The 47,572-nt window shown below is 51.5% G+C and carries 41 protein-coding genes, 1 tRNA gene and 1 pseudogene; 28 read left to right on the forward strand and 15 right to left on the reverse strand.

What is annotated here, in order from left to right; translation table 11 throughout:
• Positions 1–80 precede the first annotated feature (80 nt).
• The 7 genes from K6V98_RS08380 to rpe form a co-directional block, all read right to left on the reverse strand.
• Positions 81–566: a hypothetical protein gene (locus tag K6V98_RS08380; protein ID WP_222200084.1), complete on the reverse strand. Its 486-nt coding sequence runs from the start codon at positions 564–566 to the stop codon at positions 81–83.
• A gap of 20 nt (positions 567–586) precedes the next feature.
• Entirely contained in the window at positions 587–2,521 is a 1,935-nt protein-coding gene (locus tag K6V98_RS08385) for an SNF2-related protein (protein WP_222200085.1), read from the reverse strand.
• 69 nt (positions 2,522–2,590) lie between these two features.
• Complete coding sequence (locus K6V98_RS08390) at positions 2,591–2,917, reverse strand: phospholipase D-like domain-containing protein (protein ID WP_222200086.1); 327 nt, start codon at positions 2,915–2,917, stop codon at positions 2,591–2,593.
• A 63-nt stretch (positions 2,918–2,980) separates the two neighbouring features.
• A complete protein-coding gene (locus tag K6V98_RS08395; RefSeq protein ID WP_222200087.1) occupies positions 2,981–5,185 on the reverse strand; it encodes a KUP/HAK/KT family potassium transporter in 2,205 nt (734 codons plus the stop codon).
• A 125-nt stretch (positions 5,186–5,310) separates the two neighbouring features.
• A complete protein-coding gene (locus tag K6V98_RS08400) occupies positions 5,311–6,162 on the reverse strand; it encodes an HAD family hydrolase (protein ID WP_222200088.1) in 852 nt (283 codons plus the stop codon).
• A gap of 43 nt (positions 6,163–6,205) precedes the next feature.
• Positions 6,206–6,667, reverse strand: coding sequence for a ribose 5-phosphate isomerase B (gene rpiB / locus K6V98_RS08405; protein WP_222200089.1), 462 nt, complete (start codon positions 6,665–6,667; stop codon positions 6,206–6,208).
• 70 nt (positions 6,668–6,737) lie between these two features.
• Positions 6,738–7,379 (reverse strand): ribulose-phosphate 3-epimerase, encoded by a 642-nt coding sequence (gene rpe / locus K6V98_RS08410; RefSeq protein ID WP_222200090.1) that lies wholly within the window; start codon positions 7,377–7,379, stop codon positions 6,738–6,740.
• A 194-nt stretch (positions 7,380–7,573) separates the two neighbouring features.
• Between rpe and K6V98_RS08415 the strand changes: the two genes are divergently transcribed.
• From K6V98_RS08415 to pstB, 20 genes are all read left to right on the forward strand, one after another.
• On the forward strand, positions 7,574–8,521 hold the full coding sequence (locus K6V98_RS08415) for a sugar phosphate isomerase/epimerase family protein (protein ID WP_222200091.1): 948 nt from the start codon (positions 7,574–7,576) through the stop codon (positions 8,519–8,521).
• Positions 8,518–9,891, forward strand: coding sequence for a PTS transporter subunit EIIC (locus K6V98_RS08420; protein ID WP_222200092.1), 1,374 nt, complete (start codon positions 8,518–8,520; stop codon positions 9,889–9,891). Before K6V98_RS08415 ends, K6V98_RS08420 begins: the two co-directional genes overlap by 4 nt.
• Positions 9,892–9,997: 106 nt before the next feature.
• Positions 9,998–10,747 carry a DeoR/GlpR family DNA-binding transcription regulator gene (locus tag K6V98_RS08425; RefSeq protein WP_222200093.1) on the forward strand — a complete coding sequence of 250 codons (750 nt, stop codon included), beginning with the start codon at positions 9,998–10,000 and terminating at the stop codon, positions 10,745–10,747.
• A 542-nt stretch (positions 10,748–11,289) separates the two neighbouring features.
• Complete coding sequence (locus tag K6V98_RS08430) at positions 11,290–12,630, forward strand: argininosuccinate synthase (RefSeq protein ID WP_222200094.1); 1,341 nt, start codon at positions 11,290–11,292, stop codon at positions 12,628–12,630.
• Positions 12,631–12,680: 50 nt separating this feature from the next.
• A complete protein-coding gene (gene argH / locus K6V98_RS08435) occupies positions 12,681–14,078 on the forward strand; it encodes an argininosuccinate lyase (RefSeq protein ID WP_222200095.1) in 1,398 nt (465 codons plus the stop codon).
• A 619-nt stretch (positions 14,079–14,697) separates the two neighbouring features.
• Positions 14,698–15,441 carry a GntR family transcriptional regulator gene (locus K6V98_RS08440; RefSeq protein WP_222200096.1) on the forward strand — a complete coding sequence of 248 codons (744 nt, stop codon included), beginning with the start codon at positions 14,698–14,700 and terminating at the stop codon, positions 15,439–15,441.
• A gap of 217 nt (positions 15,442–15,658) precedes the next feature.
• Complete coding sequence (locus K6V98_RS08445; protein ID WP_222200097.1) at positions 15,659–16,087, forward strand: PTS sugar transporter subunit IIA; 429 nt, start codon at positions 15,659–15,661, stop codon at positions 16,085–16,087.
• Complete coding sequence (locus tag K6V98_RS08450) at positions 16,087–16,584, forward strand: PTS sugar transporter subunit IIB (RefSeq protein WP_222200098.1); 498 nt, start codon at positions 16,087–16,089, stop codon at positions 16,582–16,584. The genes K6V98_RS08445 and K6V98_RS08450 overlap by 1 nt, the downstream gene beginning before the upstream one ends.
• 3 nt (positions 16,585–16,587) lie before the next feature.
• Complete coding sequence (locus K6V98_RS08455) at positions 16,588–17,361, forward strand: PTS mannose/fructose/sorbose/N-acetylgalactosamine transporter subunit IIC (protein ID WP_222200099.1); 774 nt, start codon at positions 16,588–16,590, stop codon at positions 17,359–17,361.
• Positions 17,361–18,218 carry a PTS system mannose/fructose/sorbose family transporter subunit IID gene (locus K6V98_RS08460; protein ID WP_222200100.1) on the forward strand — a complete coding sequence of 286 codons (858 nt, stop codon included), beginning with the start codon at positions 17,361–17,363 and terminating at the stop codon, positions 18,216–18,218. Before K6V98_RS08455 ends, K6V98_RS08460 begins: the two co-directional genes overlap by 1 nt.
• Before the next feature lie 157 nt (positions 18,219–18,375).
• A complete protein-coding gene (locus tag K6V98_RS08465; RefSeq protein WP_222200101.1) occupies positions 18,376–19,437 on the forward strand; it encodes a zinc-dependent alcohol dehydrogenase in 1,062 nt (353 codons plus the stop codon).
• Positions 19,434–20,969, forward strand: a complete 1,536-nt coding sequence (locus K6V98_RS08470) for a xylulokinase (protein WP_222200102.1) — start codon at positions 19,434–19,436, stop codon at positions 20,967–20,969. The genes K6V98_RS08465 and K6V98_RS08470 overlap by 4 nt, the downstream gene beginning before the upstream one ends.
• A 56-nt stretch (positions 20,970–21,025) precedes the next feature.
• Complete coding sequence (locus K6V98_RS08475; protein WP_222200103.1) at positions 21,026–21,880, forward strand: class II aldolase; 855 nt, start codon at positions 21,026–21,028, stop codon at positions 21,878–21,880.
• A gap of 175 nt (positions 21,881–22,055) precedes the next feature.
• Positions 22,056–22,466 carry a nucleoside-diphosphate kinase gene (gene ndk / locus K6V98_RS08480; RefSeq protein ID WP_222200104.1) on the forward strand — a complete coding sequence of 137 codons (411 nt, stop codon included), beginning with the start codon at positions 22,056–22,058 and terminating at the stop codon, positions 22,464–22,466.
• A 286-nt stretch (positions 22,467–22,752) separates the two neighbouring features.
• On the forward strand, positions 22,753–23,928 hold the full coding sequence (gene rpsA, locus K6V98_RS08485; RefSeq protein WP_222200105.1) for a 30S ribosomal protein S1: 1,176 nt from the start codon (positions 22,753–22,755) through the stop codon (positions 23,926–23,928).
• A 208-nt stretch (positions 23,929–24,136) separates the two neighbouring features.
• Positions 24,137–25,597, forward strand: coding sequence for a Sapep family Mn(2+)-dependent dipeptidase (locus tag K6V98_RS08490; protein WP_306792869.1), 1,461 nt, complete (start codon positions 24,137–24,139; stop codon positions 25,595–25,597).
• Positions 25,598–25,763: 166 nt separating this feature from the next.
• Positions 25,764–26,702 (forward strand): phosphate ABC transporter substrate-binding protein, encoded by a 939-nt coding sequence (locus K6V98_RS08495; protein ID WP_222200106.1) that lies wholly within the window; start codon positions 25,764–25,766, stop codon positions 26,700–26,702.
• A 1-nt stretch (position 26,703) separates the two neighbouring features.
• Positions 26,704–27,612: a phosphate ABC transporter permease subunit PstC gene (pstC, locus tag K6V98_RS08500; RefSeq protein ID WP_222200107.1), complete on the forward strand. Its 909-nt coding sequence runs from the start codon at positions 26,704–26,706 to the stop codon at positions 27,610–27,612.
• Positions 27,605–28,519 (forward strand): phosphate ABC transporter permease PstA, encoded by a 915-nt coding sequence (pstA, locus tag K6V98_RS08505; protein WP_371734551.1) that lies wholly within the window; start codon positions 27,605–27,607, stop codon positions 28,517–28,519. Before pstC ends, pstA begins: the two co-directional genes overlap by 8 nt.
• Positions 28,516–29,400, forward strand: coding sequence for a phosphate ABC transporter ATP-binding protein PstB (gene pstB / locus K6V98_RS08510; protein WP_222200108.1), 885 nt, complete (start codon positions 28,516–28,518; stop codon positions 29,398–29,400). The genes pstA and pstB overlap by 4 nt, the downstream gene beginning before the upstream one ends.
• A gap of 586 nt (positions 29,401–29,986) precedes the next feature.
• Here pstB and K6V98_RS08515 read toward each other — a convergent pair.
• The 5 genes from K6V98_RS08515 to K6V98_RS08535 form a co-directional block, all read right to left on the reverse strand.
• Complete coding sequence (locus K6V98_RS08515) at positions 29,987–31,843, reverse strand: ABC-F family ATP-binding cassette domain-containing protein (protein WP_222200109.1); 1,857 nt, start codon at positions 31,841–31,843, stop codon at positions 29,987–29,989.
• A 315-nt stretch (positions 31,844–32,158) separates the two neighbouring features.
• Entirely contained in the window at positions 32,159–32,500 is a 342-nt protein-coding gene (locus K6V98_RS08520; protein WP_222200110.1) for an MGMT family protein, read from the reverse strand.
• 141 nt (positions 32,501–32,641) lie between these two features.
• A complete protein-coding gene (locus K6V98_RS08525) occupies positions 32,642–33,475 on the reverse strand; it encodes a Cof-type HAD-IIB family hydrolase (RefSeq protein ID WP_371734552.1) in 834 nt (277 codons plus the stop codon).
• Positions 33,476–33,511: 36 nt separating this feature from the next.
• Positions 33,512–34,561: a tryptophan--tRNA ligase gene (gene trpS / locus K6V98_RS08530; protein WP_222200111.1), complete on the reverse strand. Its 1,050-nt coding sequence runs from the start codon at positions 34,559–34,561 to the stop codon at positions 33,512–33,514.
• A 28-nt stretch (positions 34,562–34,589) separates the two neighbouring features.
• Positions 34,590–35,783 (reverse strand): glycosyltransferase family 4 protein, encoded by a 1,194-nt coding sequence (locus K6V98_RS08535; protein WP_222200112.1) that lies wholly within the window; start codon positions 35,781–35,783, stop codon positions 34,590–34,592.
• Between the two features lie 168 nt (positions 35,784–35,951).
• Here K6V98_RS08535 and K6V98_RS08540 point away from each other — a divergent pair.
• From K6V98_RS08540 to K6V98_RS08555, 5 genes and pseudogenes are all read left to right on the forward strand, one after another.
• A tRNA-Ala gene (locus K6V98_RS08540) sits at positions 35,952–36,027 on the forward strand.
• 573 nt (positions 36,028–36,600) lie between these two features.
• Positions 36,601–38,079, forward strand: coding sequence for an LPXTG cell wall anchor domain-containing protein (locus tag K6V98_RS08545; RefSeq protein WP_222200113.1), 1,479 nt, complete (start codon positions 36,601–36,603; stop codon positions 38,077–38,079).
• Positions 38,080–38,260: 181 nt separating this feature from the next.
• Positions 38,261–38,656, forward strand: a complete 396-nt coding sequence (locus K6V98_RS08730) for a hypothetical protein (RefSeq protein WP_306792870.1) — start codon at positions 38,261–38,263, stop codon at positions 38,654–38,656.
• Positions 38,657–38,852: 196 nt separating this feature from the next.
• Positions 38,853–38,969, forward strand: a pseudogene (locus K6V98_RS08735) (hypothetical protein); the annotation flags it as partial.
• 206 nt (positions 38,970–39,175) lie between these two features.
• Positions 39,176–42,064, forward strand: coding sequence for an LPXTG cell wall anchor domain-containing protein (locus K6V98_RS08555; RefSeq protein ID WP_222200114.1), 2,889 nt, complete (start codon positions 39,176–39,178; stop codon positions 42,062–42,064).
• Between the two features lie 562 nt (positions 42,065–42,626).
• Here K6V98_RS08555 and K6V98_RS08560 read toward each other — a convergent pair.
• The 3 genes from K6V98_RS08560 to K6V98_RS08570 form a co-directional block, all read right to left on the reverse strand.
• Entirely contained in the window at positions 42,627–43,562 is a 936-nt protein-coding gene (locus K6V98_RS08560) for a radical SAM protein (protein ID WP_222200115.1), read from the reverse strand.
• A gap of 641 nt (positions 43,563–44,203) precedes the next feature.
• On the reverse strand, positions 44,204–45,331 hold the full coding sequence (locus K6V98_RS08565) for a tyrosine-type recombinase/integrase (RefSeq protein WP_222200116.1): 1,128 nt from the start codon (positions 45,329–45,331) through the stop codon (positions 44,204–44,206).
• Between the two features lie 182 nt (positions 45,332–45,513).
• On the reverse strand, positions 45,514–45,891 hold the full coding sequence (locus K6V98_RS08570) for a helix-turn-helix domain-containing protein (protein WP_222200117.1): 378 nt from the start codon (positions 45,889–45,891) through the stop codon (positions 45,514–45,516).
• 136 nt (positions 45,892–46,027) lie between these two features.
• Between K6V98_RS08570 and K6V98_RS08575 the strand changes: the two genes are divergently transcribed.
• From K6V98_RS08575 to K6V98_RS08585, 3 genes are all read left to right on the forward strand, one after another.
• Positions 46,028–46,270: a helix-turn-helix domain-containing protein gene (locus K6V98_RS08575; protein WP_222200118.1), complete on the forward strand. Its 243-nt coding sequence runs from the start codon at positions 46,028–46,030 to the stop codon at positions 46,268–46,270.
• A 224-nt stretch (positions 46,271–46,494) separates the two neighbouring features.
• Positions 46,495–46,812, forward strand: coding sequence for a helix-turn-helix domain-containing protein (locus tag K6V98_RS08580; RefSeq protein WP_222200119.1), 318 nt, complete (start codon positions 46,495–46,497; stop codon positions 46,810–46,812).
• 1 nt (position 46,813) lies between these two features.
• Positions 46,814–47,197: a hypothetical protein gene (locus tag K6V98_RS08585; protein WP_222200120.1), complete on the forward strand. Its 384-nt coding sequence runs from the start codon at positions 46,814–46,816 to the stop codon at positions 47,195–47,197.
• Positions 47,198–47,572 lie beyond the last annotated feature (375 nt).

A 47,572-nucleotide genomic window follows, 5' to 3' on the forward strand; every position in this document is an offset into this window, starting at 1 on the left:
AATTTGTCCCTAGGTTGCGGAAAATGCGCCTTTTACTTTGTCTCAAAAATGAATATTGCCTGATAATCAAATTATATACTCTACCTGCTATTTATATTGTATATCACGTAGGTATATAAGCTCTTAGCTACAAAATTGGGTTTCCAGGCGTTCTGATCAAGGTAGGCCGTAAGGTCGCCTGGGTCAAGATCGCGCATGGTGTACCACTCGTCCTCGGGCAGGCGCACGTATGTAATGCCCTGGGCAATCAGGCTGTTCTTCACTCTGTTGATCTTCTCTCCCACTTGGGCAAGAAATGTTGCCGGGTCAACCTCGAACTCGTCCATGCGGGTGCAGCTTTCGAGTATTGCCGCGATAGTGCGCCTCGTGAGACCTACAGTATCCTGTAGTTCTGCTACCGGGTCGGGTAGGTCATAGGCAACTCGGCCTGCGGTGCCCACCACCGACATGCCAGTACCTTCGGCATCCACGCCGGCGTCGTTGACGGCAAGCGAAGCACGTTCGCTCGTCACCAGAGGCGGGCGAACGGGTAGCATGCCGTTGACGGCCTCGATGCATTGGCGCACAAGCTCATTAGAGTCAACGTTTACCTCAAAGCGTGTACGTTGACGGATGCGCTCCCACAGTTCCTGAAAAGCCGGGTCGAGTGTGACATCCTTCTGGAGCTCAACGGTGACCTCTTTGGCCTTGTCGCGTATCTGCACCGTCTGAGACTTGCGAATAAAATAATGATGTCGGCTACCTGTTCGGCGGCAGGTTCCAGTTCGGCGGGAAGCTCCACCTTGCCTTCCTGTGCGGAGGTCTTGAGTTCGGGTGTTACAGCACCCTTGATGTCAATCATGCCGGTTTCAGAGAGGTAATCAAAGATGTGTTTTGACTTTTCGTAGCCCAAGCGCTCTTCTATGCCTTCAGCATTCCTCTCAATATCGAAGTCAAGGTCTTGGCTCAATCGCAGCGCATCTACATCGTGTAGATCAACATCGATCTTGCCGCCTGCTACAAACTCCTCAGCATCATCTTCATCGTCAAACTCAAAGGAGCTATCGCACTTTTCGTACGCACGGTTCGTGTCTACATTATCTAGACGGTTTTTGAGTTCAATGCAAGCATTGAGAATTCGCTGTAGGGTAATTCGGAAGCTGTTAACACTTGATTCCATGCGCTTTAAAACATTTACCCTCATAAGATTTGCAACAGCCGTCGTACGGTTTACCTGACTCTCAAAGTTTTTGCCCCACGTGTCTCCGTAGCACGCTTCGTATTTTGATTGCTTGTCGTGTCTAACGTATGAGAGCACTTGGTATTGGGCGAAGGAGAGTTGAGCAATCATGTCATTTAACTCAGAGATTGCTGGAAGCTCACCTTTTGCGTCGATAGGGGTCTGAAACGACAGGGGAGGACGCCTGGTTGGGAATGTGCCTGATGCAGCGCCGTAGTATTTCGTTATGTGCTTCCGAGACCGTGCGATCGTGAGTACGTCGAGTAGCTTGAAGTAGTCTGCATGTACTGCATTTACAAAGCTCTCGGTTGTGCGCTGGGCATCGTCGAGCTTACTCCACTCGTTGAAACGAGCCTGAGCGACGCGGATTACTTGAGTGATAGATGGGATGCCATCTGTGCCAGCGAGGTATTCATCATCGCCTTCTGTGATGAGTTCAATTTGGTTACGCAAGTCGAGCAGTTTATTGTTAACCGGCGTAGCAGAGAGCATCAATACCTTGGTGCGCACATCAGTTTTGATTATATCCTCGATGAGACGGGTGTAGCGATCTTTCTTCTCTGCATCGGTACTCTTATTTCTGAAGTTGTGAGATTCATCGATGACGATAAGGTCATAGTTGTTCCAGCGTAGGTGTTCGAGGTCGATTTCTCCGCTCATTCCGTAGTAGCGACTGAGATCAGTGTGGTTCAGCACGTCGTAGGAGAAGCGATCCTCAGCGAGTGGCTTGCGGTCGTCGTTGCCGCGTGTCCATAAGGTCCAGTTATTGCGTAGACGCTTTGGACAGAGGACGAGCACGCGGCTATTCCGCTCTTGATAATACTTAATTCCTGCGAGTGCTTCATAGGTTTTACCAAGGCCAACGCTGTCGGCGATAATGCAGCCTTTGTACTTTTCCAGCTTACGGATTGCTCCCACAACCGCATCGCGCTGGAATTCGTAGAGTTTATTCCAGACTACTGACTCTTCGAATCGCAGACCCGGTCGTATAGGGTCTTCCTCGTCTTCAATGAACTTTCTGAACAGGTGATACAGCGTGAGGAAGTAGACAAGTTCAGGCGAGTTTTCCCTATAGAGCGTCTGGATTTGTTCGACTACCTCGTTTGTGACGTCTTCAACAAGTGCTGGATTTTCCCAAATTCCGTCAAACATAGCCTTGAGACCGGATGCCTCAATGCTCGTTTCAAAGTGACTTACTCCAGTTAGCACGCCTGGTTTGCGCTCGTAGCCGAGCCCTTCGAGCGAAAATGCATTGGACGTACTGCCCATAAATGCTTGGCTTTCGCTGTTGATATTCTCCACATGGTAGCTGCTAGTTGTCGCAATCATGCCACGCTGACGGGCGCTTTTAAAGGTTGCGTGCTGATGCACTCATTCGGCGCATTCACGAGCTAATGCGCGCTGGTTGATATTGTTGTGAAGCGTTAACTCCAGGCCGGTTCCACCGATGTCTTTTTCACGCGTCCTTCGGCTAACAACGAACTCATGTGGAACCTTGTCTGATTCCATGTGCTTTACAAACGTGGGTTCGTCGAAGATGAAACGCAGCTCATCAACTCGAGAGAACTCATCGCGGAGCTCACCATAGGCAAACACGGTGAAGTAGGATGCAATGATGGAAAGCTTTGCATCATTGTCGATAGCATTTCGCAATGCGTCGCCAAGTCGATGTTGTCCTGTGTTGTCTAAGTACTGCATCTAGTACTTTCACGAGATTCTGAATGCAATACAGAGGGATCGCTTCTACAAGCTTCTGTGCTCCTACTCCTCAGCCGTAGGGAGGCCTTCTGAGAAGAGGTCTTCGCTGTCTACATCGCTATCAGCATCCTCGATGGCTTCCTCATGTACGACATCTGCCGTATCTGGGCCATCTTGTGCATCTGTGCCGGGGGCTGCGGTGGCTCCTGCAGCGGGCAAAAGCTCGCGCTCGAGGTGTACGGTTGGGCGGCGCTTCACAAAGAGCGGCACATACTCAATAAAGGTTGAGGCGTTTTCAAGGCCAAACCACTGAGCGGGCGATCCGCAGAGGCGGCGAATTGCATACTTTGCTGTCATAACCATGTGATCAATCATGAGTAGGTCAGACTCGGGTGTGAGAGACTTGCGCAGCATGCAGAAGCGGAAATCGCCCACTGCGGAAGGCTCAGAATACACCGAGTACTCATGGCTTTGCGGTGGCAGCTCACCAGAGGCCATAAGGTCTCCCACGATCTGGCGAAGATAGGCATTCACCCGCTGATTTTCCTTGAATCCAAGCTTGATGGTGACATGGAAGATAAAGTCGGTACCAACAGAATCGACCCGATACAGGCGCGTATGAGGTTCATCGGTTACCAAAACGGTTACAAACCAATAGGCTCGTGCACGCTTGGGATACTTATCAAGTACTGAGTACAGCACGTCGCGGTCAATAGCGCCGTCTTGAGAGCGGTTCAGCAAAAAGACGAGGTTATCAGCCAAAAGGGGATACTCTTTGTCATTGCGCAGGCGTGCGAGTTGGTCCACATAATCCTTAATGGGCAACGTGACCGTCTGCGTGCGCTCAATTGCAGTACCGCGCCTCCATACAAGCATGACGGCGAGCAGCACAGCAGCCATGAGCAGGGTGATATAGCCACCGTGGCGGAATTTGGTGAGGCTTGAGAGGAAGAACATGGCCTCGATCATGCCAAAGAAAATCAAAAAGATCACAGCGCCAAAGCGGCGACCCATAAGGCGTGCAAGATAGACAAACAGCAAGATGCTGGTCATGAGCATGGTCAGGGTAATGGCCAAGCCGTAGGCGGCCTCCATATGAGAGGAGGTTTGGAACAAGAGCACCACGCCTACGCAGCCCACACCCATGATGAGATTCACGATGGGGATATAAAGCTGACCTTTGGTGTCGCTCGGATAATTGATCTTGAGGTGCGGCATGAGGTTTAAGCGCGTGGCCTCAGAAACAATGGTAAAGGACCCCGTAATGAGAGCCTGAGAGGCAATGATGGCGGCAACCGTAGAAAGAATAACGGCAAAGGGGCGCATGGCCTCGGGCAGCATCTCAAAGAAGGGGTTGAGGTCATTGATGGCGAGGAGCTCTTCTGAGCCAGAATTTGCCAGAAGCCATGAGCCTTGTCCGAGGTAATTGAGGATGAGGCAGGCTTTTACAAAAGGCCAGGAGGCAAAGATATTGGGCTTTCCAACATGTCCCATATCTGAATAGAGCGCTTCGGCTCCGGTTGTTGCCAGAAAGACGGAACCCAAGATCATGAGCCCGGCGTGATTGTGGGGAGAGACCAAAAACATAATGCCGTAGATTGGATTAAGAGCACGAAGGATGCCCGGATTCTCAACCAGGTGCATGATGCCGGCTGCACCCAAAAAGCCAAACCAAACGGTCATGACCGGTCCGAAGGCACGACCAATATTAGAGGTACCGGCGCGCTGTGCCATAAAGAGGGCAAAGATGATTGCAATGGTGATCATCACCACTTTGCCTTGGTCAGACCCAATGAGCTGCTGGCCGATCTCGATGGTGCGAAGACCTTCAATGGCGGTGGTAACCGTAACGGCAGGAGTCAAAATGCCATCGGCCAAAAGCGTGGCTCCACCAACCATGGCAGGCAAGATGAGCCACTTACTGCGTCTACGCACCAGGCTATATAGGGCAAAGATGCCACCTTCACCGCCGTTATCGGCGCGCATGGCAATGAGTACGTATTTTACGGTGGTAACCAAGGTGAGTGTCCAGATAACTAAGGACAAGGCACCTAAAACGAGCTCTTCTCCAACCGTTGCAAGGCCACCATTTCCACCCACAATGGCCTTCATAACGTACATGGGGCTGGTGCCAATATCTCCGTACACCACGCCGAGGGTGACGAGCACCATACCAAGGGAGAACGGGATCGCCCCGCTCGCACCCTTTGATGCCTCTCCCTTTGTGTGACGGTCGGGGGTCGGCTCAAGCGCCTGCTGGGCAAACATCGCGTTCCTCACTGTCTCGTTGAAATGTTCGCGCCCCTTCCGTCCACGGAGGGCGGTCGGAGCGCGACTGGATCATTCATTCTACTACGTACTGGAATTCTTTTGGCTGAGGGCTTTAAGCGGCGTCATGCAGGACGATAGGGCGCGCCAACTGCCTCAAGTACTGCGTCGATCACCTGTGCTACGCCGCCCTCATTATTGCTGGGCACAACATTGCTTGCATGCGTGTGCATGTGAGGCTCGGCATTTGCAACAACGCAGCCCATACCTGCTTCTCGAATCATTTGGATATCGTTATAGGTATCTCCAATGGCGCAGGCATGGCTAATATCGATGCCGAGGTGCTCGCACAGATGAAGTAAGCCAGAGCCCTTATCGACTCCGGGTTTCATGAAGTCAATCCAGTCTCTTCCGGCATTGGTCACGTTATAACGGCTTGACCATGCAGGTCCGTAGGTGTTGGCGTATGCCTCTTCGCTCGTAAAATCAGGGAAGTAGACCGTGTACTTATTCACGTCTGCTGTGACTTGGCTTAAGTCATCCACATACACGCGGTTGACGTAATAGTTGGCAAACTGATCGTCAAAGACCTGATCTTCACGCCGTAAATAGCAGCGCTCAACCCCGCAGACGCAGGGGCAACCGCGACCATCCTCCAAGGTGTACCGCAAGAGCTCTTGGTATTCTGAAACGTCAAACAAGGTGGTATGCAGGCGGCACGAACCCATAAAAACTGAGGCACCGTTATCAGCGATATAGCCTATATCGTCGGCTACCTCTTGAAACATATGGCGAAGCGTATAGCTAGCGCGCCCACTTGCCGGGCAAAATACAATGCCTGCATCTCGAAGTGCGCGAATACGATCATACATATGATCAGGCATGCGGCCATCATCTGCCAAAAGCGTCAGATCCATGTCTGAGGCAATGAGTTTAATAGAAGCGAGATTAGGGTTATCAAGAAGGCTCGGGAGCATCTGCCGTCCTTTCGTATACGGTCGTATGTCCAAATGAGCCATGCTACTTGCAAGCGACAAGCTCTTGCGTTTGGTCAATTTCGGCAATCATATCAATGCGGCCTTGGTGACGCCCGCCTTCAAACTCGGCATTCAGCCACTCGTCTACGATCATCTTTGCCAGCTCTGATCCGACAACGCGGGCACCAAAGGCAAGCACATTCGTATTATTGTGCTGGCGAGAAAGGCGTGCGGTATAGGGCTCAGAGCAAACCACCGCGCGAATGCCGTGAATCTTATTGGCAGCCAAGCTAATACCAACTCCGGTTCCACAGATGAGAATGCCTAAGTCTGCCGTGCCTGCAGCAACGGCCTTTCCTACCTCATAGCCTGCGATTGGATAGTCAAAGCGCTCAGTGCTATCAGGTCCCAGATTCAAAACCTCATGACCGAGTGAGCGCAGGTGCTCAGAGATGATGGTCTTCAGCTCTACCGCAGTATGATCATTTCCAATGGCAATTTTCATTCTTGAGCTCCTCTGCTCGATTGGACTCCTGCTGCATGATACCAGCTTGCACATATCAGATGGTCTCGCCTTACAGGGCGCGCAGTTTTGCGAGAGCTTCCGTATACGGGCCATGTCCAAAGAGCGCGCTCGTGCCGAGCACAAAGCCATCAGCTCCGAGCGCATGTAAGCGCTCTATTCGCTCAGGGCTGCAAGCCCCATCAATGGTGAGCACAAAGCCGTAGCGTTCTTTCAAGCTTGCGAGCGTCTTGATCTTCTCTGTTGTGAACTCAATGAACTGCTGGCCAGCAAAGCCAGGATTGACGGTCATAACCATGACGTAATCGGCAAAGTTCAGCATCTCTTGAATCGTGTGCACCGAGGTATCTGGATTGATAACCAATCCAGCCTTGAGCCCCTTATCGCGGATGGCAGCCAAGGTTTTTACCATATAGCGCTCAGATTCGGGATGGATATAGATAATGTCTGCGCCAGCATCTGCCACGAGGTCGATCTTTTGAGACGGGTTTTCTACCATGAGGTGGCAGTCAATTGGCTTGTTGGTTGCCGCTCGGATGGCGCGCACATCCATGAGCCCCATCGTTATATTGGGGACAAAGGTTCCATCCATAATGTCGCAATGAAAGATGTCTACCCCTGCAGCATCAAGTGCCTGGGTTTCCTCACGCAGGGCTCCGAAGTCTGCGCACATCATACTGGGACAAAGCAGCATATGCTCTCCTCACCTAAAAGCTCTGAACCAACAGAGGGTTCTTATGCCCGTTCATTCCTCTATCATCCTACCGCGAATCCTTGACATTTTTTGCGCCAACATAAAGCAATTTAAAATCTTCTAGAAAAAACTGAAAAAATATGATCTAATATGGAGCCAGTCCAGAACATCACTGACGTGAAAGGCGTGATGGAATGAAAGCTGCAGCAAGGATCAATTCGTATTTCCGTGAAGGTAAAAAAGACGTGGAGCGTGTGTTTACCCAGTTCGAAGAGGCAGGGCTCACCCATGTTGACCTGAACTACCCCGAGCATACATCCGGCATTGAGCCGGCGCGCATGAAGCAGATGCTTGAGGCGTCACACCTTGAGCTGAATGGCGTTGCGCTTCGTTTTCGATCAGATTTTATCAATGGTGAGTTGGGAAATGCCGATCCAGCAATTGCTCAGCATGCCTTAAAGCTTTGCCGTGAGGCGTGTGACTACTGCCGTGAGGCAGGGGGCAGCACGGTTACTGTCTGGCTTGGCTTTGATGGCTTTGACTACAGCTTCCAGATTGCCTACGACCGTGTGTTTAAGCAGCTGGTTCGCCAGTTCACCGCCATCTGTGACTATGCTCCAGATCTCAATATTTCCATTGAGTATAAGCCTTTTGAAGAGCGCTCCTATGCCTTCATCGATAGTATGGGCCTCGTTTCAATGATTCTGACAGCGGTGAATAAGCCAAATCTTGGGGTTACGCTCGATTATTGCCACATGCTCATGAAGCACGAAAACCCCGCCATGGCAGCCGATTTATTTGGTGCTGCCAAAAAACTCTATGGCATCCATCTAAACGACGGCTACGGCGTGATGGATGACGGCCTTATGATCGGCATGGCCACGCCGATCAAAACGCTTGAGCTGCTCTTTTATCTCAAGAAGCACGGCTATGACAAGGCCATTTACTTCGATACCTTCCCAATTATTGAGGGCGCAGTAGAGGAAAGCGAGCAAAACGTTCGCATGCTCGCCATGCTCTCTGCTGCGATTGATTGGGTTGGCTTGGACGAGATCCAAGCGGTCATTGATAAAAACGATGCAATTGCCGCTGCTGGTCTTGTTCGTAAGTTCTTCGGTGCAATGGAAGGTGATGCATCATGAAACGAGACTGGAAGAAGATGGCCGAGGAGATCCTTGCTGCAGCCGGCGGCAAGGAGAATCTCTCCGGCATGACACACTGCGCAACGCGTTTGCGGCTCAATGTAAAAGACGCAGCCTTGGTGGATGACGCGGCGGTAAAGGCAGTTGATGGTGTCATCAATACGGTGAGCAAGGCTGGCCAGTATCAGGTGCTCATAGGAACGGAAGTTCCAAAGCTCTATGAGGAGTTTGAGCTGGTCGCCGGCGTAGCTTCTGAAGAGGCTGCAGGCTCATCCGATAGCGGTGAGGGCGTGGTGAGCAAGATCTTTAGCGCCGTCTCCGGTATCTTTGCGCCACTATTGCCCGCCATGGCTGGCTCGGGAATCCTACGTGGCCTTTTGATCTTGGCGGTTCAGCTCGGAGTCGTAGCAGAAGGCTCGGGCACCTTTGTAATTTGGAATACGCTATCGATGAGCGTATTTTACTTCCTGCCTGTTCTGCTTGCCTTCTCTGCTGGTCGCCGCTTTGGTGCAAGCCCGTATCTCTCAGCGCTCATCGGTGCATGCTTGCTCTTCCCAGACTTTATGAAGCTTATGGGAGATGTTGGCAACGGAGCGATGACGGACTTCTTTGGTATCCCTGTGGTGCTCATGGGCTATAACTCAACCGTTGTCCCGGCTATTCTGGCGATTTGGGTCTATTCCTATCTCTATAAGTTCTTGGATGCCCGCATTCCTGAGACCTTAAAACTCGTAGTGCTGCCCGCGGTCTCACTCTTTGTTATGGTTCCGCTTACCATCATGGTCATCGGTCCTTTGGGAGTGTATGTTGGTGAGGGCATTGCCTTTGTTGTGAACTGGCTCATCAATAAGAGCGCAGTACTTGCCGGCGTTTTGGTAGGCGGCGGCTGGTCGGTTCTGGTCTCTATGGGCATTCACTGGGCAGTAAACCCGATTATGATCAACAATATTGCTCAGAACGGTTTTGACTATATCTGCCCCTTCACCTTTGCCTGCAACTTTGCCGTGATCGGCGTTGCTGCTGGTGTCTTTTTCAAGGTGAAGAGCAAGCGCTACAAGAGCTTTGCCATGAGTGGTGTGGTAACGATTGCTTTGTCTGCAATTATTGAGCCGACCCTTTTTGGCATGCTGGTAAACAATAAGAAGCTCTTTGCTGCCCAAATTATTGCTGGTGCTTGTGGTGGAGCCTTCTTAGGCCTAATGAAGGTCGTAGCGACTGCCTTTGTATTTGGCTCGGTAACCACCTTCCCTGCCTTTGTAAGCCAGGATGCTGCTAATTTCGGCTTTGCCATGGCTGGACTTGCTATTTCTACCGTGGTCGGAGCTGTACTGGGCTATCTCTTTACCAACGCTGAAGACAAGCTTGCCTAAACCGGCAGGCGTATGCGATCGCATTATGTTTGTGGCGGCTACCTTCTGTGGTGGCCGCCTTTGCTCTGTTAGGATGAAGTTCGAATAATCGTTTCTGGAGGTGCCGATGATTCCTTATGAGCGCCGCGAGCTGGTCATCGAGCAGCTCCATGAGGCTGATCTCTTACACCTAGATGACTTACAGGAGCTCTTACCTGATGTTTCTGTTTCTACGCTTCGCCGTGACCTCAAAGAACTCGAGCGTGAGGGGCGGGTAGAGATCCTTTCTGGTGGGGGAGTGAAGCTCAAGTTAAGAACGGTTTCTCATGAGCGGGGCATTCAGGTTGCAAGTGCTTTGCATGCAGCAGAAAAAGAGCAGATTGCCAAACGAGCTTCGGCTGAGATCTCTGATGGAGATACCGTCTATGTTGACTCAGGCTCGAGTGGCACGATGCTGCTTGCTCAGTTGCTTGATCGCGATGTCACCATTTATACGGGCAATGGATCGGCGTGCTGGGTAACGGGAGATATGCGTGCGCGAATCATTGTGATAGGCGGCAGCTTTAATCCTCATACCTCTTCGATGACCGGCCCGATTGCTGAGGCGATTTTGAGTGAGGTCTATTTTGATAAGGCCTTTTTGGGTGTAAATGCCGTGAGCGTAGAGCGCGGGGTCACCAATCCGAGCTATGACGAAGCGTCAAAGAAGCGGATCGTACGCAAGAACTCAAATGCGACCTATGTACTTTGCGATAGCAGTAAGTTTCATCAGGTATCAAATGTGAAAGTCTTTGATTTGGAAGGTCTGACGCTGATCTCGGACACCTTTGATGCTCGGTTGAGCAAGGCAGTACGGATTCTGACGCCAGAGAACTAGTACGCACGTTCTGCCCGTATGCAGCGGACGTGTGTCAGTACAGCCTACTTTGAGTGGGCGCGCATCAACCCCTCCTATATCCAGCGCGCGCGTATCAATTCCGTTTGCATGCAGGCGCTGAAACATGACGGCAACAATTTCAAATAAAACTTGGCTGTTTGCGGATGTTCCCGTACTATGACCGGAACGCGAGGTCTAAGAAGACTCGCAGATTTTCGGCGTTCGTCTGGTTTGGAGCAGTTTTGTTGCGCGCAGCTACAACATATGAGGTTTTGGCAGTTGCTACCACCTCTGCATGCGCAAACCCAGCTCCTGTGTATAACCGACGCCGCCGTATGATCCCTCGACGACGATAACGTCGCCCACGTCCGCGAAGGCAGATGCCTTCACTGGGTCCACGTTCGGTTCGTCGAGGTTTTCCCGACGAGCCGTTTTTTTTGTTGGGAACCTCTGATTTGAAACCATAGCGCGGCCGCAGAGCACAAGAGCTCTGTCGGCATCGTGGGCTCATCCGGTATTCCACAGTTGAGGAAGGACACCCCATGAGCAAGCAGCAATCCAAAGAAAAAGTTGTACTCGCCTATTCCGGAGGCCTTGATACGTCGGTTTGCGTGAAATGGCTCCAAGAAGAAAAGAACCTTGATGTCATTGCCGTGTTAGGAGATGTCGGACAAGAGCACGACGGCCTTGAGGCAATTAAGGAAAAGGCCTTTTCATTAGGGGTTATTGCATGCGAGGTGGTAGACATGCGCGATGAGTTTTGCGCGAACTACGTCGTGCCTGCCTTGGCTGCAAATGCCTTATATGAGAATAAATACCCGCTCGTTTCCGCACTGTCTCGCCCGCTCATCGCTCAGCATTTAGTGCACGCCGCTCATGTTCACGGTGCATCGTATGTTGCCCATGGCTGCACGGGTAAGGGCAACGACCAGGTGCGCTTTGAGCTTTCGATCATGACCCTCGATCCACACTTAAGCGTAATTGCCCCCGTTCGTGAGTGGGATTTAGGCATGAGGCCTGATGAGATTGCCTATGCCGTGGCTCATGGTGTGCCGGTCGAGGCCAGCATCGAAAAGCCGTATTCGATTGACGACAACCTGTGGGGACGCGCTATTGAGGCTGGTGCCCTTGAGGATCCCTGGGCTGCTCCGCCCTCAGACATTTGGACGATGACTACAGCAGCAGAAGATGCTCCCGATGCTGCAACTTCGGTTGTTATTGGCTTTGAGCACGGTGTGCCGGTGAGCTTGAATGGGCACGCAATGGAGCTTGCCGAGTTGATTGTGAACTTGAATACCCTTGCGGGCTCCAATGGATTTGGCCGGATTGACATGATTGAGAATCGCTGCGTTGGTCTGAAGTCGCGGGAGTGCTATGAGGCACCGGGCGCTTTGGCGCTCATTCAGGCGCATAAGGCTCTTGAAGATCTGTGCCTTGAGGCCTCAGTGTTGCATGCAAAGCTTGAGCTTGAGCAAACCTGGGCAGGGCTTGTGTATGCAGGTCAGTGGTTTAGCCCGCTTAAGCAGGCATTGGATGCGTTTATGCATGAGACGCAACAGCATGTGACCGGTGAGGTGCGCCTCAAGTTCTACAAGGGTTCTTGCACGGTTTCTGGACGCAGGAGCTCAAGCTCGCTGTATGACCAAAAGCTTGCAACCTACGACAACGACGAGGCCTTTGATCAGACTGACGCCATGGGCTTTATCAATATCAGCTCGCTTCCCTTAAAAACTTGGGCAGCAGCTCAGGGTAGTCAAGCGAATACACCGTCCCTTTCGGTGTCAAAAAAGCATGCATCAGGTTCTGGTGTGAACAGTGTCTGCGCCGTTGCTCCGGAGCTGGTAAGCGATGAGGAGCCCGCATTACTGAAGGCAGCTTGCTAGTTTGAGTTTTTGTATTTGAGTTTTTGAGACGTGAGGGAGGAGCAGCCACCATGGCGCTTTGGGATGGCAGGTTTGAGACAGGTGCAGCAGCAGAGACCTGGGAGTTTGGAGCCTCGCTGCCCGTTGACTGTGAGCTGTATCAAGAAGATATTGCAGGCTCACGCGCGCACGCTGCTATGCTTGCCGCTCAAGGGATTATCAGCGAAGAGGACGCCGCACAAATCAAAACAGGTCTTGATTCTATTGAGGCCGATATTGCCACCGGCTCTTTTGACTTTGATATTCGCGATGAGGATATCCATATGGCGGTGGAGGCCGAGCTCATTCGTCGCGTCGGGGAGCCAGGAGCGAGGCTACATACCGGTCGCTCCAGAAATGACCAGGTCGCAACTGACACACGCTTAGGAGCAAAAAAGCTCGCACGCGCACTCATGGAAGATGTACTGGAGCTCCAGCGCTCTTTGTTGAGTGCAGCTGAACAGCATCCGGGTGTCATCCTGCCTGGTTGCACGCATTTACAGCACGCCCAACCGGTTCTGCTTTCTCATCATCTCTTAGCGTATTTCTGGATGCTGTCTCGGGATTTTCAGCGTTTGAATGCCGCCTATGATGCAGCGAATCGCTCACCCTTGGGTTCTGCTGCTCTAGCCGGTACGGGCTATCCCATTGATCGGCGGATGACTGCCTACGAGCTTGGCTTTGCCGACGTGATTCCCAACTCGCTCGATGCGGTTTCTGATCGGGACTTCTTGCTTGACCTCTCATATGCTGGGTCGGTATGTGCTATGCATCTTTCGCGGCTTGCAGAAGAGATTGTGCTGTGGAGTTCGCCCGAGTTTGGCTACCTCACACTCTCGGATGCCTACGCTACGGGCTCAAGCATTATGCCGCAGAAGAAAAATCCTGATTTTGCTGAGCTGGTGCGCGGAAAAACTGGCAGGGTGTATGGCAACCTCATGCAGCTCTTGGTAACTATGAAGGGGCTTCCTCTGGCATACAACAAAGACCTACAAGAAGATAAAGAAGGCATGTTTGACACGGCGCGCACCCTCTCGATGTGTCTTTCTGTGATGAGCGGCATGATTACAACCGCTCAATTTAATGCTGACGCTATGCGTGCTGCGTGCAGCAAGGGCTATCTGGCAGCAACTGACGCAGCAGACTATCTGGTGCGCAAGGGCATGGCCTTCAGAGACGCTCACGCAGTTGTAGGGAGACTTGTGTTGCTCTGCGAGCATCGGGGCTGTGAGCTGTCAGATCTATCTCTCGCTGATCTACGGGGTGAGTGTGAACTCTTTGCTGACGATATTGCAGGAGCGCTTGATTTAGATCGGGTTGTTGCTGCGCGTACGAGCGAGGGCGGCACGGCACCGACGGCGGTTGAGCACCAGATGCGTTTGGCTCGTACCGACATTGTGATGGGCGAGGCAGTGCTTGCCGGTAAATAAGGCAGGCTATAAGATGGGCTGTCGCCTGTCTTCTAGGGCGCGCTTACGGTTCGTGGCGGCAATAAGGCAGGCTGTAAGAATCTTACGCACGCATTGTTGGGGTTCCAGCGGTGCGTGTCGGCAAATAGGACAGGTTGTAGGACGGACTGTCGTGCGGTAGGCGGTAGCTCGATATCATTTACTGAGCCTCATCGCTTCGCCGCCTGTAGTCACCTCGGTACCACTTGGGTATGCAAGCATGCGCATGCTCACTCGTGATCGCTCATCAAATTCATAGCTCTACCTGCCATATGAGGCGCAGAACTACCGTTTACCGAGTCGTATCGACCGTTCACAGGTTCTATATTCTCAAAATAATATACAAAATAATAGTGATCAGATCTGTAAATATACAAACAGCAGGTCAAAGTTGTTCACTCAGGTCTAGTGCTTTGGGCGGATTGTGTCGCCACTTGTCCAGTCAGGTTCATTCTGAGTATAAAACCTCAAGATTGATGTACAGAAAAGTTCGTACATGCTTGATGCTTTTGAGCCTGCATATCTGCGCTAGCCTGCGAGATCTCAGACGTTGTATAACCATGTACAGCAAGACACGGGAGCGACGGAGAAGGAGGCTTCAATGGGTGTAGCGCCAGCAGAGTTGAGCAATTCTGTTCAGTTGCATATTCAGGCCGCAAACTATATGCGCGAGCGTATCTACGATCATCTGTGGGAGCCTGACGACCAGATTCCTACTGAGCATGAGCTCTGTGAGATTCTTGGCATGAGTCGGGGTACGGTTCGCCGCGCAATCCGCGCTCTGGTGGATGAGAACTTGCTCGTGCAGATCCGAGGTAAGGGCACCTTTGTTTCCCGTACGGTCTTTACCCATCCAACTGGCAGCACCCTCATTTCATTTGCTGAATCCCTGCGCTCTCAGGGTGTGAGCTTTACGACCCGTGTGGTCAAGCACGAGGTCGTGCCTGCCGATGAGCGGCTGGCATCAAAGCTTTTCTTAAAGGTGGGCGATCCGGTGCTCACCATGGATCGCGTGCGCTCGGTTGAGGGCAAGCCCGTTTTGCTTTTGCAAAGTTGTATCAATCTCAAGGTGCTGCCCGGCCTTGAGAAGATCGATTTCAATACGCACACCCTGTTTGCCACGATTGAATCTATGTTTGGAAAGCGTATTGGGCATTCAAACGCACGCTATGCAGCCTGCGTAGCAGGGGAGGAGCGCGGCGAGCTGTTGCATGTAGGTCCTGATTCCCCGGTTTTACACCTCGAACAGCAAATCTTTCTGACCGACAACACGTCTGCTGAGTGGAGCAACGTCTGGCTCATTGCGAACAACTATGTTGTGGGCACGGTGCTTCAAAGAATCTGATGAGCGGCCCTAGCACCAAAAGCGCAGGGCATGCGAAGCGACTGATGGTGTACGGAAAGCGTCTTCTATGTCTTAGCTGCAGCTGAGGCATTTTGAATAGTCTCTACAGGCTCGACTTAATACACGAAACGTAAGAACTACGAACAAAAAATCATGGAGGAGCTTCCGAGGTGGTGTGTGCCACCCCGCTGGATGGATCATGCGAGAAAGGATCAGGATGAAGTGCATACTCGCCTCACATGGGAGGATGAGCGAGGGTTTGCTCGATACGGTGCAGATGTTGCTCGGCCCGCAAACAGACATTGAAGCCCACGTCTTACTACCTGAGGAGGAGCCAGCTCGCTTAAAAGAGCGCCTGGAGGCAGCGATTGACCCAGAAGACGAAGGCAATATTGTCTTTTTCACTGACCTGTACTTTGGCTCTCCCTTTAACCAGGTTGTAGAGCTTTCTCGAACACACGATATCTATCACGTAACCGGCGTGAATGTGCCGGCCTTAGTTGAAGCATTCGTTGCTCGAAGCGCTGGTAAAACAGCGCGCGAGGTCTCTGAAGCAGCGGTGCTTGGTGCAAAAGACAGCGTGAAAGATGTTCGCAAGCTTATGGCATCTGTGCCAGAGGAAGAAAAAGAAGGGGAGGAGTTCTAATGCGAAATGTTGTACTTGCGCGCGTTGACGATCGCCTGATTCATGGGGAGGTGGTCTCGGTATGGACGCCTTCGCTTTCGGCAAACCGGATTTTGGTTGCCGATGACGATGTGGCCGCAGACAGCTTTAATGTGCGGGTATTGAAATCGCTTGCCCCTGAGGGTGTGAAGGTGTTTGTTTCGAGCGTAGAAGACGCAGCTCGGGGTCTTATGAAAGATCCAATTCCTGGTGAGCGCGTTATTGTTCTCACAAAAAGCCCAATCGCCTTTGCCCGCATGGTTGCTGCTGGCGTGCCCTTGCGTGAGGTGAACCTCGGAGGCATGGGAATTCGGGGAGAGCGCAAGCCCTTTATTAAAAACGTTGCCGCTGATCCTCAAGAGGTCGCAGCTATCGAAGAGCTTCGCGATGCTGGTGTGCGCGTCTTTTATCAGCTGGTACCCGAGCAGGCAGTCATTGAGGTCGATGATGCCCTCGAGCGTGCTCGCAAGGAGGTGTAGGCAATGACGCTGCTTCAAGCGCTTCTGTTAGGCGTTGTGTATTGGCTGGCCATTGGCAACCTGCCCTTTGTGGGGCTCTGGTCGCTCCAGCGCCCCTTGGTGTGTGGATTGGTAACGGGTGTTATTCTGGGCGACCCGGTCATGGGAGCTATGACGGGTGGAACCATCAACCTTGTCTACCTTGGCTTTATTTCTGCAGGCGGATCCATGCCCGCCGATATGGCGCTTGCAGGCATTTTGGGAACCGCCTATGCCATCTCTGGTGGCTTGCCTGCTCAGACTGCTCTGGCCTTGGCCGTGCCTATCGGAATTTTGGGCACAATCGTGTGGTACCTCCGCATGACCTTTGACTCAGTCTTTGTTCATATGGTTGATGGTTTTATCCAGCGCGAACAGTATGAGCGCATCTGGGTGGGAAACGTTTTGCTGCCCCAGATTTTTGCCTTTGTTATTACGGTGTTGCCCTGTACACTCGCGGCATATTTTGGCTCGTCCTATATCCAGTCGTTCATTGATCTCATGAGCGGTTCTGTGCTTACGGTCTTTCAGGTCATTGGCGGGCTTATGCCAGCGCTCGGTATTGCGATCACGCTGCAATACATCTTTAAGGGTGAGTCGGTAGTCTTTTTGTTCCTAGGATTTATTTTGGCAGTCTATTCCGGTTTGGGACTATTGCCGCTCGGAGTCATCGCGCTCATTACCGCCATTGTGTATGTCCAGGTATCTGATCGTGCAGAGCCAGCAGGTGCCAACCTCGCTCACGAGGAGGAATTCTAATGTCTGATACCGACAAGCTTGCTCGACCGGGTGGTCGCATTACAAAGTCTGCTCTTCGACGCTCATGGTTTATCTGGGAGATGTTCCCGCAGACCTGCTATAACTACGAGCGCATGATGGGCCAAGCCGTAGCTCACGTATTCGCCCCCATTGCTCGGATGATTCACCCAGAAGATGCAGAGGCACGTCTTGAGATGATGCGCCGCGAGAGCGAGTTCTTTAATGTCCATATTGAGTTTGGATCCTGCATTTTGGGCATGGCCATTGCGATGGAGGAGGAAAAGGCTCAAGGCGCTCCCATTCCCGGAGAGTTTATTACGAATATCAAGACTTCGCTCATGGGGTCTTTAGCCGGTGTTGGCGATACCATCTGGCAAGGCGTGGTCATCCCCATTTTACTGGGAATTTGCATTGATCTGACCGGTATGGGAGGCGGTAATATCTGGGGTGCCCTCATGTACGCTGCCCTGATCATTGCTGGTGCTCTAACGCTTTCCTACGCGAACTTTATGTTTGGCTACAGAGCCGGTAGTGAGGCTGTTGTTGATTTCTTAGAGAAAGGCACGCTCAACAAGATTTTGAAGGGCGCTTCCATCATGGGCTGCATGGTGATGGGCGGGCTCATTGTGAACTACGTACATGTAACCTGCGGCATTGAGTTTATGAGTGCAGGTACGTCATTCAATTTGCAGACGGGTCTCTTTGATACCGTCATGCCCAAGATGTTGCCCCTGGCAGCCACGATGCTCATCTATGCCCTCTTAAAGCGGCGCTGGTCTTCACTCAAGATTATTGCCCTGATTGTTGTGTTAGGCATCATCGGAGGCCTCACAGGAGTACTTGCCTTCCCAGCCTAGCTCACACTCGATTTTATTACACCTAACTCTAATAGGTATTTTGCCGGTGCAAGCTCGCCGGATAGGGATCGCTTACCCAAATGATACCGAGCGAGCTTGCAGGCTATCTGCCAGATGTTTGTACATCCATCTTCTTTGAACTTGAGGAATCAAACCTATGAAAACCCTGTTGATGTATGAGCCCGGACATGTTGAACTGACCGATTTGCCCACGCCGGAGCCTGCGGCAAGCGAGGTGCTGATTAAAATTGTTGCCTCAGGCATATGCACCAATGACGTCCGCGATTATTTGGGAGATTGCAATTATTCCTATCCTCGCATTGGTGGCCATGAGTTTGCTGGCGTGATTGAGCGCATTGGTTCCGCCGTTGATCCCAAGCGTTTTCGACCTGGCCAATCGGTGGTGAAATACATTATTGAAGACTGCAAGGTATGCCATTATTGCCGGACAGGACACGAAAATATCTGTGAAGAGCATCCCCGGTCAAAGATTTTTCATGCTACAGATGGAATCTCGGGATACTGCGGTTTTGCAGAGTATGTTTTAGCTCAAGCTGATGACATTATGGTGTTTGAGCATGAGCGCTCCTTTGCCAAGATGGCAATGACTGAGCCCGTTGCCTGCTGCATTAATAGCATTGAACAAACCAACGTAAAATTTGGCCAAGATGTTGTGGTCATCGGCGGCGGCACTATGGGTCTGTTGCATGTGATGCTGTTGGTGCGCCGTGGTGCTCGCGTGATTGTAAGCGAGCCTCAACCAGCTCGGCGTGAGCTGGCGCGAAAGTTTGGGGCAGCAGCCGCCTTTGACCCAACTGCATGCGATGCTGTTGCTCGTGTGCGCGAGCTTACAGATGGGCGTGGCGCAGATGCTGTGTATAACACAGCTGCTCATCCAGCAGTTGCTGCTCAGGCAGTAAAGATGTGTGCTCCCTGCGGCACCTGTGTGATGTTTAGCTCGATTCATCCGCGCGAAGATGTTCCCATTGATGCGAGCGCCCTGCATAGTTTCCAGATTACTGTGACGGGTGCAGTCAGTCCTACGATCAGTGCATATTACGAGGCGGTTCAGGTCATTGATAAGGGGATTATCGACCCCTCGCCACTCATTGATAGCACGTTTAAGCCGACCGAATTTGACCAAGCGATTGCCCGGGCTCAAGAGCCTGATTCTTACAAGGTCATCCTCGCCTTTGGAGATGAGGAGGCTCGGTCGTGAACGGTGAAGCACTGTGCATTGGCGTAGATCTTGGAACCTCTTCAGTCAAGGTTTGTGCACTTGGTGCAAACAGACGTGTTTGTGCTGAGGTAAGCCGTGCGTATGAGGTGGACGCACCACGGCCTGGTTGGCGAGAGATTGATCCTGAGCGCTGGTGGGAAGCAACATGCAATGCTCTGGACGCGCTCGTAGCTCAGCTGAGGGGGGCACCGGTGGCAGCGATCGGTGTCACCGGCCAGATGCATACCTTAGTACCAATTGCAATTGAAGGGTCAGCTCTTCGCCCGGCACTCATGTGGAACGATGTGCGCACAGCCTCTCTTTTGGATGAGGTGAGAGATCGGCTGCAGGCCGCAGATGCTTATGAATCTCTCAGAAGTGTTTCTACGGGCTCTGCCGCACTTAATTTATTCTGGATGCGCCGCGTAGAACCTGAGCTCTTTGATCGCTTGAAGTGCTTTCTTATAGGTCCAGACTGGATTGTGTATAAGCTCACCGGAGTGCTGGGAACCGATTTCTGCGAGGCATCAACCTCATCGTTGTTTGACACGAAATCTCGCACCTGGTCTGATGCGGCTCGCGCAGCTCTGGGTCTGCCTGAAGAGATTTTTCCTCAAATTCGAGGCTCTTTGGAAATTGCTGGTGACGTTGTATCGAGCGTGCATATTCCGCAAGAACTTGTAGGCGTGCCGGTCATTGTGGGTACTGGAGACAATCCCGCAGCTGCTTATCCACTTGGATGCTTAACTGAGGCGCGCTCAGCACTATCGCTTGGGACTTCAGGCGTGCTCATGGGTGTGAGACATGCTCGCAGGTCCGGATCTCAAGGGTCTTGTCAAGATAGCCAGCATGCGGCCGATGCTGTTTTTACTGCCGATGTGGCTCAAGATGCCGACCTGCCTGGTAAAACGGTCCTCTTTTCTCCTCACGGTAGGCATTTTATCGAGCTCGTACAGGGCTCGATCCAGTCGTGCGGATCTACTCGTGCCTGGCTTATTGAGCGCATATGTAATACCAAAGACTATGCCGCGATTGATCAGGACATTGATCGTGTTGCCACGGGTAGGGGCGAGCTCATGTTCTTCCCTCATATGTCTGGCGAAAAGACCTTATTTTCTGATCCGAGCCTTCGAGGTGCCTTCTTTGGACTCACACCTGAGACGAGCCGGGCAGATCTTTCCTTAGCAGTAATGGAAGGGATTGCCTACGGATTTAAGCAGCTCTCAGAGTGTATGGGAATTCCTGCAGATACGTCTGAGCCAGTTTTAGTGACCGGTGGTGGGTCAAAAAGTGCGATCTGGCTTCAGATTTTAGTGGATGTTTTTGGCTTGCCCATGCAAGCAGCCGGGTCAGTGAGTGCTGGCTTCGGTGCTGCCTTGATGGCTCAGCAAGCGGCGTGTGAAACGACCTCGTTTTCCCTCCAAGGCCTGGGAGATCCTATTGAGGTGGATCCCGAGGCACATCTTCGTCATATGGCGGCGTACCAAAAATATCTTGGCCTGATTGAGGTGGTGAGACTCGTTTCAGGCTAAGACCGGTGATACGTCAAACGATTGTATGAATTCGGTATGTAGAGAAAGGAACGCTCATGGCTCTCGTCGATATGAACACTCTGGTAGGTATTGCTCAAAGAAGTGGGGTAATGCTTCCGGCGTATAACACCACCAATATGGAAATGACTTTGGCCATCATGGATGCTTTTGAAGCAAATGGGCTGCCCGGTGTGGTACAGATCGCTCCTACCAACGTGAAGCTCACCGGCTATGAGCTTATAGCAGATTGTGTGCGAGCAGCCTCTGAGTCCTATACCGTACCGGTGGCACTGCATCTCGATCATGGCAAAACCCTTGAAGATGTGCGCCAGGCAGTCCTTGCTGGCTTTACCTCAGTCATGATTGACGGAGCTGCACTTCCCTTTGAGGAAAATATTGCATTTTCTCGCCAAGCGGTTGAGTTTTGCCATGTACACGGGGTTTCGGTAGAAGCAGAGCTGGGAGCTATTGCTGGCAAAGAAGATGATCATGTGTCTGAGGCAAACTCTCGCACCAACCCCGATGAGGTAGCAGAGTTTGTTGAGCGGACGGGCTGTGACCTTTTGGCTGTCTCTATCGGAAACGTTCACGGCCTTGAAGAGCGCCCCAATATTGATCTGGCTCACCTTGAAAAGATTGCCAAGGTCTGTCCTTGTCCCTTAGTGCTCCATGGTGGCTCGGGTATTGACCCTCAGATTATTTCTCAGATGGCCAAGCACAAGATGGTAAAGATCAATATTGCAAGTGATCTTCGTCGAGCCTTTATCTCAGCAATACACGATGCTCAAGAAGAAAACCCCAACGAAGCAAACCTGGCAGGCGTATTGCTTCGAGCCAGAGCTGCAGTGAGCGAGGTTGCCCGAAAAACCCAGCTTGCTATTAACGGGCTTGAGGACAAAGCAGCGGCGTAAGGGGAGTACGGGCGCGGGTTGCGGCGTGTGTCTGCGGCGAGGTGTGCAGCCGTGCTGCACGATGCGCTAAGGTATGCCTTCGGCCGCTCGCCTGTCGTTCAAACAAAATCCGTGTTTACAGTCGTGTACTCTGCTAGGATGGAGCACATGAGAAAACCGAAGGAAGGGGGGCCTGATGGCTGCCATTGAACGTACGTACTCCATGATTAAGCCGGATGCTGTTCGCGACCACAAAGTTGGAGAGATTATTTCGCGCATTGAGCGATCAGGTCTTCGCATTGAGCGCATGGAGCTTGCAGAGGTAACTGCCGAGCAGGCGGCTGCAAACTACCATCACCTGGCCGATAAGCCGTTTTACGAAAATCTCATTGCGTTCATTACGAGCGGACCGGTCGTTAAGATGGTTATTTCAGGGTCGTCTGCTGTGGCGAAGATGCGCTCACTGATGGGTGCCACCGATCCATTGGAGGCATCTCCCGGTACCATTCGTGGAGATATGGCTCTCGATGTTAACTCAAATGTAATTCATGGTTCTGATAGTCCTGAGAACGCTGAGCGCGAAATTAAGCTTTTCTTTGGTGCCTAGCGCCTTGATTCCCCTGTATAACAGGGGGTGTTATCTGCTGTTTGAGTGACTGCGTCTGTGAAGCGAGGCATGATTGAGAGCCACGTTGGCTCTCCGTTTATCGCCAATTGAGCAAAGTCCTGCTCCCTAACGGTGCCGCTTGCGTAAAACTTGCGTGTTAACGCTTGAAATCGTGGACGATTCAACGTAGTCTAACGGGACGTGACTGTGGACGCGGTCACCATTGTATCTGTCGGCCCCCGAGAGTACCGCGATCGGGGCCCCGTAGTTCGAAAGGGGTCCACCCTTGAGTGAGATTCAGAACTCGTCCATCTTCTCCCTTGACGATGTTGATGAGGAGGAGATGAACAACCTGATCGACGGCACCATCACCGATTTTGATGAAGGTGATCTGGTCAACGGCACGATCGTTAAGATCGAGCACGACGAGGTCCTCGTAGATATCGGCTTTAAGTCCGAGGGTGTCATTCCTGTACGTGAGCTCTCGATTCGCAAGGATGCCGATCCGTCCGAGTTGGTAAACCTGGGCGATTCCATTGAGGCTCTCGTGCTTCAGAAGGAAGATAAGGACGGTCGCCTGGTTCTTTCCAAGAAGCGTGCCGAGTACGAGCGTGCTTGGAACCGCATCGAGGAGAAGTTCAACTCCGGCGAGAACGTTGAGGGCGAGGTCATTGAGGTTGTCAAGGGCGGCCTGATCCTCGACATTGGTCTTCGCGGGTTCTTGCCTGCTTCCTTGGTCGATCTTCGTCGCGTGAAGGATCTCACCTCCTATCTGGGCACCTCCATTGAGGCTCGCGTGATCGAGATGGATCGTAATCGCAACAATGTGGTGCTTTCCCGCCGCGTGGTGCTCGAGGAGTCCCGTAAGGCCGAGCGCTCCGAGATTCTCTCCAAGCTCAAGAGCGGCATGCGCCTCATGGGCAGCGTGTCTTCTATTGTGGACTTCGGTGCCTTTGTGGATCTTGGCGGTATCGACGGTCTGATTCACATCTCCGAGCTTTCTTGGAACCACGTCAACCATCCTTCCGAGGTTGTCAAGGTTGGCCAAGAGGTCGAGGTCGAGGTTCTGGATGTGGATCTCAACCGCGAGCGTATTTCTCTGGGTCTCAAGCAGACCACCGAGGATCCTTGGCGCGCACTCGTTAAGAAGTATCCCGTTGGTGCCATTGTTGAGGGTACCGTTACCAAGCTCGTGCCCTTTGGTGCCTTTGTTGATCTTGGTGAGGGAATTGAGGGTCTCGTGCACATCTCCGAGATGGCCAACAAGCACGTTGACCAGCCCAATCAGGTCACCCAGGTGGGCGAGAAGGTTCAGGTTAAGGTCATGGAGATCGACCTCGATCGCCGTCGTATCTCTTTGTCCATGAAGGCTGCTGCAGAGACCTTGGGCATCGAGATTGAGGTTACGCCCATGCCTTCTGAGGAGACTGAGGCAACCGAGGAGACTGAGGACGCCGAGTAGGCTGTTCTCTTTACAAGTTTCTTAATCGCTTGTGCTCAAGCACCCCGTCACTTCGGTGGCGGGGTTTTTCTTGCGCATTCGCTGCATGCTTTGCTCTCATGATCGTGGCCGTTGTAGTACATGCGGGGTTTTTCTTGCGCATTCGCTGCACGCTTTGTCTACGGTGAGGCTGCATGAATTGTTAGCTGGGTATAACGGGAGAGATCAGATGGCATATCGTGAAAGGACTTCCATGAACGCTGAACTCAATCAGGATATTGATACTTATATTGATGAGGTGTGGGACGATGTTTGTGCCGATATTGCGCACCTCGTGAGCTACCCCTCAGTTGCAGATACTGCCCTTGCAGCTCCCAATGCCCCATTTGGTCCTCACGTGCGCGCAGCACTTGATGCAGGTCTTGGTATTGCCAAGCGGTTAGGCTATGCCGTGTCTGACGATGAGGGCTATATGGGCATGGCTGATATCGCAGGCAAGCGATCCGAGCAGATTGCAACCATTGCGCATATCGATGTGGTGCCGGCAGGTCCTGGTTGGGATAGCGATCCCTTTACCATGCGCCGCCGCGAGGGCTGGTTTATTGGACGAGGCGTAATTGATGATAAGGGGCCAGCGGTACTTTCCTTATATGCCGGAGCTTACTTTTTGCGTCGGAACATCGTGCCCAACTATAGTTTTCGGGCGCTTCTGGGCTGCGATGAAGAGGTGGGCATGACTGATGTGCAGCACTATCTCAAAAATCATCCCGAGCCTGCCTTCCTCTTCACGCCTGATGCGGAGTTTCCCGTCTGTAATGCAGAAAAGGGCGTTTTTGCAGGAAGCTTTACGAGCGTAGATATTGAGCAACCCCGGATTCTTGCATGGAGTGGAGCTGAGGCAGGAAATGCAATTCCTGGCCAATCGGTGCTCGAGCTTGCCGTGGATGCGCGCGAGCTTCCCGAGCCAAAGGTTCATGCTGATCGTATAACGATTGAAGCAGCTGCTCCGGGAGTATCGCGTATCTCTGCTCGAGGTATCGGAGGACATGCTTCTCTGCCTGAAGGCACGCTCAACGCCATAGGCATTGCGCTGACGTATCTTCGCGAAATCGATGCTGATCTTTCTGATTTCTTGCGTGCAGAGGAGCGTGCTTTTGTAGAGCTCCTTGCCATCTTGCTTGCAGACACAACGGGTGAAGCAGCAGGTATTGCATGTGCGAATGAGGCGTTTGGCGCACTCACGCTCAATGCCGGAACGATTGCTGTCAGATCAGATTCCAAGCTTGAGCAGTCGGTTGATATTCGTTTCCCGGATGCTACAACAGGAGATGATTTGGCTCAGGCTCTACGTCTGCTTGCTGAGCGCTTTGGTGCAAGCTTTACGGTAGGCCGCGTGAAAGATCCCTTCTCGGTCTCTGCAGATTCCCCAGCTGTTCAGGCGCTTTTGGAAACGTATTCCGAAGTAGTTGGTACGCCAGCAGCTCCATTTAGTATGGGTGGTGGTACGTATGCTCGCAATTTTAAACGTGCCGTTTCCTTTGGGCCGGAGGATCGCGATCGTAAGCTGCCTCCATTTGGAGGGCCGATGCACGGGCCAAATGAATGTGCATCCGAGGCGCTTTTAAAGCAGGCACTGAAGATTTACATCCGAGCCCTTCTTAAACTCGATGCGCTTGACCTGTCTGCGTGAGTCGGCATGAGCTCTCATGTAAGTAGGCGGTAAAGTACTCGTCTTATGACGGTAATTCTTCGTTAGTACCCGGTAATAGGTCGCCAGTGTCGCTCAAAGCGAGCTGGCGACCCCCTATGCTCCTTACAGCGAAGCGCAAATCAGCGCTGGACTTGAAAGGAGCACTATGTCCGTTTCTGTTTACTCCCGTCGTCGTTTTCTTGGTCTTGCCGGTGGCCTTGCTGCCATTGCTGGCTTGAACCTTGTTGGATGCGGCGGAGCTCAGCCTGCAGGACCGGCAGATGCAGGATCTGCTGCTACAGCAAGTAATCTGAGCGGAGAGGTTACCTATGACGGTGCCTCTTCATTCCAGGCGCTCGTTGAAGCCTCAGCTGAGAAGTTCATGGAAAAGTACGCGGATGTTTCTGTGACGGGTTCGGGCAATGGTTCGGGCAAGGGTCTGACAGCTGTTGCTGAGGGCACGGTCACTATTGGCAATTCCGATGTTTTTGCCGAGACCAAGCTCGATGCCGATAAGGCAGCAAAGCTGGTTGACCACGAAGTTGCCGTTGTAGGCATGGGTCCGGTTGTTTCTAAGAACGTGAAGGTTGACGACCTGAGCTTGGAGCAGCTGAAGGGTATCTTCTCAGGCACGATTACCAACTGGTCTGAAGTTGGTGGAGAAAACGCTGAGATCGTCGTTTTGAATCGTAAGGCTGGATCGGGCACGCGTGCCACCTTTGAGGCTGCTGTCTTTGGTGGCGAGCCCAATGAGTTCAAGGGTGCGGCTGAGCTTGATAAGTCTGGCGATGTACAGACTCAGATGGCAAGCACCGATAACGCCATTTCTTACCTGGACTTCTCTCACTTTAACCCCGAGAAGTTCACCGCTATCAAGGTGGGCGGCGTAGCGCCCGAGAGCAAGAACGTCCTTGATGACTCCTTCAAGATTTGGGCTACCGAGCACATGTATTGCGCCAAGGATGCTGACGAGGCTACCAAGGCCTTCTTGGAGTTCATGCTCTCCGAGGATGTTCAGGGTTCTTTGGTTGAGAAGCAAGGCTTCATCCCCGTTTCCAAGATGAAGGTTAAAAAGGATGCCTCCGGAAAGGTAACGGCGATCTAATATGGCACCGACGATGCCGAAGCGTCGTCTTGAGAAGATCGGCATGGGCGTCACGGGTGCCTGCACAGCACTCGTGACGCTCGTCGTCATCGCCTTAATCGTCATGGTGGCGGGCAAGGGGATGGCAGCGTTTCTCAAAGACGGGGTGAGCCCGATTGAATTCTTTTTGGGCAAGACATGGGACTTACACAATACTCGACCGGATGGTATGCCTTGGACAGGCGCGCTTCCGCTGATCGTGACCTCATTTGCGGTCATGACACTCTCGACACTGTTTGCGCTGCCCATCGCCATAGGTTCGGCCATTTTCGCCGTTGAGATCAGACCTGATTTTGGACGACGGATTTTTCAGCCCATGGTGGAGCTGCTCGTGGGAATTCCTTCGGTCGTCTTCGGTCTCATCGGCTTTCATGTGATCGTGGGCTTTATGAAGTTCGCCTTTAACACGTCAACTGGTTTGGGCATTCTACCTGCTGCGCTGGTGTTATCGATCATGATCTTGCCGACCATCACCACCTTTTCAATTGATGCCCTGCGCGCGGTGCCAGCGAGTTATCGCCAAGGTTCTTATGCGCTTGGGTGTACGCGGTGGCAGACCATTTGGCACGTGGTGCTCCAAGCAGCAGCGCCCTCGCTGATTACTGCGGTGATTTTAGGAATGACGCGCGCCTTTGGAGAAACGCTGGCGGTGCGCATGGTCATTGGCGGTATTGAGGCAATGCCGGGCGGGCTTTTGGATGCTGCTTCAACCATTACGACGACCCTTACCACCAGCATGGCAGTCTATGCCGATGGATCGGTGCAGTCAGACGTATTGTGGTCGCTTGGGCTTTTGCTCATGGGTATGTCACTCATATTCATCCTGATCATCCATTACGTTGGATCAAAGGGGGCGATCAAGCGTGGCTGATACGCGAGCAAGTTTGCGCCGCCGTGCGATCGTACAAGATCGTATTGCTACCGGCATGCTCACAGCAATTATTGGTCTGGTACTTCTCATTGTTGTGGCAATGGTGATTTATATTCTCGTGCAAGGCGCTCATGTTCTGGTACAGCCCGGGTTTTTAACCGAGCGTTCGCGGGCAAATGGAACGGCTGGCGGCGTTGCCTATCAGCTTTTTGACTCCTTCTACCTGCTGTTCTTGACGTTGATTATCTCGGTTCCCATTTCACTTGGTGGTGCCATCTTTTTGGTGGAATACGCCCCAGATGGCCCGGTGAAGCGCATTGCCTCAACAGCAGTTGAGACGCTTTCGAGCCTTCCATCAATTGTGGTTGGTATGTTTGGTTTTCTGGTCTTTAGCGTTGGATTTGGATGGAAGTATTCCATCATCTCGGGTGCAGTTGCACTGACGATGTTCAATATCCCCATTCTTGTCCGTGCTATCCAGCAAGCCTTAGAAGACGTTCCTCGTGCTCAACGCGATGCCTGTTTGGCGATGGGGCTTACTCGTTGGGAAGCAACGGTGCACGTACTGGTGCCATCCGCTATGTCGGCGATTGTAACGGGCGTGGTGCTTTCTGCGGGTCGTGTCTTTGGTGAGGCGGCTGCCTTGCTGTTTACCTCAGGCATGTCGAGTCCGGTGCGCCTCGATTTTTTGAATTTCAGCCTCACGAGCCCTCGCAGTGCCTGGAATATTTTCCGCCCTGGTGAGTCGCTCGCGGTGCACATTTACAAGATCTATGGCGAGGGCTCTCCTGAAGCTCACCAAATTGTGTGGGGTGCAGCTGCTCTGCTCATGATCTGTGTACTTATCTTTAATGTGGCTGCGCGCCTTGCCGGCCGCGCCCTCTCGAGAAAGGTGACCGGCGCATGATCGCGACCATATCTAAGGCTCTGCCAGGCTTTTTTGCCGCATCAGATACACCTGCCGCCTCAGGCGCAAGTGTTATCTCAGGTCGCAGAGATGCGTCAACTGCTGGCACTGCGGCAGAGTCAGCTCACTCAGCTGTGCTTTATACCGACGGTGTTTGCGTCTCCTATGGCGATCACCAAGCACTTCGCGATACGAGTCTGGCGTTTGATAAGGGCAGCATTACTGCGCTCATCGGTCCATCTGGCTGTGGTAAGTCAACCTATCTGCGCTGCCTCAACCTCATGAATCGAGAGATTCCGGGTTGTACCATTGAGGGTGAGATCTACTACCGTGGCTCAAATATCAATACGCCTGATGTGGATCTTTATGAGCTGCGCCGTTCAATTGGCATGGTGTTTCAGCAACCCAATCCCTTCCCAAAAACGATCTACGAAAACATTGCTTTTGCCCCACGCTGCCACGGTGAGCGTGACCGGAGCGTGTTAGATCAGCTCATAGAAGAGAGTCTGCGCGGTGCTGCTCTTTGGGATGAGGTAAAAGATAAGCTTCATAAGAGTGCGCTCGCGCTTTCTGGTGGTCAGCAGCAGCGTCTGTGCATTGCTCGTGCCTTGGCGCTTAAGCCCGATGTAATCTTGCTTGACGAGCCCTGCTCTGCCCTCGATCCTATCTCTACCTTGGCAATTGAGGAGCTCATGCATGGCATTGCAGAGGGACGCGCCATTATTATCGTGACCCACAATATGGAGCAGGCAACACGTGTTTCTGACCGGACAGCCTTCTTCTATATGGGCGAGATGATAGAGACAGGGGAGACGACTCAAATCTTTAATGCTCCTAAGAGTGAGCGTTTGAACGACTATCTGAGCGGCCGCTTCTCATAAGAACATAGAGCGAGTGGAGTGTCGGTATCTGCGTTAGTGGGTTCCGGCATTCTTTCTCATACGCTTATCACGCATTGTGATGTATAACCTCGACTCAGCATAGCGGGGGGGGGTTACTATTAGTACATTTATTGTCCGTGAGGCACAGATTTGACACCAAGTGCGGGCAAAAATGCTCCTCACGACGCATATATGTACGCGTACCCCGCTCTAAAATCCTGCCTTACGCAGGAGCGTACCAAGGCAAGAAGTAAATCGGGACAAAAGAGCCTCGAGACAAGACAAGAAGTAAATGGGGCAAGAAGAGCTGCAAGAATGGCATCGAGACAAGAGCAGAGCCCACCGCAATGATGGGCTCTGTTCTTACACCGTTGATCGCACAGAGGGGAGGGATGCGATACAAACGCAACGGACAGGAAGTATGTCGCCGTCTCCTCGTCCGTCGTTAAGTTAACTATATGAAACACATTCCATTCTGTCTAGAACGTGAACAGCATTCACAATCTGCACATAGTTAACCTCAGTAACTTTTCTACAGATATGGCATCTGCCCAGATAGAACATGGTATGGAGCGACGCTTAGTGTTCACGCTTCGAGCTGGTCCATGGCGATGAGCCAGGAAGTTTCTAGCTCATCAATCTCTTCGCGCATGGCATCGATTGCTTCATGATGCTCTGCGAGCGCTTCGTAATCAGTGGGATCAATCGAATCCATCTCGCTCTCAAGCTCTGTCAAGCTGTCACGCCGAACAGCAATCCTTCGCTCAAGTGACGCTGCCTCGCGACGCAATTGCTGTCGCTCAGCGTTAGACATCTCGGGCGCAGCAGATGCTTGGGAGTCAAGCTTGTGAGTATCAGCATCAGACTGCGACCGATCAGATTGCTCTTTTGCACCCACCTGTGCTGCAGGCTCCTTTTGAGCTTCAGCTGCGGCAAGCGCCAGATACTCATCCACTCCCTTTGGCAGATGACGCAGGCTGCCATGCATGAGAGCAAATTGATGATCGGTGACACGCTCCATCAGAAAACGGTCGTGCGTTACCAAGATCAGCGTTCCTGGCCAGCCATCAAGGAGATCTTCCACAACAGCAAGCATGTCGGTATCAAGGTCATTGCCTGGCTCATCTAGGATGAGCACATTGGGCTCAGTAAGTATGGTGAGCAGCAGCGAAAGCCGTCTCAGCTGCCCTCCTGAAAGATCAGCAATGCGGCTCATGAGTTGGTCTGCGCTAAAGCCAAGCTGTTCAAGGAGCTTTTCTGGGCTGGTTTCTTTGCCGTCGACGATATACGTTCTTTTGTAAGTGGTAAGTACATCTTTGATGGTTTCTTGTGCATGCGGCTTGAGCTCATCTAAGCCTTGTGAGAGTAGGCCAAACTGAACGGTCGCTCCAATTTTGACCGAGCCAGAAATTGGCTGCAGCGCGCCTGTTATCACATCAATGAGGGTAGACTTACCGGCACCATTCGCGCCAAGCAGGCCAAAGCGGTCACCAGGTCCAATGAGCCAAGTTACATCCTTGATAACGCTTGTGATCGTTTCTGTTTCAGGATCGATATGCCCTGCTTGAACATGGGTGAGATCGATGACTTTTTTTCCGAGCCGTGCTACAGCTAAGCGCTTGAGCTCAAGTTCGTCGCGCAAAGGAGGAACGTCGGCAATGAGGGTACGCGCTGCATCAACGCGAAACTTGGGCTTGCTTGATCGCGCTTGGGCACCGCGAGCAAGCCAGGCGAGCTCCTTGCGCGCCATATTGCGCCGCCGATCTTCAGCGACTTGCGCTTGCCGATCCCGCTCTACGCGTTGCAGGATATAGGCAGAGTAGCCGCCTTCAAAAGGATCAACTGCACCGTCATGAACCTCCCACATTGAGGTGCAGACCTCATCCAAAAACCAGCGGTCATGGGTGACTACCAGCAGAGCGCCTGCGTTTGTTTGCCAACGATTTTTAAGGTGAGAAGCCAGCCAGTTAATGGTGCGCATATCAAGATGATTGGTGGGCTCATCAAGCATAAGAACGTCCCAGTCACCTATGAGCAGGCGGGCAAGATCGACTCGCCGGCGTTGGCCACCAGAAAGTGTTCCGATATAAGCTTCCCAGGGAATATCTGAAACAAGTCCAGTGAGAATCTCGCGAATTTGTGGGTCGGCAGCCCATTCAAACTCAGGCATGTCTCCTACGATTGACTGGCCTACCTGAAGTGTATCATCAAGCTTATCGTGCTGGGAAAGCAGGCCAATATGTAGGTTGCGACGGTGCGTAACCCGGCCAGCGTCCGGCTCAATTGTGGTTGCCAACACAGATAAAAGCGTGGACTTTCCATCACCATTGCGTCCAACGATTCCAATACGATCGCCCTCATTGACACCGAGGGTCACCTCGTCGAGTACAAGCTTTGTAGGAAACGCCAGATGAACCTGGTCGCAGCCTAGAAGAATTGCCATAAAACGGTCTCCTTTTTAAAAACTCAAGGCTCATGCTAGCAGCTTGGATGAGATCGTGGGTACATGTCTTGAGAAGCACCTATGAGCTTCGGAAAGATCTGAGCTGAGCAGGTTGCTTGTGCGCAGCTCGCCCGGGCCAGGCAAAGTGTGCCATCTCGTCTGGTCTTCGCTTGCAAGATGTTTGTAACAACAGCGTATGCTGAATGAGAATACAGCAGGAGTTTGTGAAAGTTCCAGAAATAGAATCGCAGCAGAAGAGATATGAATGAATAGATAGGCGCCTAAGCAGCTGATGTCTGGCGCTTGGAGGCGATCTTACGTGCCAGCAGACCAGCGACATGTAGCCAAATCAACTCGACCATCGGCAAGAAAGTTCACGCCTTCGCCCTCAAGCAGGCGTCGCTGAGCATCTATGCCGCCAAAAGCAAAGCCTGAGGTAAGTGAGCCGTCTGCAAACACAACGCGGTGGCAGGGGATTATACCTGGCCGTGGGTTTGCATGGAGGGCAAAGCCAACAAATCGAGCCTTACCCATCCCGCCAGCCAGAGTTGCGACTTGGCCATAGGTAGCAACCATCCCGAGCGGAATCTGCTCCACGACTTCGTAGACATGAGCAAAAAAGCCGTCTTTAGTTTGATTTGCGTCTACAGAGCTCATGGAACCTCACCTACTGTGGTGTACCGTCTAAACAATCTTGGCCTGTGTTGCAGACATAGCGCAAGGCTGAGCCGCGCCTTGGTTTTTTCAGGCGCTAAGAGCACCTGCTTGAAAGAGAACGATTGCCAACTATGAACAGCTCTAACGAGGCTCTAAGAAGCGCGCAACCACCTCGGCCAAGGCGCCTTCACTCGCGCTACGTTTGAGTATGACATCGCACTCATGAACGATATCCGGAGCGGAATTTGCCACTCCTACTCCAAGACCAGCAGCACGAATCATCTCAAGGTCATTTGCTGAGTCTCCCATTCCAATGGTGTCAGCCACCTCGATACCGAGCATCTCGGCAAGCTTTGCAAGGCCAGTTCCTTTGTCCACGCCTTCTGGCATAAATTCGATATAGCGATTAGAAGAGTAGGTAATAGAGCAGCCGCGCCGTGCCAAATCATCCACAAGTTCAGACCCGAGGCGCTTGAGCTCTTCAAAATCTTCACTCATATACAAAAGCTTGACCGGACCTTCAGGATTGGTAAACGAGAGATCAGGCTCATGAGTAGAGTCAAGGCGCTCAACACCTTTGAGTCTCCGCACATATTCCCATTCAGAGGGCACTGGGTCTACGACATAAATGGTTCCATCGGCCTTATAGACATGCATCGTAAAGCCGTGCTCGAGCCCTAACGCATAGAGCTCTTCGGCAATCTTGCGGTCAATAGCGCAGCTCGTCAGCGGCTCAGGATCACCAAAGCGATTGATGAAGCCACCGTTATACGAGATCACGTAGCTATCTTTGAGTAATTCAGGATCAACGCCTTCAAAATTGCCCATAATCGAGTTGTAAGGTCGCCCAGAACTCGGAACAAAGAGTACGCCGAGCTCGCGCATGCGCCGAAGCGCCTCGATATTTTCCTGAGGAATACAATGACTATCGTCAAGGAAGGTCTCGTCCATATCCGATGCAACTAGCTTATACACTGGCTCCTCCTTGTTCTTGCGGGAGATTCTACTGCTTTAATACACCATACCCATTGCTTCGCGTACTTCTTGGAGTGTAGCCTCAGCAATCTTAGATGCTCGACGATTGCCCTCATGAATGACGTCGCGTACATAATCGAGATCTTCCTCAATTTCGCGGCGACGCGCACGAATGGGTTCAAAATAGGTATTAACTGCCTCGGTAACATAGCGCTTCAGCTGACCGGCTCCCGCATCCCCAATTTCTTCGGCAATTTCTGTTTCGGATCTTCCTGTACAAATTGCTGCCGTAGAAAGCAGGCCCGAAACACCGGGGCGATGCTCTGGATCAAAGGTGATGCGACGTTCGCTATCAGTCTGGCTCTTGCGAATACGCTGAGCGGTTTCCTCGGCGGTCATAGAGAGATTGATTGCATTTCCATAGCTCTTAGACATTTTGCGCCCGTCAAGACCAGGAAGCAGGGGAGTCTCAGACAAGAGGGCATCGACTTCGGGAAATACCTTGGCATAGCGGTTATTAAAGCGGCGTGCAATGAGGCGTGTGAGCTCAATATGTGGCAGCTGATCGCGGCCAACAGGCACAATATTGCCCTTGCAAAAAAGAATGTCACAAGCTTGGTGAACCGGATAGGTGAGCAAGAGACCAGTAAGCTCGTGTCCACTTGCTTCCATCTCTGCCTTAACGGTGGGATTGCGCTGGAGCTCTGCTTCTGAGACGAGCGAGAGAAACGGCAGCATAAGCTGGTTCGCTGCAGGAACGGCTGAGTGGGCATAGATCATGGTGCGATCCGGATCAATGCCACAAGCCAAATAGTCAATAAGGAGATTCAAGACATTGTCTTGAATATGCTCCGTGGTATCACGGTCGGTAATGACTTGATAGTCTGCAATTAAAACATTGGTGGCAATGCCTGCATTCTGAAGCTCAACGCGTCCTTTGAGCGTGCCAAAATAATGCCCAAGATGGAGGCGGCCAGTTGGGCGGTCTCCCGTGAGCATCGTATAGTTTTGAGGGTGTACAGCAAGATCTGCCTTGATCTCATTGCTCCGCCGTACAGCGGTCTCATAACTTTGCTCGTTGCCCATACTACCTCCTGGTTGTTATGTACTATTGCTACTCTTGATGAGTTTTATTGTTATCTGGAGCGGAGCTATCAGGCGTAGCCCCATCCTTGCCCTCATCCTCAGAGCCATCTTGGAAGGATCTCATATCGTTATCGGGATCATAGTGGTGGAGCAATACGGGCTCAAAGAGGCGCAGTTTAATCGCAAAGGTTGCTGAGAGTACGAGCAGACCAATGAAAATCGCTATGCGCATGCCAATATCAACCTGATTAATGGCTGCCGCACCGATAGAAAGGAGCACGGTCCATCCATAGATGAGCAGCACCGCTTGTTTTTGGTCAAAACCGCGTTGAATGAGGCGGTGATGGATATGGCCGGTATCTGCTTGGCCTATATTCATATGCGCTCGTTTGCGCCGAACAATAGCAAAGAAGGTATCGATAATGGGAACTCCAGCTACGATCAGCGGCATGATCATCGAAGTCAGGGCAGCTACGCGTGAAACGTTTAAGAGCGATATGGCACCTAACGAAAAACCGAGCAATAATGCGCCTGAGTCTCCTAAAAAGATGCTTGCGGGATTGAAGTTGTAACGCAAAAAGCCCAGGCATGCTCCAACGAGGGCAATTGAAACTGCAGCTGCATCGGTGCGCCCAGCTAAGATGGCAAAAGAAAACATTGAACAACCAGCAATTGCAGAGATGCCGGTAGCAAGTCCATCCAACCCATCGATGAGGTTAATAATATTTGAAAACGAAACCAAATAAACAATCGTTACCGGATAAGAAAGCCAGTGAAGCTCAATCTCTCCGGTTCCAAAGGGGTCAACCATCGCGTGGATGAGCAGGCCACTTGCAACTGCTACCAAGGCAGAGGCAATTTGACCTGCAAGCTTTACGCGCGGAGAGAGCTGGAAGATATCGTCGAGTGCTCCCACGCCAAAGATCATTAAGAAAGAAACTGCTAACAAAGGATAGTTGAGCGCCATGCTGGGGTGCGGAATGAGGGCGGATGGCCAGCCCCACGTAAGGGTTCCGTAGATTTGCAAGGCACAGGCAACCATGAGACCTGCTAAAACACCGATGCCCCCCAGGCGTGGGATCGGCTTCGTATTGATCCTTCTGGCTCCGGGATAGTCCACCGCGTCGAAGTAGTGAGCAATGCGCTTAGCCAAGGGAGTTGTAATCAACGTGGTGATGAGTGCGGAGACGAGCAGGAATATGTGGGGCAGCGTTATGTGCACGAAGCAAACCACCGAAACATCGCTTGGATTGAACACTTCCTACTATAGAAGATGCGTGCCCTGGCTGTATCCAGAGGTCTATATGCACGAAATAGACAGCATAGGCTTAAAGAAGCGGAGTTGGTCGTTGACAGGGCTGAGCTTGCAGTTACAATATGCAGGTGTCTTGGGGACGTAGCTCAGCTGGGAGAGCGCTGCCGTCGCATGGCAGAGGCCGAGGGTTCGATTCCCTTCGTCTCCACCAGAAGAGGAAGCGTTGAACTTTATTTCGTGAGAAATGAGTTGGCGCTTGTATATAGGCTTGAGGGTCGTGCTTGGTGGCTTTCGAGCACTAATAAAAGGAGCGAGGATGCTTTGGCTTCCTCGCTTTTTTGATTGTATGAGCTAAACAGAGCGTTTTCCCTGCTTCTGACGTTTTAGGCGGAGAGTCAATCGTGGGTGTTATGCTTGCGCTTGCGTCTGTTCTGTCAGGTCTTTTTGCTGGATAGTTTGTTCGAACAGCCCCACATGCTTAGGGACTTCAGGAAGCCCAATGCACCGCATTACATGGCAGATCGGAGTTTTCCGGTCTGCCTTTTCATGAGGGTATAAAGAGGGAGAGAGTCTTTTCTTTTCGGGCAAAAAGGGACGAGTGTATACATCTGTATACATACTTTAACGAAGCAGACGCAGCTTTAAGCAATGACCCTGGAGGGTGGGTATACAAGAGCAGCGTGATTTTTATTCATAATGCTCGTTGTGGTATAATTATTGCTTCTGTCTTGCTATTATTGTTTCATTCATATGTATTAGAAGCGCAGTAATGAAAGGGACTCAGATGAAACAAAAGGCTCATGTATCACCTTTTGCTCGTGTAGGAGGGGTGCTTCTGCTCGTTGCTTCGTTGGTATTTCCCTGTAATGCCTTCGCACAGCGTGATCCGGGCACCGATAACATAATAATTGACAATAACTTACGGCTCGGGTTTCGATATCAAAAAACAATTGATATGACTCATGCCAAAGATCGCTCAACGCTGCCTGATGCAAGTTTTACGTATACCCTGCGCGTTTTGGATAAAGAAGATAAAGATGCTCGTCTTGGCATCGATACTAAATATACTCTTGATGGTGATCTTACGTATGTAATAAAAGCAGGAGAGCTTCCTCAAAAGGCGTCCTCAATGCCTTTTTCTCACGTGACGTTTCGCTCGAAGGATCACTACTGGCCTGAGCTCAAAAATCTTATTCTTGAGAATAAGCCCAAAGAAGCCTTGAACTTCATTATTAATAATGCATGGGGTGAAATGCGTAGTTCCGATCATGTCCAAACGGTCGTCTCACGTCTTCCGAGCGATGATGAGCGTGATGAGTGGGAAAAAGAGGGCGGAACCTACGTTCAATGGCCGACGAATATAAGCCCGTGGAAAATTTCACCAGAGATAGAAGATCCAGAACAATACCTCACACCTGAGGGATATTACAAACCGGAGACGCCAGCCAATTATGAAATGGGCGGGCAACTCCTTCGCAATTTTACTTGGCCTATGAACTATGTTGAGACCATGAATCTTCCTGGGAATCCGGTAGTTACATACTCAGCGTATGCCATCCGGGCTCCTTATATTGCGAACAAAAGTACAGATGCAGAGGGCAAGCTGACATCCGTTTCGAAGCCTCTTTTTAGCCCTGAGGAATATGAGCATCTTATTCAAACAATAATGACGAATCATCCGGATACTACCAATGATTATAAACCTAGTGAGCAGATTATTCGGCGGTATGTGTTAACTGAGGATACACCCGATGCAGCCTTTGCGAAAAATACAAACCGTCTGATTGTTGATTATGTTCCTTCTGTTCCCCAAGGTGCCCTTTTTATTTTTGCGTCAAATGAACAAGCGGATGCTTTTTATAAAAAAGCATTTACACCTGATGCGTGGTATGTTGATATAAATGCGGAAATTCAGCAGTTGCCCGCTGTTGGGTTTACCAATTCCTATGTTTTGCCTGAAAAGCCCGATACTCCGAAGGATCCCGAGAAGCCTGAGACGCCTAAGGATCCCGAGAAGCCTGAGACGCCTAAGGATCCCGAAAAACCCGTGACACCTGACACCCCGAAGGATCCCGAGAAGCCGGATACGCCTAAGGATCCTAAGACGCCTGATCAGCCTCTCAAGAAAAAGGAAACGCCAAAGACGCCTTCTCATTTACCCAAGACCGGGGACATGTCTTCTCTTGTGCTCCTCGGAGGCGTGGGTGCTTCAGTATGCGCACTTACCTGTGCAATTGCACTTCGCCGTCGTCAACGCTCATAGTTTTGCAGACATATGATGCATGTAGGCAGGCTGGATTTTTCCGGCCTGCCTTTTCATGAGGGTATGAAGAGGGAGAGGAGTAGTTTTAAAATGCACATATCTTTGCACGCTCATGAGCATGCTCCAAAAAGATATGTGCGATGTTGCGTTGCGGTTTAGCCGGGAGGATGCACGGCAATCTATGAAACAGAAAGCACATGAACAACTGAGCCTTTTCAATGCTTCAACTACTCAGGCACCGATGTTTGCCTGGCCATCCGGTGTTGGGTTTGTGTCGGTTGTTCTTGATATATCAACACGAGCTCTCCCGGAGCCATTTAGCTATACCGTTCCATTTGATCTTGATGAAGAACATGAGCAATCGTATAAACAAGGATCCAGCCTTCGTTATCACGCGCATGAGGCTGCCTCTGAGATGGCAAGACGCTATCGCTGTCCGTTTGTTTTGGGCTCAGCAACCCCGTTTGCGGAAGCTTTGGTGCGCTGCTTGCAGCCAAGCGTAGATGCTAAGCGTTGGACACTGTTCATATGTATGAGCGGCCGGGTAGTGTCGTCTTGCCGCAGGTTCGTATCGTAGATTTGCGTCGGGAATTTGCAGCTTCACGTCGTTCTATATTCTCGAAGGAGTTAACAACCGCTCTAACTGATGTGATTGATCGTAGAGAGAAAGCCGTTATCTTGCATAATCGCCGCGGCTTTTCCCTTTTTTGATGCGCTGAGATTGTGGATGTGTTCCCACCTGTAAACACTGCTCCACTGCACTTACCTATCATGAGCGTACACATACGCTTGTTTGTCATACGTGCGGAGCAATCTATCACGTACGTCTTTATCCAGCACCCGGTTTGTCGTGTCCTCAATACCACAGCCGCTATCTTGCCAGAATGTGACTTGGAGCTCAGTAGGTTGAAGATGATTTGCACACCCTGTTACCCGAGCATGTGGCTGTTATTCGTATGGATGCTGATACAACGCATGGAAAGGATGCACAGTATGTTCAAAGCATCGAGTCTCATATAAACTGGTTAGGCAGTGATAGCTTGATTACGTTCTTGTGTTTCAAGCTTATCTACAGTGAGGATGAAGGAAGGTGCGCATGAAGTATGCTCCCGTACGTCGGTCGTCATGGGCGCTGGCTGCGTTTTTGATTCTGCCGGTGCTTGTGTTTTTGCTTGCAGTTCTACCTGGCCAAGCGCATGCTGCAGAGCGTACAGATTTTGTCTTACAAGATATAGCTGCCGATCCCGCACATCCCACGGCAGCAGATCTTCAGACTGCTATTGATCAGGCAGGCACAACGCCTTCACGGATTATACTGACGGCGCAAGAGTGCACCATTGATAAAACGATAAAGATTCCTGCAGGAGCAGATATTCAGCTCGTGGGCGTTACGGACACTGATCAATCGTCGGTGCTCGCGCGCGCACGAGGCTTTAAAGGCTCGCTGTTGAAGGTTGAGAAAACTGCTGCTCTTACCTTAGGTGAGCCTGGCGGTGGTACGGTTACCATCGATAGCAGAGGTAAAGTTACGCCTTCCACGTATGATGCAACGATTGATGTTTTAGGTTCGCTTACCATGGAAGATGCCGTGGTTCGTGGCACAGAGGGTATGAGCGAAAACTTCCTTGGGGCTATTACGGTTCACGGCGCTGGTGCACTGTTTACCATGAACGGTGGCACGGTTACACAAAACCGTCGCCTGCAAGAGCCCCAGCGTGCACAGTACGGCGGCGCCAACGTTAGCGTTACTGACCAGGCTCACTTCATCATGAATGGCGGCACCATTTCCCGCGGTGCTGGCAGTGGTTCGGGCAGGGATAACTCTGAATATGGTGAAGCTGGTGGTGTCGGTGTGTATCGCGGCGCTCACTTTACGATGAACGGGGGAGAAATCATCGACAATGCCGGCTTTGGCGGGGGTGTGGTTGCTTTTCAGTGGACGTATGGATCTGATATTAAGCGCTATGTCGAAAATGGCACTGCTGAAGCCAAGATGAGTGCAGATCGGGTTACCGTTGAAATCAACGGTGGCCGGATAGCCAACAACCGTTCGAGTTTTGGTGGAGGCGGTATTCTGATCTTTGGCAATGCTGCAGTTACGATGACCGGTGGCGAAATTACGGGCAACAGTGCTCCAAATGGCGGCGGTGTGTGCGCAATGAATCTCTTCACCTGGGGCTCAGGCTATAGCTATTCTATCGAGATTCCTGGTGAGGGTAAGGACAGTGGTCTTTCCCATGAGGACTATGCTCGCCTGGTACCGGGTTCTTTTACTATGCGCGGCGGTAAGATTGCTCATAATGAAGCATCTCGTACGGGCGGTGGCGTGAATGTGGTTTCTAGCGGTGTTACGCTCTCTGGTGGAGAGATTTCTGATAACACTGCTCGTCAGCAAGGTGGTGGCGTATATGTTGCTACCAAGAGCTATACGACTCACATTCTTGATGCTGCGATCTATGAAAACGCAGCTAGTTATGTTGGCGGTGGTATATGGACATGCCCCACGGGCAGCATAAAGCTCTACGTTACCCACGGTGCTGCTCTCTTTGAGAATAAGGCTGAGCAATTTGGAGACGACCTAGCGCACGACTCTTATGGCGGTTTCGGTGGTCAGCCGCTGTTCTTGGCCGACCGTGTACTTGGCGGCGCTCCAGTTAAGTATTACTGGGATAATAATGACGCTCGTTTTGATCCGGAAAAACCGGGAGAGCCTGTTCGTTTCAAGGGTGGCGATCAGGATATTCTGCTGGATAAGGGTCTCCATGCAGTTGTGGAGAGTCCAGCGCAAGCGCTCAACGGTACGAAGTTTGTACGTCCTGACGGCACTGAGCTTGCGCTTGGTGGAACTGATTTCATAAAAGAGTTTTCGGCTCTTAAGATTTTTAATAATAAGGCGCCACGTGGCGGCGGTATTGGTACGAACGGCCATGTCGTCTTTGGTGAACCCAAAACGTTTGATTTAGAAATTGACAAGTCGTGGGTTAACAATGTGACTAATAATGAGATTTCCGCAAATGATGTGCGCCAACAAGTTGTAAAGCTTGCAGTTAAGGTATCTGTTACTCGCGAGGGTGCTGATGGTGCTCAAAAGAGCAGTGCCTATATTATTCAGGGTATGGATCTCGTAAAACCTGAGCAAGCAGGAACTGACTGGAAGCTCGTAGCTACCGGCCTGCCGCTTGAAGCGCCAGGTGAAGCTGGTACTTTGAAGCTGAACTACACAGTTGTAGAAATCGATCCGCTATCTAATGAAGTTTTACGTGAGCTGACAGAGGTTGTGCCCACTGACGCTGGCACCTCCGCTAAAGGCGTGCCCATCAAGCGTGCGGAGCTTACGAATCAGATTGTGAATCTCCGCGTTGATAAGCTCTGGCTTACTGAAAATGATAAGCAGGTATCGAGCGAGAAGATCTCTCGTGATTCAGTGCGTGTGGCAATTTGTCGCACAGACTCAGCGGGTGCTTCTGAGACTCTCGGCGAGATTACTGTTGGTAAAGATACGAATTGGTCTAAGCCAGTTGAGATTAAGCGCTCGGTGAAACAAGGCGATATGGTCGTTGACCACATCGTGGAGCTGCCTGCTCTTGATGCACATGGCAAACCTTATACATACTGGGCAATTGAGCTTGGTGTTGAGGGAGCACCTGTTGAGCCGTTGGATGCAAACGCCGTGTCTAAGGAAGCGCGTATACCTTTTGATGTTAAAAAGGATGAGGGCATTCGGGTTGCTCGTGTGGTTAATCGTGTGAATACTCCACCTTCACCTCCCGAGCCACCCACGCCTCCCAAGCCGCCTGCACCTCCTACTCCGCCCAAGCCACCTGCACCTCCTACCCCGCCGTCTCCTCCGAGAACACCTAAGACGCCACCAACGGGGTCGCTTCCTCGTACCGGGGATGATACGGCCATTTGGACAGGGGGACTTATTCTTGCTGGCGGAGTTGCATTGGTAGTTGCGCTTATCTTGCGTCGCCGCAGACAGTAGTGCCGCTAACTGGGAGAGGCGGAAGCGCATTGCGCTTGCTTGTAAACTGAGTGCGGTTGATAGCACGTAAATTGCTATGAGTTGTGAAATGGACGGGCTGAGATTTTTCAGTCCGTCCTTTTCTTCGTTCACGCACCTGATGCGTGCATTTTGGTGTCGTGGCGAGCATTTTTGCCCGCACTTGGCGTCAAATCTGTGCCTCACGGACAATAAATGTACTAAATATAACCCCCTACCATAGATAATTTGAGCTAAACATATCGATAGCAGGCTTTAGAGATGTGTCGAGCAGGGGATCGCGTGGTATGGGGTGGAGGGGCAGTGTGCCCGAGCGATGTGGCGCGAGTGCCAGTCGTCTGGTATGTAACGGAGGGGCGCGTGCCTGAGAGATGATGCCGCGCGCGTGTCAGGCGCGTGCTATGGAGTGAAAAGCGAGCGTGTCGTGCGCGTGTTATGGAGCGGAAGGGCGCGTGCCTAAGAGATGCGGCGTGCGTGCCGGGTGCGCGTTATGGAGCGGAGGGGAAGTGTCCCCGAGCGATGCGGCGAGCGTGCGAGCAGCGTGTTATGGAGCTGAGGTGAGTACGCCAGTGGTATCAAAGGCTGGTGTAAAGCTCTCATCCACCGTGCCGCCTTCTTGCCAAAATATCGTTGAAAAGCCAAGATCATCGGCATAATCGAGGACACGTTCGTATTCTTCTGCGCTCACTGCGCGAGCGAGTATGCCGCCTTGTGCCTTCATAGCGGCATTCGGCGTGTACTGATTCATGACTGCAATCGGTACATCTCCTGCATGCGTCCAGATGGCATCGAGGGCACGTAAAGAATTATCAATAAAGCCAGGCAGAACAAGATGGCGAACAAGTAAGCCCTGCTCCATCAAGCCATCATAGGTATAGCGCAGGCCGCCCCTTCGATGAATTTCTGTTGTCATCTGAGTGAGCGCCTCTGCTGCACGTTCAGGATAGTCGCTAATGTTGCTAAGTCGTGCTCCGAGCTTTGCGTCGGCATACTTGTAATCGGTGAGCCAGATATCAACCACATCACCAAGCTCCAGAACAGCTTCTGGCAATTCATAGCCACTCGTGTTGTAAACGATTGGAATTTGTAAACCTAATGCCCGTGCTTGGCTAATGGTACGGGGGAGCATATATGCCCAATGAGTGGCGGTAACAAGATTGATGTTATGAGCTCCCTGCTCTTGAAGCTCGAGCATGATCTCAACAAGACGGCCTGAAGGCACGTCAATCCCAAAGCCTCCAGATGATATTTCGTAATTTTGGCAGTAGGTGCAGGCAAGCGGACATCCTGAGAAAAAGATTGTGCCCGATCCATGGTCTCCCGAGATGGGAGGTTCTTCCCAAAAATGTAGAGCCGCTCTGGCCAAGCGCAAGGTAGATCCGACACCACATGCGCCACGTTGACCTGCAGCACGGTTCGCACCGCATCGGCGAGGACAGAGCTCGCAGTGATCGAGCGTATGAAGGTCGAGTAGAGACATTGGAGATCCTTGCTCAGGGGCAGACGAGGAATATGAGCTTTACCTCGGCAGTATGATACGGAATACAGATTGTAGTGCTGTTGAGCTTGGATTGCTTGAAGTTTGGAAGCCTGCACATAGGAGAAAGGTCATAAACATCTCAATGTCTTGCGTGTGCCGTATGAAGCGTGGAGCCTTCGGATTACAGACAGGATGTTTGCTCATTCCGTATGAGCCGCCGCATTACGCCACCGCATCACGCTATCGCGTGAGTTGAGACAAGGACAGAGAGATGCAGTTGAATCGTTGGAGAGAGGGAACCGCCCCCCAGTGTCACGAAATGAACCCACCTGTACCAGGTGGGTGCCCTCATCGTCCTCTCCAGCTTCCACAACAGTGGAGGATGCCTGTACCAGGAACGACTGTGTGGGCTCCCTAAATAAACGCGACGGTTCACCCAGTTGCTCCACCGGGGGGCGGAACACCTTCATCATACCTGTACGCTCAGCAGATACCAGTCTTGACTTTACTCAGTTCAACGAGGACGATAAAAGTATTCGAGCCACGTGCTCATACCTTCAATCTACAATTCGATATATCATTGGTCAATATCCAATCTGACAAAACCACAGGTAGAAGGCTTGTATAAAGTCTGTTTGTCCCTATTTGTCCCAATTGCCTAAATTTTCCCATTTCTCAAACGCCATAGATACGGTCTCAACTAACTGTTCGGTGGTGGGTCGGACATAATGCTTGTCTGATATCGAATTCCCAGCATGCCCCATGAGATGCTCCACATGCTCTAGGTCGGCTCCAAGTGTCCATCGCATGTAGGTACGCCATGAGTTGCGTAGATTTCTAAGTAGATAGCAGGGAAGACCGGCTGACTTACAAATACGTTTCCATTCAGACCGCCGATAATAATCTGTGACCGGCTCACCTAGCCCATTGTGAGTAATTAGCCCGGTTCCCGCTCTCTTCGCGGTGTTTATCACGATTTTTGAGAATGGTTCGGGAATAATAACTGTTCGCTCGCTCTGTTCGTTTTTAAGCGTGTAATCAAGCACTCCTAGCCTATCTACCTGAGCATTAATCGCAACCGCTGCACAGAGCATCCCGTTAGACGCGGTTATTGCCTGTACATCGGCACCTGTCGGGGCGAGAGACTCGCCTACGCGGCATGAACCGAACGCCGCCAAAATGATAGCTATACGCAGCGAGCTATCCTTGGCAGCTTTTACTAGCGCCGCGCATTCATCAAGCGTGTAAATTCCCTTGTCACGCTCAATCACGCCTTTTTTCTTATCGCTCGGGCGGTTGGTATCGTATTTCACTTTAAAGGGGTTCGCTGGTATCAGTTCATAGCGCACGGCATACTCCATTACAGGGCGAAGGATATTGAATGCGCGTTTTGTCTGAGAAGCCGTAAGGGTAAGTAGCCATTCTTGTATTTCGATCGGGTGTACGTCGGTTACAAGCCTGTTTTCCCACTTACCCCGTACCCGGTTCCATGCGCTCTTGTAATTGATCAAGCTATTTTTTGATAGCGTCTTCTCAGCGCGCGGCCAATACCAACGCTCAAACACATCACCTATAGTCACGCCTGGTGCGTCTTCATGGTGCGCTGTTTGCATCTGTGATAGATAGAGCCGCGCATCTTTTCTAGAGCCGTGAATCGTCTTAGAACAGCGCCGGTAGCCTTTTCCATCGTGCATATCGCCCCACCAACGGACGCGCCAACGGTTAGTCCCCGCTTTCTCGATGCATCCGTATGCGCTTCGCTGTGCCATTGGCTCTCCTCCTTACGCTATGGGAGAAAGAAGGCGAGGGTTCCGTAGAAGTCCCCCCGCCATAGCCGACTTAAAGCCTACCATTATCCGCCTTCACACTTATAATGGCTTTGTCTCTCCACCGTGTGTGCGATGAGACCCTCTGGGGGCGTTTAGTAGCGCCCCCTGCTTTTCAGAAACTGCTAGACCGCTTTCTTTTTCTCAACTTGCCGCGAATCTACCTCTGACGCTTTTGACATGCCCGCATAATCGCGGGCCGTCATTGTTAGTGCGCGTCGCCTTTCAGGTGTAGCTGCACGATAGTCACGCAATAAAATCTCTTCATCATGTGAAATGTGCGGAGACCCGGTCATTGGGTGGTCTTCGTACCAATTACAAAGATCGTTTGGAGTAACGCCGAGCGCATGAGCGCATGCAGGGATGTACTCAAACGGAACCCCCGTTTCCATTCGCTCCCATCCACCTAAAACGCGGCTGCTTACTCCTATAGCGTCTGCAAGCTCGCTCTGCTTCATCTTTTTCTTTTCGCGAAAGTCCCGAATACGGAGTTTGTACGACATATTAGTTACCTCCATAGGCGAATATTACCCCTAATTACCAGCATTGTCTACAAAATCTGAACTTTTTAGTTGACAAGTACAGAATCAGTACCTATAGTGGCAATAGTTACAGATTCCGTACCTGAAAGGAGGAGAATTGGAAGACTTTAAATCAATGTTTGGTCATCGGCTAAAAGTTGCGCGGGTTGATGCCCGCTTGACACAAGCAGAACTCGCAGAGCGTGTCGGTCTAAGCAACAAGAGCGTGTCTCTTTATGAAAGCGGGGCGGTCTGCCCCGCGTTTGAGACGGTTTACGCCATCGCTGACGCACTAAACGTATCCCCAAATGAGCTTTGTGGTTGGTGGACGCGGGATGAAAGCCCTCAAATCCCCGCCTAAAGGCAATTCCGTACCTTGAAAACAGCATAGAGCGTCGTTAACACCGACGGAAAAAGCGTTGATCTCTCGCGTGGTAAGGGATTCGTGCTTGAGCCAAAGGAAACGCGCACGAAAAACAGGCTCGCGGGGACGTGTACCCCGAAAACAAACACGGTATCGAGAAAAAAAGAAAGGCCACCACAGACGCAACGTTGGAGCCTTTCTCGACCAAAAAGGAGGTCAACATGAATACTACTACAAAGCAGACGCGCCGTGAAGGCGTAACAGACCTGCTAGCACGCCTTGAAAGTGTGCGCTCGCGTATGGATATCGCAGAAGCGATTGATGTATCAACCGCGCTTAAGTTCGCAGTTGCGGCGGGCTTGCCCCCGAAACTCGCATACACATTCTCAGAAACAGCCCGATTCACCGGCTTTGATGAGCGAAGCCTTCGAAATGAAATGGACGCAGGGCGGCTCCATGCCGTCTGTCCGGTTGGTCAGGCACGCGGTTACCGTATCCCGGTTAACGAGATAGACCGCTGGATGACAGAGGAGTTCTAATATGAAGGCATTCAGAATATGTTCAGATTTTGTCATGGTTATGCATGTAATTAAAACCGATGATAACGTTTATTTTTGTTACGAGGATATCATCAATGGGATTAGCAGCCCTGAGGGTCGTGAGTTCGTAGATGGCTTGATTGTGGATGAAAAAAAAGAGTTTCTAATTGAAGTAGACCCTCATCAGATGCAGCGCAGGACGTTTATAACTCTTAGCGATTTTACCAGCATCGCAATTTCAACAGACATTTCATACAACTCATCTTTCGCAGCATTCATACGTTATTACGCATTCCCAGCTATTCAATATGAGATTCACACGACTCAAGTAGCTTGTGCAGAGGTCACAGCCGCTCAGCTGGAAGAGGCGGGTGAATCAAAATGATTATGTCGCTTCTTTTTTACCTGCATGACAAATATCGCGCGTTTGAAGACAGCTTAACCGACCGTCAAAATGGGTGGTTATGTGCGATTGAATTTTTAATCTTGATTCTTCTCACCAGGCTTGCGGAGGGGAGTGTATGAGCTGGCAAACATCCTTTTTATATCGTCGCTGGATCGAGTTCGAAATGGATGAAATGCCACTCAAAGACCGACCACGCTTTGGTAAGGCGGTTGAGTTTGGATAGTGGACTCATTCAAAAAATCCCGGGGAGGTGTACCCCCAGAAGAAAACACATCACATCAAAAAAAGAAAGGCTACCACCCACCAAGAGGAGCCTTTCTCGACCAAAAAGGAGGTCAACATGAATACTACTAC

This window comes from Collinsella ureilytica (assembly GCF_019795105.1).
GTDB lineage: Bacteria > Actinomycetota > Coriobacteriia > Coriobacteriales > Coriobacteriaceae > Collinsella > Collinsella ureilytica.

Excerpts from the sequence above, each read along its gene's own strand:
- K6V98_RS08515 (WP_222200109.1), bottom strand. The coding sequence starts at position 31,843 with ATGGCAATTCTTCTAGGCTGCGACCAGGTTCATCTGGCGTTTCCTACA.
- K6V98_RS08425 (WP_222200093.1), top strand. The coding sequence starts at position 9,998 with ATGATTCCTTATGAGCGCCGCGAGCTGGTCATCGAGCAGCTCCATGAG.
- ndk (WP_222200104.1), top strand. The coding sequence starts at position 22,056 with ATGGCTGCCATTGAACGTACGTACTCCATGATTAAGCCGGATGCTGTT.
- K6V98_RS08490 (WP_306792869.1), top strand. The coding sequence starts at position 24,137 with ATGGCATATCGTGAAAGGACTTCCATGAACGCTGAACTCAATCAGGAT.
- rpe (WP_222200090.1), bottom strand. The coding sequence starts at position 7,379 with ATGCTGCTTTGTCCCAGTATGATGTGCGCAGACTTCGGAGCCCTGCGT.
- K6V98_RS08585 (WP_222200120.1), top strand. The coding sequence starts at position 46,814 with ATGAAGGCATTCAGAATATGTTCAGATTTTGTCATGGTTATGCATGTA.
- pstB (WP_222200108.1), top strand. The coding sequence starts at position 28,516 with ATGATCGCGACCATATCTAAGGCTCTGCCAGGCTTTTTTGCCGCATCA.
- K6V98_RS08390 (WP_222200086.1), bottom strand. The coding sequence starts at position 2,917 with ATGCAGTACTTAGACAACACAGGACAACATCGACTTGGCGACGCATTG.
- K6V98_RS08455 (WP_222200099.1), top strand. The coding sequence starts at position 16,588 with ATGACGCTGCTTCAAGCGCTTCTGTTAGGCGTTGTGTATTGGCTGGCC.
- K6V98_RS08570 (WP_222200117.1), bottom strand. The coding sequence starts at position 45,891 with ATGTCGTACAAACTCCGTATTCGGGACTTTCGCGAAAAGAAAAAGATG.
- K6V98_RS08730 (WP_306792870.1), top strand. The coding sequence starts at position 38,261 with ATGAAACAGAAAGCACATGAACAACTGAGCCTTTTCAATGCTTCAACT.
- argH (WP_222200095.1), top strand. The coding sequence starts at position 12,681 with ATGGCGCTTTGGGATGGCAGGTTTGAGACAGGTGCAGCAGCAGAGACC.
- K6V98_RS08400 (WP_222200088.1), bottom strand. The coding sequence starts at position 6,162 with ATGCTCCCGAGCCTTCTTGATAACCCTAATCTCGCTTCTATTAAACTC.
- K6V98_RS08565 (WP_222200116.1), bottom strand. The coding sequence starts at position 45,331 with ATGGCACAGCGAAGCGCATACGGATGCATCGAGAAAGCGGGGACTAAC.
- pstC (WP_222200107.1), top strand. The coding sequence starts at position 26,704 with ATGGCACCGACGATGCCGAAGCGTCGTCTTGAGAAGATCGGCATGGGC.
- K6V98_RS08415 (WP_222200091.1), top strand. The coding sequence starts at position 7,574 with ATGAAAGCTGCAGCAAGGATCAATTCGTATTTCCGTGAAGGTAAAAAA.
- K6V98_RS08420 (WP_222200092.1), top strand. The coding sequence starts at position 8,518 with ATGAAACGAGACTGGAAGAAGATGGCCGAGGAGATCCTTGCTGCAGCC.
- trpS (WP_222200111.1), bottom strand. The coding sequence starts at position 34,561 with ATGGGCAACGAGCAAAGTTATGAGACCGCTGTACGGCGGAGCAATGAG.
- K6V98_RS08445 (WP_222200097.1), top strand. The coding sequence starts at position 15,659 with ATGAAGTGCATACTCGCCTCACATGGGAGGATGAGCGAGGGTTTGCTC.
- K6V98_RS08460 (WP_222200100.1), top strand. The coding sequence starts at position 17,361 with ATGTCTGATACCGACAAGCTTGCTCGACCGGGTGGTCGCATTACAAAG.
- K6V98_RS08560 (WP_222200115.1), bottom strand. The coding sequence starts at position 43,562 with ATGTCTCTACTCGACCTTCATACGCTCGATCACTGCGAGCTCTGTCCT.
- K6V98_RS08520 (WP_222200110.1), bottom strand. The coding sequence starts at position 32,500 with ATGAGCTCTGTAGACGCAAATCAAACTAAAGACGGCTTTTTTGCTCAT.
- K6V98_RS08495 (WP_222200106.1), top strand. The coding sequence starts at position 25,764 with ATGTCCGTTTCTGTTTACTCCCGTCGTCGTTTTCTTGGTCTTGCCGGT.
- K6V98_RS08555 (WP_222200114.1), top strand. The coding sequence starts at position 39,176 with ATGAAGTATGCTCCCGTACGTCGGTCGTCATGGGCGCTGGCTGCGTTT.
- K6V98_RS08430 (WP_222200094.1), top strand. The coding sequence starts at position 11,290 with ATGAGCAAGCAGCAATCCAAAGAAAAAGTTGTACTCGCCTATTCCGGA.
- K6V98_RS08440 (WP_222200096.1), top strand. The coding sequence starts at position 14,698 with ATGGGTGTAGCGCCAGCAGAGTTGAGCAATTCTGTTCAGTTGCATATT.
- K6V98_RS08475 (WP_222200103.1), top strand. The coding sequence starts at position 21,026 with ATGGCTCTCGTCGATATGAACACTCTGGTAGGTATTGCTCAAAGAAGT.
- rpiB (WP_222200089.1), bottom strand. The coding sequence starts at position 6,667 with ATGAAAATTGCCATTGGAAATGATCATACTGCGGTAGAGCTGAAGACC.
- K6V98_RS08580 (WP_222200119.1), top strand. The coding sequence starts at position 46,495 with ATGAATACTACTACAAAGCAGACGCGCCGTGAAGGCGTAACAGACCTG.
- K6V98_RS08545 (WP_222200113.1), top strand. The coding sequence starts at position 36,601 with ATGAAACAAAAGGCTCATGTATCACCTTTTGCTCGTGTAGGAGGGGTG.
- K6V98_RS08395 (WP_222200087.1), bottom strand. The coding sequence starts at position 5,185 with ATGTTTGCCCAGCAGGCGCTTGAGCCGACCCCCGACCGTCACACAAAG.
- K6V98_RS08465 (WP_222200101.1), top strand. The coding sequence starts at position 18,376 with ATGAAAACCCTGTTGATGTATGAGCCCGGACATGTTGAACTGACCGAT.
- K6V98_RS08450 (WP_222200098.1), top strand. The coding sequence starts at position 16,087 with ATGCGAAATGTTGTACTTGCGCGCGTTGACGATCGCCTGATTCATGGG.